This is a genomic window from Streptomyces sp. NPDC001508, from assembly GCF_040298665.1.
Lineage (GTDB): Bacteria > Actinomycetota > Actinomycetes > Streptomycetales > Streptomycetaceae > Streptomyces.
The window spans coordinates 1-48,656 of record NZ_JBEPAP010000072.1 but is presented as its reverse complement, the minus strand read 5'-3'; the positions used below and the strand labels follow the sequence as shown (position 1 = coordinate 48,656).

General features: G+C 69.4%; 42 protein-coding genes and 8 pseudogenes. 22 read left to right on the top strand and 28 right to left on the bottom strand.

The window, feature by feature from the left end; translation table 11 throughout:
• The first annotated feature begins 451 nt into the window (after window positions 1-451).
• Both ABT245_RS39245 and ABT245_RS39235 read left to right on the top strand, forming a co-directional pair.
• A complete protein-coding gene (locus ABT245_RS39245) occupies window positions 452-1,189 on the top strand; it encodes an SDR family oxidoreductase (protein WP_351743835.1) in 738 nt (245 codons plus the stop codon).
• Window positions 1,190-1,634: 445 nt separating this feature from the next.
• Window positions 1,635-4,016 carry a GDSL-type esterase/lipase family protein gene (locus ABT245_RS39235; RefSeq protein WP_351743830.1) on the top strand — a complete coding sequence of 794 codons (2,382 nt, stop codon included), beginning with the start codon at window positions 1,635-1,637 and terminating at the stop codon, window positions 4,014-4,016.
• 226 nt (window positions 4,017-4,242) lie between these two features.
• Here ABT245_RS39235 and ABT245_RS39230 read toward each other — a convergent pair whose 3' ends face one another.
• The 5 genes and pseudogenes from ABT245_RS39230 to ABT245_RS39210 all read right to left on the bottom strand — a co-directional run.
• Window positions 4,243-4,542, bottom strand: coding sequence for a hypothetical protein (locus tag ABT245_RS39230; protein ID WP_351743828.1), 300 nt, complete (start codon window positions 4,540-4,542; stop codon window positions 4,243-4,245).
• Between the two features lie 465 nt (window positions 4,543-5,007).
• A complete protein-coding gene (locus ABT245_RS39225) occupies window positions 5,008-5,334 on the bottom strand; it encodes a DUF1048 domain-containing protein (RefSeq protein WP_351743825.1) in 327 nt (108 codons plus the stop codon).
• A 1-nt stretch (window position 5,335) separates the two neighbouring features.
• On the bottom strand, window positions 5,336-5,692 hold the full coding sequence (locus ABT245_RS39220) for a DUF1048 domain-containing protein (protein WP_351743823.1): 357 nt from the start codon (window positions 5,690-5,692) through the stop codon (window positions 5,336-5,338).
• Window positions 5,689-6,015: a PadR family transcriptional regulator gene (locus ABT245_RS39215; RefSeq protein WP_351743820.1), complete on the bottom strand. Its 327-nt coding sequence runs from the start codon at window positions 6,013-6,015 to the stop codon at window positions 5,689-5,691. Before ABT245_RS39215 ends, ABT245_RS39220 begins: the two co-directional genes overlap by 4 nt.
• A gap of 341 nt (window positions 6,016-6,356) precedes the next feature.
• Window positions 6,357-6,518: pseudogene (locus ABT245_RS39210) on the bottom strand (MFS transporter); the annotation flags it as partial.
• A 142-nt stretch (window positions 6,519-6,660) separates the two neighbouring features.
• Here ABT245_RS39210 and ABT245_RS39205 point away from each other — a divergent pair.
• On the top strand, window positions 6,661-7,596 hold the full coding sequence (locus ABT245_RS39205) for a LysR family transcriptional regulator (protein ID WP_351743817.1): 936 nt from the start codon (window positions 6,661-6,663) through the stop codon (window positions 7,594-7,596).
• 43 nt (window positions 7,597-7,639) lie between these two features.
• Here ABT245_RS39205 and ABT245_RS39200 read toward each other — a convergent pair.
• Window positions 7,640-7,839: pseudogene (locus tag ABT245_RS39200) on the bottom strand (site-specific integrase); the annotation flags it as partial.
• A 573-nt stretch (window positions 7,840-8,412) separates the two neighbouring features.
• On the opposite strand from ABT245_RS39200, the gene ABT245_RS39195 reads away from it, so the two are divergent.
• From ABT245_RS39195 to ABT245_RS39185, 4 genes and pseudogenes are all read left to right on the top strand, one after another.
• Window positions 8,413-9,354 (top strand): aminoglycoside phosphotransferase family protein, encoded by a 942-nt coding sequence (locus tag ABT245_RS39195; protein ID WP_351743814.1) that lies wholly within the window; start codon window positions 8,413-8,415, stop codon window positions 9,352-9,354.
• A 51-nt stretch (window positions 9,355-9,405) separates the two neighbouring features.
• A pseudogene (locus ABT245_RS39190) lies at window positions 9,406-9,516 on the top strand (site-specific integrase); the annotation flags it as partial.
• Window positions 9,485-9,595 (top strand): hypothetical protein, encoded by a 111-nt coding sequence (locus ABT245_RS46350; RefSeq protein ID WP_502982275.1) that lies wholly within the window; start codon window positions 9,485-9,487, stop codon window positions 9,593-9,595. The pseudogene ABT245_RS39190 and the gene ABT245_RS46350, both read left to right, overlap by 32 nt.
• 4 nt (window positions 9,596-9,599) lie before the next feature.
• Window positions 9,600-9,998, top strand: coding sequence for a hypothetical protein (locus tag ABT245_RS39185; RefSeq protein WP_502982274.1), 399 nt, complete (start codon window positions 9,600-9,602; stop codon window positions 9,996-9,998).
• 106 nt (window positions 9,999-10,104) lie between these two features.
• On the opposite strand, the gene ABT245_RS39180 is transcribed toward ABT245_RS39185, so the two are convergent.
• Together ABT245_RS39180 and ABT245_RS39175 are read right to left on the bottom strand one after the other, a co-directional pair.
• Window positions 10,105-11,613 carry a glycoside hydrolase family 71/99 protein gene (locus tag ABT245_RS39180; RefSeq protein ID WP_351743809.1) on the bottom strand — a complete coding sequence of 503 codons (1,509 nt, stop codon included), beginning with the start codon at window positions 11,611-11,613 and terminating at the stop codon, window positions 10,105-10,107.
• Between the two features lie 720 nt (window positions 11,614-12,333).
• On the bottom strand, window positions 12,334-13,380 hold the full coding sequence (locus tag ABT245_RS39175) for a glycoside hydrolase family 113 protein (protein WP_351743807.1): 1,047 nt from the start codon (window positions 13,378-13,380) through the stop codon (window positions 12,334-12,336).
• A gap of 75 nt (window positions 13,381-13,455) precedes the next feature.
• Between ABT245_RS39175 and ABT245_RS39170 the strand changes: the two genes are divergently transcribed.
• Window positions 13,456-14,070, top strand: a complete 615-nt coding sequence (locus tag ABT245_RS39170) for a TetR/AcrR family transcriptional regulator (RefSeq protein WP_351743804.1) — start codon at window positions 13,456-13,458, stop codon at window positions 14,068-14,070.
• Between the two features lie 938 nt (window positions 14,071-15,008).
• Here the strand turns inward: ABT245_RS39170 and ABT245_RS39165 are convergent.
• Window positions 15,009-15,368, bottom strand: coding sequence for an excisionase (locus ABT245_RS39165; RefSeq protein WP_351743801.1), 360 nt, complete (start codon window positions 15,366-15,368; stop codon window positions 15,009-15,011).
• Window positions 15,369-15,436: 68 nt separating this feature from the next.
• On the opposite strand from ABT245_RS39165, the gene ABT245_RS39160 reads away from it, so the two are divergent.
• Together ABT245_RS39160 and ABT245_RS39155 are read left to right on the top strand one after the other, a co-directional pair.
• On the top strand, window positions 15,437-16,408 hold the full coding sequence (locus ABT245_RS39160; RefSeq protein WP_351743799.1) for a Clp protease N-terminal domain-containing protein: 972 nt from the start codon (window positions 15,437-15,439) through the stop codon (window positions 16,406-16,408).
• A 55-nt stretch (window positions 16,409-16,463) separates the two neighbouring features.
• Window positions 16,464-16,724 (top strand): annotated as a pseudogene (locus ABT245_RS39155) (FAD-dependent monooxygenase); the annotation flags it as partial.
• 246 nt (window positions 16,725-16,970) lie between these two features.
• Here the strand turns inward: ABT245_RS39155 and ABT245_RS39150 are convergent.
• Window positions 16,971-17,705 carry a dienelactone hydrolase family protein gene (locus ABT245_RS39150; protein WP_351743833.1) on the bottom strand — a complete coding sequence of 245 codons (735 nt, stop codon included), beginning with the start codon at window positions 17,703-17,705 and terminating at the stop codon, window positions 16,971-16,973.
• A gap of 292 nt (window positions 17,706-17,997) precedes the next feature.
• Window positions 17,998-18,657, bottom strand: coding sequence for a type III effector protein (locus ABT245_RS39145; protein ID WP_351743797.1), 660 nt, complete (start codon window positions 18,655-18,657; stop codon window positions 17,998-18,000).
• Between the two features lie 126 nt (window positions 18,658-18,783).
• Here ABT245_RS39145 and ABT245_RS39140 point away from each other — a divergent pair, with 126 nt between their 5' ends.
• The 3 genes from ABT245_RS39140 to ABT245_RS39130 all read left to right on the top strand — a co-directional run bounded on the left by ABT245_RS39140 (window position 18,784) and on the right by ABT245_RS39130 (window position 20,230).
• Window positions 18,784-19,215: an Hsp20/alpha crystallin family protein gene (locus ABT245_RS39140; RefSeq protein ID WP_351743794.1), complete on the top strand. Its 432-nt coding sequence runs from the start codon at window positions 18,784-18,786 to the stop codon at window positions 19,213-19,215.
• A gap of 107 nt (window positions 19,216-19,322) precedes the next feature.
• Window positions 19,323-19,718 carry a DUF2267 domain-containing protein gene (locus ABT245_RS39135; RefSeq protein WP_351743792.1) on the top strand — a complete coding sequence of 132 codons (396 nt, stop codon included), beginning with the start codon at window positions 19,323-19,325 and terminating at the stop codon, window positions 19,716-19,718.
• Window positions 19,719-19,795: 77 nt separating this feature from the next.
• A complete protein-coding gene (locus tag ABT245_RS39130) occupies window positions 19,796-20,230 on the top strand; it encodes a DUF2267 domain-containing protein (RefSeq protein WP_502982273.1) in 435 nt (144 codons plus the stop codon).
• A gap of 401 nt (window positions 20,231-20,631) precedes the next feature.
• Here ABT245_RS39130 and ABT245_RS39125 read toward each other — a convergent pair whose 3' ends face one another.
• The 3 genes and pseudogenes from ABT245_RS39125 to ABT245_RS39120 all read right to left on the bottom strand — a co-directional run bounded on the left by ABT245_RS39125 (window position 20,632) and on the right by ABT245_RS39120 (window position 22,505).
• Complete coding sequence (locus tag ABT245_RS39125; protein ID WP_351743788.1) at window positions 20,632-21,195, bottom strand: dihydrofolate reductase family protein; 564 nt, start codon at window positions 21,193-21,195, stop codon at window positions 20,632-20,634.
• Window positions 21,196-21,311: 116 nt separating this feature from the next.
• Window positions 21,312-21,410 (bottom strand): annotated as a pseudogene (locus ABT245_RS46345) (IS5 family transposase); the annotation flags it as partial.
• Between the two features lie 225 nt (window positions 21,411-21,635).
• Window positions 21,636-22,505, bottom strand: a complete 870-nt coding sequence (locus ABT245_RS39120; RefSeq protein WP_351743785.1) for a LysR family transcriptional regulator — start codon at window positions 22,503-22,505, stop codon at window positions 21,636-21,638.
• A gap of 90 nt (window positions 22,506-22,595) precedes the next feature.
• On the opposite strand from ABT245_RS39120, the gene ABT245_RS39115 reads away from it, so the two are divergent.
• Complete coding sequence (locus ABT245_RS39115; protein ID WP_351743783.1) at window positions 22,596-23,312, top strand: SDR family oxidoreductase; 717 nt, start codon at window positions 22,596-22,598, stop codon at window positions 23,310-23,312.
• Between the two features lie 273 nt (window positions 23,313-23,585).
• Here the strand turns inward: ABT245_RS39115 and ABT245_RS39110 are convergent, their stop codons facing one another.
• From ABT245_RS39110 to ABT245_RS39065, 10 genes and pseudogenes are all read right to left on the bottom strand, one after another.
• A complete protein-coding gene (locus ABT245_RS39110) occupies window positions 23,586-24,806 on the bottom strand; it encodes an FAD-dependent monooxygenase (protein ID WP_351743780.1) in 1,221 nt (406 codons plus the stop codon).
• On the bottom strand, window positions 24,803-26,200 hold the full coding sequence (locus ABT245_RS39105; protein ID WP_351743777.1) for an MFS transporter: 1,398 nt from the start codon (window positions 26,198-26,200) through the stop codon (window positions 24,803-24,805). The genes ABT245_RS39110 and ABT245_RS39105 overlap by 4 nt, the downstream gene beginning before the upstream one ends.
• Before the next feature lie 227 nt (window positions 26,201-26,427).
• Window positions 26,428-28,116 (bottom strand): annotated as a pseudogene (locus ABT245_RS39100) (FtsX-like permease family protein); the annotation flags it as partial.
• A 1-nt stretch (window position 28,117) separates the two neighbouring features.
• A pseudogene (locus ABT245_RS39095) lies at window positions 28,118-28,648 on the bottom strand (ABC transporter ATP-binding protein); the annotation flags it as partial.
• Between the two features lie 565 nt (window positions 28,649-29,213).
• Window positions 29,214-29,921 (bottom strand): response regulator, encoded by a 708-nt coding sequence (locus ABT245_RS39090; RefSeq protein WP_351743774.1) that lies wholly within the window; start codon window positions 29,919-29,921, stop codon window positions 29,214-29,216.
• A complete protein-coding gene (locus ABT245_RS39085) occupies window positions 29,918-31,147 on the bottom strand; it encodes a sensor histidine kinase (protein ID WP_351743771.1) in 1,230 nt (409 codons plus the stop codon). Before ABT245_RS39085 ends, ABT245_RS39090 begins: the two co-directional genes overlap by 4 nt.
• Before the next feature lie 196 nt (window positions 31,148-31,343).
• Entirely contained in the window at window positions 31,344-31,931 is a 588-nt protein-coding gene (locus tag ABT245_RS39080) for a DedA family protein (protein ID WP_351743768.1), read from the bottom strand.
• Between the two features lie 85 nt (window positions 31,932-32,016).
• Window positions 32,017-33,084: a fatty acid desaturase family protein gene (locus ABT245_RS39075; protein ID WP_351743765.1), complete on the bottom strand. Its 1,068-nt coding sequence runs from the start codon at window positions 33,082-33,084 to the stop codon at window positions 32,017-32,019.
• Window positions 33,085-33,280: 196 nt separating this feature from the next.
• Window positions 33,281-34,492: an acyltransferase family protein gene (locus tag ABT245_RS39070; protein WP_351743762.1), complete on the bottom strand. Its 1,212-nt coding sequence runs from the start codon at window positions 34,490-34,492 to the stop codon at window positions 33,281-33,283.
• Entirely contained in the window at window positions 34,489-35,466 is a 978-nt protein-coding gene (locus ABT245_RS39065; RefSeq protein WP_351743759.1) for an alpha/beta hydrolase, read from the bottom strand. The genes ABT245_RS39070 and ABT245_RS39065 overlap by 4 nt, the downstream gene beginning before the upstream one ends.
• 237 nt (window positions 35,467-35,703) lie before the next feature.
• Here ABT245_RS39065 and ABT245_RS39060 point away from each other — a divergent pair.
• Window positions 35,704-35,877 (top strand): annotated as a pseudogene (locus tag ABT245_RS39060) (helix-turn-helix domain-containing protein); the annotation flags it as partial.
• A 310-nt stretch (window positions 35,878-36,187) separates the two neighbouring features.
• On the opposite strand, the gene ABT245_RS39055 reads toward ABT245_RS39060, so the two are convergent.
• Window positions 36,188-36,706: a PadR family transcriptional regulator gene (locus ABT245_RS39055; RefSeq protein ID WP_351743757.1), complete on the bottom strand. Its 519-nt coding sequence runs from the start codon at window positions 36,704-36,706 to the stop codon at window positions 36,188-36,190.
• 85 nt (window positions 36,707-36,791) lie between these two features.
• Here ABT245_RS39055 and ABT245_RS39050 point away from each other — a divergent pair, with 85 nt between their 5' ends.
• The gene (locus ABT245_RS39050; RefSeq protein WP_351743754.1) at window positions 36,792-38,039 is read left to right on the top strand and encodes a carotenoid oxygenase family protein; all 1,248 of its coding nucleotides are present in this window, start codon (window positions 36,792-36,794) and stop codon (window positions 38,037-38,039) included.
• A gap of 11 nt (window positions 38,040-38,050) precedes the next feature.
• Here the strand turns inward: ABT245_RS39050 and ABT245_RS39045 are convergent, their stop codons facing one another.
• The 3 genes from ABT245_RS39045 to ABT245_RS39035 all read right to left on the bottom strand — a co-directional run bounded on the left by ABT245_RS39045 (window position 38,051) and on the right by ABT245_RS39035 (window position 42,310).
• Window positions 38,051-38,173, bottom strand: a complete 123-nt coding sequence (locus tag ABT245_RS39045) for a hypothetical protein (RefSeq protein ID WP_351743752.1) — start codon at window positions 38,171-38,173, stop codon at window positions 38,051-38,053.
• 369 nt (window positions 38,174-38,542) lie between these two features.
• On the bottom strand, window positions 38,543-40,495 hold the full coding sequence (locus ABT245_RS39040; RefSeq protein ID WP_351743750.1) for a LamG-like jellyroll fold domain-containing protein: 1,953 nt from the start codon (window positions 40,493-40,495) through the stop codon (window positions 38,543-38,545).
• A 462-nt stretch (window positions 40,496-40,957) separates the two neighbouring features.
• Window positions 40,958-42,310 (bottom strand): tetratricopeptide repeat protein, encoded by a 1,353-nt coding sequence (locus ABT245_RS39035; RefSeq protein WP_502982272.1) that lies wholly within the window; start codon window positions 42,308-42,310, stop codon window positions 40,958-40,960.
• A 553-nt stretch (window positions 42,311-42,863) separates the two neighbouring features.
• On the opposite strand from ABT245_RS39035, the gene ABT245_RS39030 reads away from it, so the two are divergent.
• From ABT245_RS39030 to ABT245_RS39005, 6 genes are all read left to right on the top strand, one after another.
• The gene (locus ABT245_RS39030; protein ID WP_351743745.1) at window positions 42,864-43,895 is read left to right on the top strand and encodes a beta-ketoacyl-ACP synthase III; all 1,032 of its coding nucleotides are present in this window, start codon (window positions 42,864-42,866) and stop codon (window positions 43,893-43,895) included.
• 23 nt (window positions 43,896-43,918) lie between these two features.
• Window positions 43,919-44,959, top strand: a complete 1,041-nt coding sequence (locus tag ABT245_RS39025; protein ID WP_351743743.1) for a 3-oxoacyl-ACP synthase III family protein — start codon at window positions 43,919-43,921, stop codon at window positions 44,957-44,959.
• A gap of 88 nt (window positions 44,960-45,047) precedes the next feature.
• Window positions 45,048-45,308 carry a phosphopantetheine-binding protein gene (locus tag ABT245_RS39020; protein ID WP_351743741.1) on the top strand — a complete coding sequence of 87 codons (261 nt, stop codon included), beginning with the start codon at window positions 45,048-45,050 and terminating at the stop codon, window positions 45,306-45,308.
• Entirely contained in the window at window positions 45,305-46,252 is a 948-nt protein-coding gene (locus ABT245_RS39015; RefSeq protein WP_351743738.1) for an ACP S-malonyltransferase, read from the top strand. Before ABT245_RS39020 ends, ABT245_RS39015 begins: the two co-directional genes overlap by 4 nt.
• Before the next feature lie 123 nt (window positions 46,253-46,375).
• On the top strand, window positions 46,376-47,446 hold the full coding sequence (locus tag ABT245_RS39010; protein ID WP_351743735.1) for a zinc-binding dehydrogenase: 1,071 nt from the start codon (window positions 46,376-46,378) through the stop codon (window positions 47,444-47,446).
• Window positions 47,443-48,450 carry a 3-oxoacyl-ACP synthase III family protein gene (locus ABT245_RS39005; RefSeq protein WP_351743732.1) on the top strand — a complete coding sequence of 336 codons (1,008 nt, stop codon included), beginning with the start codon at window positions 47,443-47,445 and terminating at the stop codon, window positions 48,448-48,450. Before ABT245_RS39010 ends, ABT245_RS39005 begins: the two co-directional genes overlap by 4 nt.
• The last annotated feature ends 206 nt before the right edge of the window (window positions 48,451-48,656 follow it).

The window sequence follows — 48,656 nt, the reverse complement described above, 5'->3', positions numbered from 1 at the left end:
ACCCGCGCAGGTAGCAGTCACCCTTCGCCCGCTGATCCCGCCGCGGCACCGAAGCGAACACATCCGCCACGAACCCGGCTAACTCCGACCGGAGACCCTCCACTTGCCGCATGTCCATCCACCCACCGTGCCTCCGGACGAACACAACCGGCAAATGACACCTAACGGAGCCCTACTAGTGCTGCGACCGGAAAGGTTCACCGGCTCGCGACGCCCGGCACGGCACTCCCCCAGCCTTCGGCCGGGAGGCGCCCCCACGCCGCGTTGTCGCATCACCCGAGTACATCCAGTACGCGGGCGATGCTCCGCCTTGCGATGCACCGCACCGGACGCCGCGAGCTTTCCGGCAAACCTTTCCGGCCACAGCACTAGCGGCGGCGGACGACGATCGATACCGCTCGGGTATCGCTGCATGACCGAGACGGTGTTGGTGCCCGGCCGCGGCACCGGCATGCTCGCTGTCATGAGCGAGAAGACGATCGCGCTGGTCACCGGCGCGAACAAGGGAATCGGTTACGAGATCGCGGCCGGACTGGGCGCGCGGGGCTGGAGTGTCGGTGTCGGCGCCCGGGATGAACAGCGCCGGGAAGACGCCGTGGCGAAGCTGCGCGCGACTGGTGCCGACGCCTTCGGTGTCCCCCTGGATGTGACCGACGACGAGAGTGTGACCGCCGCGGTCCGACTGATCGAGGAAAAAGCCGGACGGCTCGACGTACTGGTCAACAACGCCGGCGTGGCCGGCGGCTGGCCGGAAGAGCCCACGTCCATCGACCTCGAGACCGTGCGGCGGCTGGTGGAGACCAACGTCATCGGCGTCATCCGGATCACCAACGCGATGCTGCCGCTGCTGCGTCGTTCGGCCCATCCGCGGATCGTCAACCAGTCCAGCCACGTCGGCTCCCTGACCCTGCAGACCACGCCCGGCGTCGACCTCGGAGGAATCAGCGGGGCCTACGCGCCGACGAAGACCTACCTCAACGCCGTCACCATCCAGTACGCCAAGGAACTGAGCGGCACCAACATCCTGATCAACAACGCCTGCCCCGGTTACGTGGCCACCGACCTCAACGGATTCAACGGAACCCGGACCCCCGAGCAGGGCGCGGCGGTCGCCATCCGGCTGGCGACCCTGCCGGACGACGGCCCGACCGGCCAGCTGTTCGACGACAACGGCGTCGTGCCCTGGTGACCTGACCTTGGATGCGCTCCTCGTCGGCCACACCGCGACCACCCGTCGGCCCCCGCGCACCCTGTGAGTCCACCGCTTCGAGTTCCAGGCAGACGAGTCCGTAGGCGGTGGCGCGAATGCCGGGGCGGCCGTAGCCGTCCAGGTGCATGCCGAGGAGCCCCTGAGCACCCGGTTTCCGGGCGAGTCCGCGGATGTCCGGTACCGCGTCGTGGAGGACTCAGCCCCCTTACGAACGCGATCCCCGCAAGCTGCCTGGGCTTCCTCGTACTCGCCGCCGCCCTGTCCTGGTGCAGGCGCCTTGTCCCTCTCACCGGGGACACGGTCGAAAGAACCCAAGCCGCCCAGGTGGGTTCGCCTTCACTCCGTGGTGGCCGAGTGTTGGCAGGGGATACACGCCGATCTTGACTGGGGTGGGGATCTTCAACTCCCGGACACGGAGGTAGGCGTGAACAAGCGAAGAACGACCGGCTGGGTGGCCATGGCCATATCGATCGTGGTGGCCCTGTTGCTGGGTCTGGCATCCCCGGTGACAGCGGCCGACGGAGACATCACCCTCACCCTCAACGCCTCGGACCTCGGCGCGGATCCCGCCCTCTTGCGGGACATGGTGCCGGAGATGCAGGCGGACATCAGGGAGCACGGCGGACTCGGCAACGCGGTCAAACACGCGCTCGCGGACAGCGAGGTGAACACCACCGTCGACACCTCGGAGTGGCCGAATTTCCAGGGCACGGTGGACGTGACCTCCGACGGCGGCGGCCTGGCCATCACCGTCCCGAAGGGGGAGGTCACCACCGCCGGCTTCTGGACGGGCATCGCCGCCTCACTGATCGGCTACGCCGCAGGGTACGGCCTCAGGGTGGTGTGCATCTCGGGTCTGACCGCCACCGGGGTGGGCGCAGCGACTATTCCGCTGATCTGCACCCCCCTCCAAGGCGCTGTCACCGGCATGGTGACGGCGATCGTGGCGCACGGGTTCGCCAAAGACCTGGGCTCCCCCGAGTCGATCAGGGACATCATCATCGGTGGGCTGATCGGACTCTCCATCGGCGTCCTGTGGGAGAAGTATTTCGCCCCCTGGGCGAAGACCCATATCGCCGAGGCCTTCAAGAAGATCGGTACCTGGATCAGGTCCAAGGTGCCGTGGGTCGAATCCTGGCTCGGAAGTGGGGCCGCAGAAGAGGCAGACCGTGTCGGCCACGAGCTCCAGGAACTGGAAGAACTCCTCAACGAAGCGATGAGGGACTGGGGCGGGCTGCGTACCCAGGTGCGGCTGATGCCCCTGGGAGACTCGATCACCTACGGCGTGGAGAGTTCGGATGGGAACGGCTACCGCGACGAGTTGTACGCCTACCTCAAGGCCGGCGCGCCCAGTGTTGACTTCGTCGGGTCGGTGACGGCCGGCTCGATGAGTGACCGCGACAACGAGGGTCACCCGGGCAAGCGGATCGACGAGATCACGGCCTTCGCCTCTTGCAGCGTGCCGCGGTATCAGCCGAATGTGGTCACGCTGCACGCCGGCACCAATGACATGAACCAGGACTACGACCTGCCGACCGCGCCGACCCGGCTCAAGAAGCTGATCAACCAGGTGCTGACGGACTCACCACGTGCCACGGTACTGGTCGCCAAGCTCATCCCGACCGGCAAAGCCGGGCTACAGCCGCGCATCGACGCATTCAACGCGGCGCTGCCCGACGTGGTGAGGGACCTGCAGAGCGAGGGCAAGCATGTCCTTCTGGTGGACATGAGCCGGGTGCTGGTCAGCGATGGGCTGGAGACCGACGCACACCCCACGGACGCGGGGTACGCCAAGATGGCCGACGCCTGGTACGGCGCTGTACGGCAGGCGGACTCCAAGGGCTGGATCCAGGCCCCGCTGCCCGAGCAGCCGGCCACCGGCTGTGACCCGGCGGACTCTCCGGTCGGCGGCACCGACCCGGGGGACTCCCCCATCGGCTCCGGCGAAACGGCTCTCGGTGCGGGATGGCGCGCGCTGGGTGTGATTGCGCCCGGATACGGCACCAGGGTGGGCCGCACGGTCATCGCCGAGCTCAATGGCGACAAGCGGGCCGACTACGTCCAGATCGCCGCGGACGGCGGCTTCCGCGCATCGGTGAACACCGTCGGCACCCCGGGGCAACCCCACTGGGTGGACGTGGGCAGCTACACGCCGGCAAACGACTCGACCCCGAAGACCGATGTCAATGGGGATGAGGTGCGGTTCGCCGACCTCAACGGGGACGGACGCGACGACTATCTTCTGGTCAGTTCCAGCAGCAAGGTGTCGGCCTACCTCAACTTCCCGGGGCCGGACAACAAGCCTGAATTCCGGTACTGGGGGACCGTGTTCAGCGAGGAGTCGTTCAGCCGGGACAACCTCCGATTCGCGGACGTCACCGGAGACGGGCGCGCCGACGTCCTGCGGGTCGGCGCGGAAGGCGCGGTCCATGTGTACGTAAACATGTGGGACCCCAACGGCACACAACTGGGTGACAGGCCACAGCCTCCGGACTGGCGACTGTGGCTCAACTGGGCCGGCGGCACCCGGGGTTCGTCTCTGGAAGCCGTCCGCTTCGCCGACGGCGATGGTGATGGCCGTGCCGACTACCTCCAGGTCGGTGGAGACGGCTCGGTGCACGCCTTCCTCAACCGAGGTGGCGGCGGCAACGGCAGCTTCGAGGCCCGCTACAACTGGGCTTACGCGTCCAACTACCCCCGTCAGTATGTTCAGTTCGCCGACATCAGCGGTGACGGCAGAGCCGACTATCTGGTCGTCTACGACGGCGGCGCAGTCCGCGCCTGGCTGAACCGCGGCGGCAACTAGAAACTGTCCACGGACCACGGTCACGGTCCGGACAGTCGCTGCAAGAGCGAGTGCGGCCTGGCAGACGCCGGCAGTTTCGTCGGCGTCTGCCAGGCCGCAACGCTGCCGAGCCGATCGATCAGGTAGTTGGGGATCTGTCCGGACGACCAGCGTCGTGAACAGTCGCTGGGTCTCGTTCAGCCCGCGCCGGCAAGCGAACCCGAGGGTGCCCTTTGTCAGCAGAAGGTCAAGGACCAAGCGATTCGATCCAGGACGTGAAGTCCGCGGACACGACGTCGAAGTGCGCAGGCCGCAGATCGCCCAGACCGGAGGAGAACACGGCGGAGTCCGGGTCATCGGCACGCAGGAGGAATCCGCGGCCACCGCTGTCATCGCCGACGAGGAGGAAACCCGGTGCATACTGCGCGACTTCGTAAGTCGCGTTGCGTTCACCGATGTGCGCTGCCGAGTACACCGCGACACCGGACTCGGTGAGAAGGCCGTCCCGCACGCTCCACAGTGCCACCAGCGGAGCTGGAAGGCTCATCGCCGTCTCGGCCCGCGCCCGCATCACATCGGCCGGCGTTGCCGCCGCCCGCCTCGGAACCGACCCTGCCACCCTGCACCCCTCCGAACAGACTCCGGCCACCCTGAAAAGCAGCGGCACAGCCACCCCCGCCAGGACCGCTCCCAAGCAAACCACTACAACCGGCCGACGGCGGCCCAGACGACGGTGTCCGAGCGGGGCCAGGTGCTGATCGTGTCCGAGCGGGGCCAGGTGGTGATTCGTGCCGTCGGCGAGATCACGGGCCACGTCGGTGGCGTCGCCGCACCGCGAACAATCATGCAGCACATCAACTTCCTGAGCCAGGTCTCGCCGGCCTGCTCGACCACCTCGGTGGTCAGGATCTGCGGCAGCCTCTGGTGGCCGGTCGGCCGGCGCCTGTTCGCACTGCGCCGACGCGAACGAAGCGCACGGGCGGGCTGCGCCGCCGGCATGGTGCGGCGGGTGTTACTTCTCGGCCGTGCCGGGTTCCCCTTTAAGGGATTCCTGATAGACGTCCGCATAGGTGGGAGAGTCCTTCACCAAGTCGTCGCAGAACGCGGCGACATCGTTGCCGATGAGTTCCAAGACTCCCTTGCCCGCGGCGACGCCCTCCTCGAAGAAGTCGACGATCCCGGGAAGCAGGGGCCCATCAGGCAGGTCGACCGGTCCGACCTTGAACAGATACCTCTGCATCTCCTTGTAGACGATCTGGTAGTCCGGCGGGAGCGCCTTGACCCGAGCCACGTGCGCCCGCCACTGCTTCTTGCCCTCGATGATGTCTTGGATGCTCATGTCAGCCTCCCAGCCGGCTCAGTTTCCTTGCGACGTTCCTGTTCAACTGCTCGCGCCACCGGTCGCGATAAGTCCGGGCCCCTGCTCCGCCGGCCAGCGCCGTGCAAAAGCCTCGGACGTCGTCGCCGAGCACCTCATGGACGCCCTGCCCGTCCGCCGCTGATTCTTCGAGCAGCCCCAGGGCGGCGTCGAGGATCGGCATCAGGTTGCGGCCGGTGAAGCCCGCATAGGGGAAGAGATGGCCCTTGATCTGTTCCCACGCCGCCCGGTAGTCGTCCGGCAGGGCCTCGGCCCTGGCTTCGAACGCCTTCCATTCCCTGGTGAGATCGCTGCCCGTGATGGTCTCCCAGAAGTTCATCTCCCGCCCTCCTTGAGCTTGTCGATGCGTGATGAGACGTACTGCCATTTCGCCCAGAACTTCGCCAGTTCCTCGCGTCCGGCGTCGTTGAGCGCGTAGAACTTGCGCGGTGGGCCGACCCCGGATGGTCGTTTCGTCACCTGGACGAGTCCGTTTCTCTCCAGTCGCAGCAAGATGGTGTACACCGTCCCCTCGACGACGTCGGCGAAGCCGAGTTCGTTCAGCTGACGGGTGATGGCGTACCCGTAGGTTTCCTCGCTGGCGATGATTTCGAGCACGCACCCTTCGAGCGTGCCCTTCAGCATCTCCGTCAGGTCGTCCATCGCGGGTCCTCCCCAGCCCTGCCGGTACTGCGTACTACCGAGTACCACTATACGGTATCACCGAGTAGTGGAGGGCGACAGCATCTCCGGCGGAACGCCCGCGTCGGCAGCCTCGTCCGCGGACGCGGCGCGGTGACGATCCCGGCCTCGGTCGCGCGCGATCTCACGGGAGATGCGGATCCGCCCAGTCGCCTGACCAGTTGCCCGGCAGACTCGCCCACCGCGATACCGCGGGACGTCTCCTCGCGCACGCCGCTGGTCAGACGCCGCTCTGATCGCTGTTGCGGGGAGGGGCGCACGCAGCCGCTCCGACAGAGAAACCGGCGGACAAGGACCGCCTCCGGAGCCGGCGTCCAGGCCGCGGACACTTCGGCGGGTCCGGCACGCGGCACCAGTACGGCGATCAGCGGCAATGCCCCGAACCCCAGCCCTGACCCGTACGCGCGCACCGCATACGCCGCCCACAGCCAGCCGAACTGCCGGCCCAACGGTCTTCTGCCCATCGTGCTCAGCGCGCTCCCTTTGAAGTCCCACCCGAACAAACAGCTGTTGATCATCAGGAGCTAAGTGAGTAGGACAACAGCAGGTCAAACAACTGACCTGCCAGGCAGCCACAACTATTGGTTGTTCACTAAGGTGGTCGGCGTGGATCTCGAAGCAGTACGTACCTTCGTCGCCGTCGCGGAATCGGGCCAGTTCCAGAGGGCCGCCGTCGACCTGTCGATCACCCAGCAGGCCGTCTCCAAGCGCATCGCCGCGCTGGAGCGCAGTCTCGGCGTGCGGTTGTTCACCCGTGCCCCACGCGGCGCTGAACTCACCATCGACGGGCAGGCGTTCCTGCCCCACGCGCGCGAACTGCTGCGTGTCGCCGAGCGCACGGTCGCGTCCGTGCGCACCGACCGCCGTCCCCTGCGCGTCGACATGATCTCTTCACGCGGCGCGGCGTCGGGCCTGATGCGCGGCTTCCATCACGCGCACCCCGAGATCGACCTCGACGTGCTGATGCTGCTCGACATCGAGACGGCCGTCGCCGCCATTCGCTCCGGTGCGATCGACGCGTCCTTCCGTGCCGTCGCTGCGCCCGGCCGGCCCCTTCCCGAGGACATCGAGTCCGTCCGGGTGCTCGACGAGCCGCTCCAGCTCATGACCGGCCCCGCCCACGCGCTGGCGGGCGCCCGCTCGGTGACCCTCGCCCAGCTCGCCGGACACCGCATCTGGATGCCTGGCATCCACCCCGGCAGCGAATGGGCCGCCTACTACGACGACCTCGTCGCCGAGTTCGGCCTCACCATCGAGGCGACCGGCCCCAACTTCGGCTCCGACGCGCTCCTCGACACCATCGCCGACACCCCGGCCCTGGCCACCTTCATGAGCGAGCAGACCCGCCTCGTCTGGCCCGCCGACCACGGGCTGCGCCGCATCCCGGTGACCGACCCGACACCCGTCTACCCGCACTCACTCCTCTGGCACCGCGACAACCCCCACCCGGCACTGACCACGCTGCGGGCCCACCTCGCCGCCACAGCGGCCGCTCACGACGCGGCCGGGACCTGGACGCCGGACTGGGTGATTCCACGCTGAACGGCCGGCCGCCCGCGCGGCCTTCCCTTGCTGGCGCAGGCGGTCAACGGCGGGCGTCGCCGGGAGCGAGCAGGCTGGTCAGCTCGGAGATCGCCTCGGGGACGGCTTGAAGCAGCGGCGGACGTTCTCCGGCTCCTTGAGCCGGGACTTCGCCATCGGCATCAACAGCAAGGCCCCCTGTTCGCCGAGATGGGTCAGGGCGGAGTCACGGTACTCGTGCAGGTCCCAGCCCGTACCCGGCCCACTCAGGAGGATTGCGAGCAAGTCCAGCCGGTTTCTGTGGAGTTGGGACGCGCAGAAGTACGGCAGGACATGTGGCGTCAGCTTCTCGCCCACCCCGGAAGATGTGTCTTGGCCGCGTCCTTGAGCCCGCCGCGCAGGGCGCCGTCGCCCACCCGGCGCGAGGAGCCGTCGGCGTTCTTCCGCTCGGAGGGAGACAGCGGGGGCGCCTGGGCGGCTGTGGTCGTCGTCGAACTGGCCCCACACGTCCTCGACGAACCACCACAACGTTGCGGTCGGCGCCGTTGATCAATGGAACCTTCCGCGCCCGCGGGCCCGAGCCGCCGGCGCAGCCCCCTTGTCCATGGCCGGCTTGATCCGTCACCTGCGGTGACGTTCTCCGGCCGCTACGTGAAGCGGCCCCGTTGTCTATGGCAAGGGAGAAATGGTGTTTACCGTCGTGCAGCTTCCTGTCAGCCTCTGAAGTCGGCTGCACGGATGACTGGAGTCGGCGGCACCACTGACGGTGGATCCTCCGGTGTCCCGACAGCTCGATAATCCGTTGCCCCGGAAGATCGCCTGGGCGATCATCGCTGGATGGTTACGACTCCGCCCGACGGCCGCGCCGGAATCGACGCCGCTCTGGTGAAACGTCTGATCGCTGCGCAGTTCCCTCAGTGGAGCGGCATGCCTGTCACTCCGGTGGAGGTTGACGGCTGGGACAACCGCACCTTTCGCCTCGGCGACGACATGACAGCGCGCCTGCCCACCGCCCCCGGCTATGCCCCCGCAGTCGCCAAAGAGAACCATTGGCTGCCCCGGCTGGCGCCGTCGTTGCCCGTCGCGGTCCCACCGATCCTGGCGATGGGCACTCCGGGCGAGGGATACCCCTTCCCCTGGTCCGTTCGCGGCTGGCTGTCTGGTGAGAGGGCCGACCGAGGGCACATCGACGACGTATCGCAGTTCGCCGTCTCGGTAGCCGAGTTCATCCTCGCCCTCCAGCGCTGCGCCATCACTGGCGGCCCGCTCGCCGGAGAGCACAGCGGGTTCCGCGGGGTGTCGCCGGCTCACTATGACGATGATACCCGCCGCTGCCTGGTCACCCTCAAGGACCGTATCGACACCGGTCGGGCCGCCGCCGTTTGGGAAGCTGCCCTTGCCGCCCAGTGGCGTGGGGCACCGGTGTGGTTCCACGGCGACATCGCCGCCGGCAACTTGCTGGTGGCGAACGGGAGACTGACAGCTGTCATCGACTTCGGCACCTCGGGCATCGGCGACCCGGCCTGCGATCTGGCGATCGCGTGGGGGATGTTCTCCGGCGAGAGCAGGGAGGCGTTCCGACGCGCGGTCGGGCAGGACGACGACACCTGGGCCCGGGCCCGGGGCTGGGCACTGTGGAAATCCTTGCTGACCCTGACCGAGTGCATCGACACCGATCAGGAACAGGCCGCGGCCAGCCAGCGCGTGATCGGTGAAGTCCTGGCCGACCACGACCGCTTCGGCCGGACAAGGCCACTCGGTGGACAGGGCAGCCCATAGATCCCCCAGTCAGCCGACCAGTGATCATCCGGGTCGCCCTCGGCAACCCGAAACACGGCCCGCAACCACGGGATCGGGGTGGGCAAGACCGCTGAACGGCTTGGCGAGATACGGCCGCTGGTGTCGGTCGCTGACGACGAGATCGGCGAGGCCCAAGAAGTCCGCGAACGGGGGCGATGTCGGTGGTTGGGCAGGTGACCTGATGACGTTCTGGGCCGACTGGCGCAACTCCGAGGGCTGACCCTCTGCAGTTCGCCCACGCCAAGCTCGCCGTACCCGGGGTCAACTCGTCGTTCGGGTTCAACGACCTCATCGAGGATGCCGACGGGTGCCTCCTGGCCCGAGCCGTGAGTGGCGGCAAGACCATCGTCGATGCCGTGAAGGACCACTACAACGGTGGCGGCGGCCTCAAGCGTTTCAACGACTACTTCACCAACCGGTGGGGCAACGCCACCGACTGCAAGGCCTCCGCGCACAACGCCCTGACTGCGGCGGCCCTGGCGGCGATCGCAAAGGTGCGGGCGCGGGTGCGCCGGCACGTGTGGAGTCTGCTGCATCCGCGGCCGGGCGGCTTCCCGTGGCTGACGGTGGCGGGCGGATTGAAGGCGCGTTCTTCGTTGAAGAGAGTCCGCTTCTGTGGCTGAAACGCATGCGGTACCGACCCCGCCTCGTCGAGGGTCTCATCGCCAAGACCGGACTCGACCTCCAACCCGCCATGCCCTCAGCCGTCAAAGATCTCCAGAAGGCCGCTCACTTCGGTGTTCCGACACAGGTTCGAGGTACCTTCGCGATGGCGTCGAGACGTAGTGGCCTGCCCGCCTTCTTGATTTCGAACAGCGTCGGGCATATCCAGCCGCCTTCATCGAATTCATTCCAGGCGTAGATGAGGACCGTGTTGGCCGGCGCACTGTCTGGATGAGCGTTGTTCCAACTCACGGCCCGTCGTAGGTGTGTTGCGATTTCCTTGGGCGTCGCCTGCTGTGTCCACTCGTCCTTGAACCCCGTGTAATTGGGTTCCCAGGAAAGCGGGTAGTCATACCGTGGACGCTTGTCCCAACCTGTCGAAACGGTCGGGATGACATCTCCTGCCGCAGTGGCGTACTGATCCCACAGGCTGCTTTCCGCGTCGGCGAGGTTAGAATACGGCTGGCCATTTTGCTCTCCAGTCGCATAGCGGCTCACCGCATCGGCGCCCGAGGCGGTCTTGACACTGGCTGCGCTCTGCGCGGTCCACGCCATGGCCACGATGTACGGATCAGGCAGCCCGGCCTGTGAACAAGCGGCCCTCATCTTTGTGACCCAGTCCGCCGTGGCAGTGGTGAAGAAGTACACGAGTGGCCGGCCGCCGAGCACTCGCTGGTAGTTCGGTTCACTGAACTGCGCCACGAGGCGTGGAAGATTCGTGGCATAGCTGCCGGTGAAGTTGCCATCCAATATGGCGCACCAGTTGACATCGTTCCTGTGTTCACTGGAAAGGTACAGATCTCTGGCTCGCGCCAGCGGTTGCTGCGGATAATAAACGAAAGCCCAGTAGTCGATTCCGGCCTTCTTGGCGTATCGGATCTCCTGATCCATGACGCCCTGGAGCGTCGCATCGCTGTTGACCGACTCGGTCACCCGTACGCTGACGTCGTCGATGTAGAGGTCGCAAGGCGATCCCTCACTGGTGCCGAAGACGAGAGTGTCGAGCACTGTCGTGGAACTGCGGAACGCCGCATTGCGCACCTTCCGTATTCCGTCCACGAAGATATCGACAAATGGTGCGGCACCTTCGGGCGGCGCGGGATCGATGATGATCTTGATCGAATACCACTTGTCGTCCTCGATGGCTTGGACAACCTTCCAAGTGCCGTCAGACGCGCGATAGACAAGTTCCTTGGTGCCGGTGTCGCCTCGGGTCGCCAGGTCGACGGCGACAGACGAACCGCCGCTCAGGCTGGCGAGGGCCCCCTTGCCGGCGTTTGTCTCCTTCCACTGCCACTGCACGGTGACGGCACGTTTCTGCGCGGAGAACGCGTGGGCCATCGTCGCCGTTGACTCGGCGGAGCTTCGCAGACGCGCGGACTTGCCCGTTCTGCCGGACACCTCAACGACCGACGCTTCGCTACCCGGAGGGGCCGATACGTCCCAACCGGCAGGAGCCGCACCGGTCGTTCCCCTGTCAAAGCTCTGGTCGATCAGCACCGGCCGCGGAACCGTGATGTCGGCATAGAACGGCAGCCGGAAGTGGTACTTGTCCGGGGACAGCGTGCGGTTCACGCCGCTCCCGTAGTGAGAATCTCGGCCCACCCAGGCGTCCCAGCGAATCGCCCCGACCAGGGTCCTGGTGGCATTCGGCCCTCGCCCGGCAGCCATGGCTCTGGCCGGCACGGAGAGGCCGAGGGCGGCTCCACCCGACACCGCGGTCGCCACCCTGAGGATGTCCCGACGACTTGGCTTACCAGCAGGAGTGGAATGTGAAGTACTTTCTGTCATCGTGGATCCTCCTGGGATCTGAGATGTGCCCTACGCTCTCTTCCGCCGAGCCTGGAAGTCGGCAAATTCATGTCCGTGCCCATCGCCGGCGGCCTGTCCGCAAACCCGCGGCAGGACCATATCCCTCGCTGGAAAGATTGCTTCCAGCATCATGTTGGGTAGTTTCTGGACAATCTTGCCGACCGTCGATCATGGCGGTGGCTCAGCGGGCGTTGCCACCGGGCGTCAGCGGGGCGTCGCGGAAGGCACAGTCGTTGGCCCGGAGGCAGAGCGGCGGCGTGCGGCCGGTGGACGCCAACTCCGAGGCAGGTCACGGCAGTCGTTGTGGTCGGCGAAGCTCTGTGCGCGCAGCCCGGCAGCGCTGGTTGAACGGCACCGAAGCGGGCCGGCACTGCTCCCGTGTGCGGCCCCGTCGATCGATGTGGCCGACCGGCGGAGGCTGCTCGTCGCCGACCGGCGGAGGCTGCTCCGTGGGCTGTGCGGTACAGGGCCGGCACCTGAGGTTCAGGCTCGGGCAGCCTGCTTGCGGGCCTGGCCGAACGCGGCCATGACGTGAAAGGCGGCCTTGGGCTCCCACCCCAGCTCCGCATACGTTCCTTCCGCCGCGCCGGGCGGCAGGACCCTGACCACGCCGAAGCTGGCCGCGTCGAAGTCACGCTCAGGGTCATGGAGGTCTGTGGTCGCCAGGTCCCAGCGGGCGAAGGTGTAGACGAACGCGGCGTCCACGTCGGCCGCGTCATAGAGGTCGAGCATCTCCCGGAGGTAGGAGGCCTGCTCCTGCTCGTCGCGTACCGTCCCGGCGGCCATCTTCACCGGCCGTGCGTTCTGGCCCCACTCGATGACGGAGTCCCCCCGTCCGCCGAGTTCGAAGGCGCCACGGAAGGTCCCACAGCCGAATTCGGTGACGCCGAGCGGCTTGCCCTGCGCCACCTGCGCGCGCAGCGCGTCAGGAAAGGTGTCGGCGTTGGTCGCGTCGCGGTAGCCGGCATCGGTCGCCGCGATGTCGAACGGCGTCCAGTCGACGCCTTCGAAGGCGAGGGACGCGTAGCCGACCGGACCGCCGAACCGAGCGCGGACCTCGGTGACGACTCGGGCGAGGAACGCATTGAGTGCGGTGTGCATCTGTGGGAGCAGGGCGCGGAACGCGGGTGGGTCGGCGAGGTGTGCCGACCGTTCCTGCAATGTGTCGCCGGGCAGGAAGCCGTCGGTGAACAAGGTGATCTCGGAGCCCGTGAGGAAGACCACGCGCGCGCCGCTCAACCGCAGGCACTCGGCGCGTTCGGCGGCGTCGAGCAGGCACGCCAGGAGCTGGTCCTGCGTCAGGCCGTTTGTGAAGGGCGAATACCAGACCTCCAGTCCGGCGTCGGCGGCGGCGCGCGCGGCGGACTCCAGGCGGTCGGCGTGGCCTCCTGTGATGCGGACCGCGTCGCAGTGCAAGTCCTCGCGGATCACCCTCATCTCACGCCGGACAATGTCCGCAAGGAACGGTTCGTGGGTCGTGGTCCCGCCGGAGGTGAAACCGGTGTCGTAGTTGATGCCGAAGGCGCGCATCGCTGCTCCCATCCGTCCGACCCGTGCCCCGCTTTAGGGTACGGAGAGTACCCTATTGGGGGAGAGAGGTCCACGATGGTGTCTGACCAGCAGCGGGGCACCGCGACCCGGCGTCGGGGTGCGGCGCTGGAGGACGCGATCCTCAAGGCGGCGGCCGAAGAACTGCGCACCGTCGGCTACACGGGCATGACGATGGACCGTGTCGCGCAGCGCGCGGCCACCAACAAGAACGCGATCTACCGGCGCTGGCCGTCCCGCCCGGCGCTGGGCATCGCGGCCTACCGCCACCTGGCCGACGCGCAGTTGCACATCCCGGACACCGGCACGCTGCGCGGCGACGCGCTGGCGCTCCTGCGTGCGGCGAACACGACCTGGTCGTCACCGCAGGGTGCCGTGTTGCGCGATCTGCTCGCGGCAGCCGCCGACGAGCCGGACCTGCTCACGCTGCTACGGGAACAGGCCGGGGGAAGCAGCACGGACGCCGCGTGGCTGACCCTGCTGGAGCGCGCCGCGGCCCGCGGCGAGGCGGCGTCCTCCGCGGTGCACCCGCGCGTCGCATCGGTCCCGATGATGCTGCTGCGCGGCGAATACGCCGTACGCGGTCTGCCCGAGGTCCCCGACGAGGTACTGACGGAGATCGTGGAAGAGATCCTCCTGCCCCTCGTACGCGGACGCGCAATCAAACCGTGAGACGACGCTCCCCCAGCCTCCGGCCAAAGCCCGGGCTGCTACGCCAACGGCCCGACGCCCACACCCCACTCGCCACCGGACACAGCGCCCAGCGGGCAGTCGCACCGCCGGCCCACTCCCCGATCACCACCGGGCCACCGGAACCGAACGGGAGCCGTACCCGATGCGCCGGCCCGGCGGCCGGGTCATAGCGACTCCCCCAGAGCGCGGGCCCGACGACGCGGCTCTACCCGAGCCACCGGCACCCCGGGGCCAGTCCACCTGGAGCTCGACCTGCGGGCGCAACCACGGCCTGCGGCATCTCCGGAACCTGACGTACGAAGCTCAATGCTCGCAGCGGGGACATGAAGTATCGGGACGCGCTGCCCCGGAACAAGAGCAGCCCCCCGCGAACGGCCCGCGCGCGGGTGGGTGAGTCCAGAGAGGCGCGGCCAGCCGAGACGAAACGACAACGGCCCCACGGTCAGTGTCAGTTGCGTGGCATTGCTTCAACGGAAGGTGTGCGGCAGCGGCGACGAGTGGTGAGGCGCCATGTCAGGCCCGCGCTGCCGGCGCCGGCCGATTCCCCGAGGGACGAGGTGATCGAACTCGACGGGCGGCCGCGGTACCCGAAGGAGGCGGTCGCGGGCAGCCCCACCGGGCAGCAGTTGCGGTCGCTCACGCCGGACGGGTTTTCCTCGGCGCGGACGGGCTGGGCGCCGGGCGTGGCCTTGTACGCCGACGCCGACACCGACGCCGGAGCAGGCGCAGCTGAAACACATGTTGCTTTGGGCGGCACGGGCCTCGGCTGTGCCCCGCTCACCACTCCCGGCTCGGTGCCGCCCCGCTCCCCCACCGGGTGCCGCCGGACCGGCCATACGCCCTGGTCGTGGACGAGCGGGCGGATCCGGCGACGATGGCACCGGCCCGGGCCAAGGGCACGGTGCTGCTCGTGCCGGTCACTTCCGTTCCAGCGCGGCCAGCCGCAGCTCAAGCTGGTCCACCCGGTGCCGTAGCAGGGTGACTTGGGCTTCCAGGCTGATTTCTCGCTCCGCTCTGCGCTGAATGCGCGGTGACGCGGCGGCGCGCTCGACCACCGCGTCCAGCCGGACCAGGCGCTGTGGCCCGTTCGGGCCGTCCACCAGCCGGGACTGGATCTCGCCGTTGCGGTACCAGGACCGTAGGGCCGAGCGGGAAACGCCGGTCTCGGCTTCCGCCTTGGCCAGCGTGACCCAGGGTGTCTCCTCCAGTTGCTCGAACAGCTCCAGCTCATTCCGCCAGCGCGCGAGCCGGTCCTCCCAGTCCGACGGTGTCTCCATCACACCCTCCCTTCAGCATGGTGACCCTATCAATAACAGTGTATTGACACGGTTGAGACCATGGAACCATGACTTTTGAAAGGTTCACGGTGAAGGCCCGGCAGGCGGTCGTCGCAGCCCAGGAGCAGGCGAGGCTGCTCAAGCACGACCACATCGGCACGGAGCACATCTTGTTGGGGCTACTGGATGTGCCGGACAGCAGGGCGGCGAACGTTCTGCACCAGCTCGGGTACGACAAGGAGACGGCACAGGTCGATATCGCCGCCGTGGTCAAGCCCGGCACGGAGGAGCTGACCGGCCATATCCCGTTCGCGCCGCGCGCGAAGAAGACACTGGAGCTCGCCCTGCGCGAGGCGCAGCAGCTGCACCACCACGACATCGGAACGGAACACATCCTGCTCGCCCTGGTCAGGGAAGGTGAGGGCGTCGGTGCGAAGGTGCTTGCCGAGCGGATCCGTCCGATCGGCAAGATCCGCGCCGCGGTGCTGGCATCGGTGGAGGGATCGCAGGATGTGACGGCCGGTCCGTGGCCGGCCGGCACAGCCGCCACCGAGGACACCATGTCCACCGCCGGCGCGCTGGCCGGTGGCGCACCGGTCGGCAGCCATCACCTGCTTGAGGCGATGCTGCGGGCGGAGAACAGCATGGCGGCCAGGGTGCTGCGCGACCTCGGGGTCGACCCGGACGCGGTCGCCGCCAAGATCGACGAACTGGATCCGGAGACGACCACGGACGCGAACCCGGAGGAAGTCGCCGCGCGCAGGATGGAGATCCGGCTGGTCGACGATGAGGTGCACCTGATCCTGCGGGACCCGACAACGGTCACGATCGCCAAGAAGGTCACCGAGCTGTCCGGCGGCCCGATCCAGGGCGTCGGGCCGGTGGCCGGCATGTTCGTCCCGCTCTGGCGGTCGACCAACCAGCTGCTGGGGCAGATCCAGCGCATGCTGGAACCGGAACCCGGCGAAGAGGACGGGTCCCCCGCGAGCAAGGTGGCCAAGGCCGTACGCACGGTCCTCGCACCCCGGCTGCGCCGGTGAACCGGCTAGTCAGCGGGCCGGAACCGGTCGGTAGGACGGGCGAGGAGGGGGCCTGGTGAGCGCGACCGTCACCATCGTGGGAGCCGGCTTGGGCGGCCTGGCCCTTGCCCGTGTGCTGCACGTGAACGGCATCGACGCCGTCGTGTACGAACGTGAGCCGTCGCGCGACGCGCGCGGTCAGGGCGGCATGCTTGATCTGGACTCCAGGACCGGGCAGCGGGCGATGCGGGAAGCCGGCCTGATCGATCAGTTCCACGCGATTGCCCGTCGTGAAGGCCAGGACCTACGTCTTCTCCAGCCGGACGGCACCCTGCTCAACGGCGACGGCCTCGCGTTCTTCCGACCTGGCTGAATGCAACCGAATACGACCGGACAACCGGCCGCCCGGCCACCGCGGTCACCCACGGTTCAGCAGTTCATGGCTTCGGGCGGCACGGGCCCCTGCCGAGAGGCTGGCAGGGGCCCGTGGTGGAAGGAGCCGAGGAGGGCCGGGAGCTGTCCCTGGATGGGCAGCATCCTGGCCGACACGGCTACCGTCCGCTGGTGGCCCGACGGCCCGGCGTCACTTCAGGTGTCGGGTGAAGAACTGGGCCGCGGCGTCCCCCGCGAACTGCGGGACGCCGGTGTGCCCGCCCATGTTGGCGTGCAGTGTCTTCTCCTTGGAGCCGAAGGCGTCGAACAGGTCCAGGGCCGCCTGCCGGTCGTTCCCTTCGTCGTCCCACTGCAGCAGGACGTGCAGAGGAATGGTGACCTGGCGGGCCTCCTCGAACATGGCGCGAGGGACGAAGCTCCCGGCGAACAGAACAGCGGCCGAGATGCGCGGCTCGACCACCGCCAGCCGGGTCCCGATGGAGATCACTCCCCCCGAGAACCCGACCGGGCCGCCGATCTCGGGCAGCGAAAGGAGGGCGTCCAGGGCGGCCTGCCATTCCGGGACCGCCTTGTCGACCAGGGGAAGAATAAGGGCGTCGATGATCTCGTCGGTGACCGGCTCGCCGGCCTCCATGGCCCGGCGCAGGTCGGCGCGGGCCTGCTCGGCGGCGGGCCAACGGGGCCGGTCGCCGCTTCCGGGCAGCTCGATGGTGGCGGTGGCGAAGCCGTCCGCCGCAGCGTGCCGGGCCCGGGCCACCAGCCGGAGGTACGCCTTGCGCAGCCCGAGAGGAGGGGGGCTGAGCAGGATCAGCGGCGCCGGTGCGGACGCGGATCTGGGCGTCCAGAGGATGCCGGGGATCTCGCCGAGGGTGAATTCGCGCTCCAGGACAGCGTCGTCGAGACGCTGTTCGGAAGTGAAGTGCATGGTCGTGCCTTTCGGGAGTGCCATGGAACGGCGCTCCCGGACGACCTATCGCCCGACCGTGACCCCGGAGGGGAGCACCCATGTCGATACGTTCACGGGTACCACCTCCTCGCTCTCTTGCACGGCCTCCGGAAACGTAGCAGTGGCTGCCGTGGTTTTGCCAACGGGTTTTGCGGACAGCCGCCCATGACCAGCGTGAGCGCCCTGAGCACCGGTCGCACCAGCCCTGTGACCGGCGACGTCATGTTGGCGGAGGCCCGTGGCTCCGATGCCGCCAGAGTGTGCGCATCGGTCAGTCCAAGGCGGCTATTGCGGTTTCGGCGGAGTTCGTGAGGGTGTCGAGTCGGGCGGCGAGGTCGGGGTGGACGGTCGCCAGATGGGGCCGGGTCGCGTTCAGGGGGCGGACGAGGGCGGTGGGATCGTCCTGGGCGAGTGCCTGATCGAGTTGGCTGACGGGGAGGCGGGCAGCGCCGGGCAGGTCGGTGAGGGCGGTGATCTGGCCGGCGATACGGCGCAGGTCGGCGGCGTTGCGGCGGGCCCAGCTGGACAGGGTGCGGTCGGCGGCGCGGCGTTCGCGGGTGGCCTGGACACGCTGTTCGCCGGTGCTTCCGGCGGGGCCGGGCCGGTTGCGCAGATAGCGGCGTTCGGCGGCCTGGCGGCTGGCGACGCCGAGCGGGTGGGCGAGGTCGGCCCAGCTGGCGCCGGCGCGGCGGGCCGTTTCGATCAGGCCGGTTTCCCAGCCGGCGAGCTGCTCACGCACCTGCCGCAGCAACAACAGGGAGGCGAGGGCCTGCTCCGGGCCCGGACCCGCTCTGCCGGGGGCACCGCCTGTCTCGTCCTGGGCGGCGCGCAAGGCGTGGTCGATGGCCTCCAGTGCCGCCGCGGCGGCGAGGAAGGAAACCGGGCTCTGAGCGTCGTCGCTGGAAGAGGCCGGGGGGCCGGCTGCCGTCATGGACACCTCCTCGGCATGTCGTCGATTCGATGACAGCAAGGGTTTGTCATCGACTGGATGACATGTTACAACGGTTCCGTGAGGCGCATTGGCACACACTGCCCGACCCTCTGGAGGTGTTTTCCAATGTTGATGCGCACCGATCCCTTCCGCGAACTCGACCGTCTGGCTCAGCAGTTGATGGGCCCGGGCACCTGGTCCCGGCCGTCCGCGATGGCCATGGACGCCTATCGCGAGGGTGACGAGTACGTGGTGGCCTTCGACCTGCCGGGGGTGAGCCCGGAGGCGATCGACATCGACGTCGAGCGGAACATGCTGACCGTCAAGGCCGAGCGCCGGCCCACGGCCAAATCCGACAACGTACAGATGGAGCTGTCGGAACGGCCGCTGGGCGTCTTCTCCCGGCAGCTCGTGCTGGCCGACACGCTGGACACCGAGAACATCAAGGCCGACTACGACGCCGGGGTGCTCACCCTGCGCATCCCGATCGCCGAGCGCGCCAAGCCCCGCAAGATCGCCATCGGCGGGGGATCCTCCCGCAAGGAGATCTCCGGCTGACCCGGGCGACAGCGGCCGGCCGACGGCGGAGGACGGGTACCTGATCTCCCCCTCACCCGTCCTCCGCCCCACCGGAGCAGAGAAACCGAAGAAGGGTGGCGGCCGACGTGACCCTGCGACGGGAAGCATTCCTCGGCCATGTGAAGGAACGCGGCGAGTACCCGAGTGAGCAGGAGGCAGAACGCGCAGCCCGCGTGGTTCTCGCCCTGCTGGGCGCACACCTGGTCGGCGAGGTACGCGCCCAGCTGGCGGCGCGCCTGCCGGAAGACTTCGCCCTGATCCTGCTCAACCCGCTGCAGGCCACCGAACCGCTGCCACCAGAGCGGTTCCTACGGGCGACCGCGGCCTGGATCGACGGGGCCACCGAGCAGACCGCGGCCTGGGACGTCAGCGCCGTCCTCAGCACGGTCGCCGACGCCGCCGGTGACGACCTCCTCAACCAGATCCTGCTCCAGCTCCCCGCGGGCTATGACCTGCTCTTCGGCCACCCCCGGCCCATCTGACCACTCCCCCACCCGGTGCCCTCGCCCCCGCCCCGCGGGGCGTCGGCACCAGCGACAGAAAGGCAAGCACCGCAGTGATGTCCGACCAGCGTGCACCGCTTGAGCACCTGCCCGCGATGACGTACGAGCAGATGCTGGAGAAGGTCCGCTACGAAGGCGCCTACCCCACCCGGGAACGCGCCGAGGAAGCCGTCCGCCTGGTCGTCGCGGGACTCGGACGCCAGCTGACCGGCGACGAACGCGTCGAACTGGCCGCCCGCCTGCCCCGTCAAGCCGCACGCATCCTCACCGAGCAGATCCCCGACACCCAGCCCCTGACCGGCTGGGCCTTCGTCAAGGACCTCGCCGCCCGCAGCGGCGCCACCCCGGCCACCACCCGCTGGGACACCGGTTCCGTTCTCGTCGCCGTCGCCGCGTCGGCCGGCCCCGAGCTGCTCACCCGTATCCTGCGCCGGCTCCCCTACGGCTACGCGCTTCTCTTCGGCCGCGCCGAACTCACCCCAGCCGCCTGAAGACGCCGAGGACGAAGAGGATCGGCAGCGCAGAGGGCCCGGCCGGCTTCGGGCCCGGACGCCTGCAACGCCGCAGACAAGCAGCAACGTGTCGTACTCGACGCCGCCGAGTCCACCGGGACGGACACGTGTGACAGGCAAAGCGTAGGGGGTTGTCCGCACTGCGCGGACAACCCCCCTACGATCGAGCGCCGGGCAGGCCTTGCACCTGCATCTCCCCGCAGGAAGCGGGACGTCTTTCCTTGGACCACCAACGCACCAGCGGCCGACCGGAGTTGAAGCGGCCTGACCAAGGTCGACTATACCCGACCGGACACACCGCTCATCACACTCACCGTCCGCTCCGGCGTTCCATGGTCAGCACAGGCTCGGACCATCGAGCGCACCGGATGAGACGAGGCTCAGCGTGCCACGCGGTAGCGGAGGTAGACGACTCGCGAGCTGAAGGTGCGGGTCTCGACGAGTTCGAGATCCGCCCGGCGCTCGTGCTGGGGAAAGAACGGAATGCCACCGCCGACCAGCACCGGGTAGACCCTGACCCGGTACTCGTCGATCAGACCCAGCGCGGCCGCCTCGGCGGCGAGAGTCGCCCCGCCGATCGCGATGCCGCCCTCTTCCGGCTCGGCTCGCAACCGCTCGATCTCCTCCGCCAGGCCGCCGGAAGCCAGGCGGGCATGGCCCTGCACCGCCGACAGCGTGGTGGAGAACACCACCTTGGGGAGCGGCTTCCAGAGCGCGGTCCACTCAAGCCTTGAGTCGTCGAGCGAGGGGTCCTGGTCGGCGGTCTCCCAGTACAGCATCGTCTCGTACAGCCGTCGTCCCAACAGGTGGGCGCCGACCGCTCGGATCTCGTCGATCCAGGAGCGAAAGATCTCCTCGTCGGGCCCCGTCCAGTCGAAGCCGCCGTCCGGCCCGACGATATAGCCGTCCAGTGAGACGTTCATCGAATAGGTCACGCTGCGCATCAGAGGTCCTCCTCGGTGACGGGTTCGACACTACGACCGCCGGACGCCGCAGGACTCATCGCGGCTCACGGGATCTGCTGGGCTGATCAAGGTGGTTCCTTCTGGGCCTGGCCGTCCCGGTGTGCCCCGGCGGCGTGCCGGTGGGCCCGGCAGCTCGTGGAGCCGGCGTTTACCGTGCGCCCGATGCGACCGCGCGCGTCGGCTCGCGCCTGGAGCGGTCCGCACTCGCCGCCGGATTCAGTCGATCAGCATCCGCTTCGACCTGGACGGGCATACGGGTCACCCGCCGTCGTCCGGGTCCTTCCCGTCACGGGAGCCGGCACCAGGCGCGGGGCCAGCTGGGCGGCGAGCGGCGCACCGAGCCGGTGTGGCAGTGCTGTCCCGGCATGCGGCAGCCGGACCGCCGGCGCACGCGGGCGCTACGACCGCGGTGTCTCGCGTCAGGAACGCAGCGCGGTGCCGTCGAGCCCGGCCGCTGAGCGGACAAGGGCGGCGACCGCCAGGGAGCGACTGGCCGGCGGCCATGCGATCACCGTGGTGACGTTCGGCGCGTCGACGACGGGTACCGCGATGTGTTCGGGCCACTGCCAGGCTCGGCTGGAGGCTGGGATGACGAGCAATGTCTTGCCGAGCGCCACGAGTTGGGCGAGCTTCGACTGGGTGCGCACCTCCGGTCCGGGCCCGTCCGGGTAGGACCCGTCGAGCCGGGGCCACCGGGCGATCGGCAGGTCCGGTACGTCGCGGACGTCCGCGAGCGTGAGCTGGTCGCGTGAGGCGAGCGGATGTCCCGCGGGAAGGATCGCGACCTGGCCCTCGACGCAGAGGTCTTCGGTGTCGAACCCGGCGAGATCGTCGAACGGGCGGTGCATGAGCGCCACATCGGCGTGCCCGTCGCGGAGCAGCCCGGCCTGCTCGCCCACCTCGCACAGGAGGACCTCGACCGGTGCCGCACCGGGCTCGCTCGCATGCGTGCCGAGGAGCCGTCGCAGCAGTTCGTGGGACGCCCCGGCCTTCGTCGCCAGCACCAGCGGCCGCTTCGGATCCCCGGCACGCCGTGTCCGGCGCGCGGCGGCCGCGACCGCGTCGAGGGCCGCTCCGGCCTCCCGAAGCAGCACCCGGCCGGCATCGGTGAGCGCCACACCACGACGGTCCCGGTCAAGGAGCGGGACACCGAGCCGCTGCTCCAGCCGGCTGATCGCACGCGACAGCGGCGGCTGTGCGATCCCGAGCCGATCGGCGGCGCGTCCGAAGTGCAGTTCCTCGGCGACGGCGACGAAGTACCGAAGCTCGCGGGTTTCGAGGTCGTCCACGCAAGCAGCTTACGGCTGATACCCGGCGAGTATCACAGCGGGCTGATCGGGTATTGGACGCCACATGCGCGGCTCGCCGAGCATGACCGAGTGAACGACACGAAGACCGCGCTGGTCACCGGCGCGAACAAGGGAATCGGTTTCGCCATCGCACAGGGTCTCGGGGCGATCGGCTTCACGGTCGCGGTGGGGGCTCGCGACGACGCCAGGCGTGAGGAGGCCGTCGAGCGCCTGCGTGGTACAGGCGTCGACGCGTTCGGGGTCGCCCTCGATGTCACCTCGGACGACAGCGTCGCCGCCGCGGCGGCGACGATCGAGCAGACGGCAGGACGGCTCGACGTGCTCGTCAACAACGCGGGCATCTCCGGCCGGTTCGACGGCGGCGCGCAGGATCCGACGACGCTCGACCTGGACGTCGTCCGCACCGTCCTCGACACCAATGTGTTCGGGGTCGTCCGGGTGACGAACGCGATGCTCCCGCTGCTCAGCCGCGCCGCCTCGCCGCGCATCGTCAACATGTCGACCAACATGGGCTCACTGACGCTGCAGACCGGCCCGATCATGGGCGCGTACGCACCGTCGAAGTCCATGCTCAACAGCATCACGGCACAGTACGCCCGTCGATTCGCCGATACGGACATCATCGTGAACGCCGCCTGCCCCGGCTATGTGGCGACCGACTTCACGGGCTTCAACGCGCCACGCACACCCGAGCAGGGCGCCGCCATCGCCATCCGGCTGGCCACCCTGCCGGACGACGGACCGCGCGGCGGTTTCTTCGACGACGAGGGCGTCGTCCCCTGGTGACCCCGGACGGGCGGGAGCGTTTTGCGGCTCGGTCGACGGCGGCGGCAACGGCCCGGTGCCGCGCGCTCTGCGAGGTCACTGGGCCGTTGTGAACCCGGGGTGTCCGTCCGGGCGTTGATGGCCGTTGAGCACGTGGAGCCGGGCCGGCGGGAGCGGCGGTTCCGGGGGCGGCCGCGGCCCGCTCTCCAGCCGGGAGAGCGGGCCGCGGAAGGCTGGTCCGGGCCGCCGGTCCCGGCCGCCGGTGACGCCCGTCGTCGGTGTGTGTGCCCGGGCTCACGTCATGGGCTTGAACTCGGGCAGGGTGAGGGCCGAATGGGCCGGTCGTCCCTCCGCTGAGGGCATCGCGCTGAGCTTGCGCAGCCTGTCGTTGCGCTGCTCCAGGGCCCGGGCGGTGGTCGGGAAGAGTGTGGTGCCGCCCTCGCCGACCAGCCCCTGGTTCACGGTCACAAACTCACGGGTGTCGTGTTCGTACGCGGCGAAGCCCGCGGTGTGGTCCCGGTCGGCCAGGGAACCGGCGAGCATGTAAGCGCCGACGAGGGCGAGGCTGGTGCCCTGTCCGGTGAGGAACGAGGGCGCGTACGCGGCGTCGCCCACCAGCGCGACCCTGCCGCTGGACCAGCGGGGCATACGGATCTGGCTGACCCCGTCGAAGAACACGTCGTCGGCGTCGCGCAGGGCGGCCAGCATGCCCGGGACCTCCCATTGCGCGTTGGCGAACACCCCGGCGAACAGGGCCCGTTGGGCTTCGGGGTCGCGGAGTGTGTCGAACGGCGGTTCCGGCTGGGCGAAGTTGAGGAAGGCGTGCACTTCGTCGTCGTCCCCCACGGCGTAGAGGGCCGCGGCCCGGCCCGGGGTGTTCCACATCACGGTCTCGTGGGAGAGCCCGAAGGTGTTGCGCAGGGTGAACACGGCGAAGCAGTAGCCGAGATACCGGTGGAACTGCTCTTCGGGGCCGAACAGCATCTCCCGGGTGTGTGAGTGCAGTCCGTCCGCGCCGAAGACCATGTCGAACGTACGCCTGCCGCCCCCGCGGAAGGTGACATCGACCCCGTGGGCGGACTGGTCGAGGGTGTCGATGGAGTCGTTGAACAAGAACTCCACATCGTCACGGACCACCGTGTAGAGGGCGTCGGTCAGATCACCGCGCCGCACCTCCAGGTCCCGTCCCGCGACACCGCCGGTGACGGCGTGCGGGCTGACCGAGACCACCTCGCTGCCGTCCCCGTCGAGGAAGGTCAGCCGGCGCAAGTCGATGTGGGCTTCCCGCAGTCGCGGCAGGATTCCCATCCTCCGGACGACCTCGAGTGCGGTGCCGCGTACGTCGATGGGGTAGCCGCCGCTGCGAAGTGTGGCCGCCTTCTCCACCACCGTGACCGCGTATCCGTAGCGGTTCAGCCAGAACGCGAGGGCGGGCCCCGCCATGCCGGCCCCGGAGATCAGGACCTTGCGCCTCGGCCTGGTACGGCTCTTGCTCGACAGATCGGTGCGGGTCATTCCTCGACTCCTTTGTTCATGGTCCGGACGACAAGCAGGGACAGGGCCGTGACGGCGCCGGCTATGACGAAGCCGGCGACGAAGGCCGATTCGGCCGGGACATCCGATCCGGAAGGGGTCCCGGCGGTGAGGATCGCGCCACTGACCTGTGACCCCACGGCGAAGCCGATCACGCGCGTCACCAGGACCAGGCCGGTGGCGATGCCGGTGTCATGTGGATCGACGGATGTGGCGGTGCTGGTCACCATCGCCGTGACGCACAGGCCGTTGGCAAGCGCGATCATCGCCTTGCCGATGACGAGGTGCCACACCTCGGTGTGTGCGGCCGCCAGGGCGGTCAGGGCGGCGGCCATGATGACGATCCCGGTGGTGACCACGGCACGCGAGCCGAAACGCCGCGCCCCGATCCCGCTGATCGGCCCGGCCAGCGACGCGGCCACGGCGCCGGGCAGCAAAAAGAAGCCGATCTCGGTGGCGCCGGCCCCGAAACCGTAGTCGTCGGCGGGCACCGCGAACAGCTGCGGGACGAGATAGACCGCCACCGACGTACCGACGCAGATCACGAACGTCAGCACACATGACGTCCATATCGCGGGCCGTGCCAGCATGCGCGGATCGACCATCGGCGAGGTCGCACGACGCTCAACGGCCACCCAGCCGGTCACGAAGGCGGCCAGCACCACGATGAGGGCGCCGAACACGAGTGGCTGCGAGCCGATGTCGGGCGCCAGCGCGAGCGTGAACATGAGCGTGACCAGCGTCCCGCTCAACAGGACCAGGCCGGGCCAGTCGACCCCGGTGTCGTCCGACCGGCCCGGCGGGTCTTGCGGCATCAGCCTGTTCACCAGCGTGGTGGCACCGATGACCGCGATCGTCGGCAGCGCGAACATCCAGTGCCGGGACAGCCCTTCGGCCACGGGCCCGGCCGACAGCGTCCCCGCCATCCCGCCGCCCACGAACAGCCCGCTGACCACCCCGATGGCCACCTTCGACTCTCCCGCGGGAAGGTGTTTGCGCACCAGGATGAACGACAGGGGCAGCGCGCCCACCATCGCTCCCTGCAGTACCTGGCCGAGCAGCAGCACGGGCAGATTCGGCGCCAGGGCGGACACCAGGCCACCGGCACAGACCACCACCATCAGCCGGATCAGGACACGTTTTCCGCCGTAGCGGTCGCCGAACTTGCCTGCGACGGGTGTGACGAGCGCGCCGGTGATGAGGAGCATGACGCTGAGCAGGGCCCCTTCGGCCGGACTCATGTCCAGCTCGCGCTGCAGGAGCGGGAGCGTCGGCGTCACCACCGACTCCAGGGCACCGGTGGCGACTGCCAGCATGCCGAGGGCCCCGACGGCGGCCTTCCCGATGCGGATCGGGGGAGCCAGAGTCATGGTCATGGACGTCCTTTCCGTCGTTGCCGGGCGTGTAAGGGCTGGGCCGTACGCGGAGCGCTGCCGCCTCGCAGCCCGCGCCGGACGCCGGCAAGGGCCACCGCGGCACCAGGCGCTCGCGCCGTGCGGGAGCGAAGGCGCGTTCCGCGTCGCGCTGTTCTGGGGCCCCGCGGGCCGAGAGGTCGTACGGGTGGGAGCCGACGTGATACCGGCTCCTGCCCCGTATGCATGCGCTAAGACCATCGGCGCAGCGCCGCTCGGGCCGGCAGCGTGACCGCGAGCAGTGCCAGGCCGCCGGCGGCGGCCGCGAAGGATCCGTACACCAGCGGGGGCACATACGGCCCCTCGCCGGTCGTGCCGCGCATCATCGGGATCAGCGTGGCCGCGGCGATCGCGGAGCCGAGGACCACGCCCACCGCGGAGACCAGCAGGCCCTCCCAGCGGAGCATCGCCAGCACCTGGCGCCGGGTGGAGCCGACGAGGCGCAGCGTGCCCAGCTCGCGGCGGCGGTCGAGGACCGTCATCACCAGGGTGTTGACGGCGGCGATGGCGGCGAAGCCGCCGAGGACCGCGGCCATGGTGTTGTTGCTCCAGGCGCCCAGCCTCGCATCGAGGTTCTGCTCGGTGGCGTAGCCGGAGGCGTCGGTGACCTTGCCCAGGGCGGTGAGCGACTTCTGCGAGCCGCCCCGTACCAGCAGCGTGCTGTCGAAGCCCGAGGTGACATGCCCGGCCAGGGACGCCCGGTCCATGGTCACCGTGGCCAGGCCGAGGCCGCGGCCGTAGACCGCGACGATCTCGGGGCTGGTCCTGGTGCCGTCGGGGAGGTAGAGCGGGAGCCGGTCGCCGACGCCGGCGTCGGCCGAGTTCGCGAGGGTCTTGTCGATGGCGATACGGCCCTTGCCGAGCCGGTCGAGGCTGCCTTCGCGTACGTCCAGGTCCTGCACCTCGGCGAGTTCGGCGCCGGAGCCGGTGACGCCCTGAGTCGCCGAGCCCTGCAGCGACTTGAACTCGCCGGAGCCGACCGGCACCAGTACCTGTGTGTTCAGCAGGCCGACGGCGGCTTCCACACCCGGCGCGCGAGCGGCCTGTGCGGCCGCGTCCACCGGGAGCCCGGCCGGGTCCGTGACCACGTGGTCGGCGGTGATGCCCGCACGCAGCTGCTTGTCGGCGGCGTGGTTCTCGCTGGTGTGCATGAAGACGAGGGTCGAGGCGAAGGCCATGGCGAGCACGATCGGGGTGATCGCGGAGGCGAGACGGCGTGCGTTGGTACGGGAGTTGGCGGCCGCGAGCTGGGCGGCCGGGCCCGCACCGCGCAGTGGGAGGCCGAACAGGGCCGCGCACAGCCGCGCCACCAGCGGGCCGAGCAGTGCGACGGCGAACATGAAGAGCATGACGACGCCGAGGGCGGCGCCGGCCGCGTCATCTCCCGTGGAGCCGGCGGAGAGACCGGTGAGGAACCCACCGCCGACGAGGGCGCCGATGCCCAGCACGGTACGGATCACACCTGGCCGCAGCCGCTCCACCGACGCCTCGGTGAGCGCCTGTCCCGGCTTGATCCTGGCAGGCCGGCGCCCGGCCACCCAGCCGGCGGCGAGCGCGGTGAGCAGTCCTATGCCGACGGCGGCGAGCAGGGGGAGCCCGGAGACGTGCAGGTCCACGGCTTGCGGGATGGCGCCGCGGTCCTGCAGCTGTCCGAACCACCAGCGCGCGAGGCCGATGCCGGGCAGACAGCCGATGATCCCGGCGAGCGGCGCGATGAGCAGTGCTTCGGACGCGACCGCGCGGCGGATCTGCCGCGGGGTGGCGCCGATGGCGCGCAGCAGCGCGAATTCGCGGGAGCGCTGGGACACGGACAGGGTCACGGTCCCGGCCGCGGTGAGGATCGCGACGATGGCGGCGATGCCGCCGAAGGAGCCGCCGACGGGCGCGGGCGACGGCCACGCGCTGCTGCTGGCCGCCGGACAGCTCGCCCGGCCGGCGCCGTGCCTTGTCGGCGAGCCCGACCTGGGCGAGCACCGTGCCCGCCCGGCCGCGGTCCTGGCGCTGCCCGGCCAGGCGCATGGGCAGCAGTACGTTCTGCTCGACGGTCAGCGACGGCAGCAGGTTGAACGCCTGGAAGACGAAGCCGAGGCGGCTGCGGCGCAGCTCGGTGAGTTCGTTCTCGCTCATGCCGGTGATCTCCGTACCGCCGAGGCGCACGGAGCCCGCCGACGGCCGGTCGAGGCCGGCGGCGCACTGCAGGAAGGTGGACTTGCCGGACCCGGACGGGCCCATGACGGCGGTGAATGTGCCGCTCGGGAGGGCGAGGTCGACGCCCGCGAGCGCGTGCACGGTCCCCGCGCCGCGGCCGTACTGCCGTCGGACACCGCGCAGTTCGACGGCGAGACCGGGTGTGGCGGCCGGGGCCTGCGTCCGGTCGTCCGCCTTCTGCCGCTTGCGGCTGCGTAGCCTCATGTTCCGCCCTTTCGCGATCTTCTCGTGCCGACGAAGTGGAGTGTGCGGGGGCGGCTGCGCGCCGGGCGTCATACCCGGGAGCCAAGGTGGGGGTGCTACCGCGGTAGGGGGTGCGGAAAAGTACGGCCCTACCCTCCGCCGGGGACTGCCGTCCGGGGCCCGGGTGCGAAGCCCCGGCCTTGCGCCGGAACGGGGCATCCCTGACCGGGACTTGGCGGAGAGCGTGGAGAACGGGGCGGCGCAGGCTGCCGGCGGCGCGGCGTGGGTGGGGCTTCGGCTTGTTGCCGCCCTGCGCCAGGGGCCGGGGCACAGCTCCGGCGAGGGAGCCGCCTTGCCGGGCGGGGGCGACTGCGCCGTCGGCGGGGCGTGGCGCAAACCCGCCCCCGCGCGAGCCCGCCCCCGAAGAGACCGCGACCCGCCCGCGAAGCGGCTCGGGGACGTCGACACCGGCACCGTGCACGCGCCAAAGGCGCAGGCCCCTCCGCCTGCGGTGGCGGCGTGCTCGGGGGCGCGGGGTGGGGCTTCGGGGTGGGGCTTCGGGGTGGGGCTTCGGGGTGGGGGCGTCCTACTCGCCCGGGACCACCAGTCCCGATTCGTACGCGAAGACCACCGCCTGGGCGCGGTCGCGCAGGTCGAGCTTGGTGAAGACGCGGCTCACGTGCGTCTTCACCGTCTGCTCGGCCAGCACCAGCGTCTCGGCGATCTCCGCGTTGGACCGGCCGCGGGCCACCAGGGTGAGGACTTCGGTTTCGCGTTCCGTCAGGGCGTTGAGCCGCAGCGCGGGCTTGCCTCGGGCGGCGGGACGCTGCCGGGCGAAGTCCGCGATGAGGCGGCGCGTCACGGAGGGGGCGAGCAGCGCGTCGCCCGAGGCCACGACGCGTACCGCCGCGATGAGGTCGGCCGGCGGCGCGTCCTTCAGCAGAAAGCCGCTCGCGCCCGCCCGCAGCGCCTCGTACACATAGTCGTCGACGTCGAACGTGGTGAGCATCAGGACGCGCGGCCGGTGCTCCCCCACTGCCTGAGGGGCGTGGGCGGTGCCCCCACCGCCCGACGGGGGCGTGAGGATGTGGCGTGCGGCCGTGAGGCCGTCCATCTCGGGCATACGGACGTCCATCAGTACGACGTCGGGATGGGTGCGCCGGCTCAGCTCGACACCCTGCGCACCGTCAGGGGCCTCGCCCACCACGTCGATGTCGCTCTGGGCGGCCAGCAGCGCGGCGAAGCCGGCCCGCACCATGGCCTGGTCGTCGACGATGATGACGCGCGTCGTCATGTGAAGTCCTTTTCAGTCAGGGGAAGTCGGGCGGCGACCCGGAAGCCGCCGTCCGGCAGCGGCCCCACATCGAGGGTGCCGCCGGCGAGCCGCACCCGCTCGCGCATGCCGACGAGGCCGTGCCCGGTGCCGCCCACCTCAAGCGGCGCGGCGGGCAGCTCGGGCGGCGGCCCGTTGACGACGAGGACGGTGAGCCGCGCGCCGCCCTCCGAGACGGACTCCGCCACCGACACCCGCGTCGGAGCACCCGGCGCGTGCCGCACGACGTTCGCCAGGGCCTCCTGGACGATCCGGTATGCCGAGAGACCCACCGCCTCGGGCACATCGGCGTCGCAGGGGCTGAACTCCACCGGCACGCCCGCCCGCACCGTCGCCTCCACCAGCTGCCCGATCCGCGTCAGGCCCGGCTGGGGCGCCAGTTCGCCGTGCGCCTCCTCGTTCCGCAGCACGCCGAGGAGCCGCCGCATCTCGCCCAGCGACTCGCGCGCGGTCGCCGCGATGGACGTGAACTCTCCCTGCACGTCGGGCGGCAGCCCGTGGATGCGGTACGCCGCGGTGTCCGCCTGCACCGTGATGACGGACATGTGGTGTGCCACCACGTCGTGCAACTCGCGCGCGATGCGGGCGCGTTCCTCCAGCAGCGTCCGCCGGCCGCGCTCGGCCTCGCTGATCGTCTCCTGCTCGGCCAGCCTGCGTTGCGCCTCGTACCGCTCACGGAGCGCACCACTGAGCAGGAGTGCGACGCCGCTGAGTATGGTGAGCAGCGCGCTCTGAGCGCTTGTGCCATTGGGCGCGACAAACCCCAGACCGACGTTCGCGCCCGCCGTCGCCAGCCACACCAGCAGCAGCGTCCGGCGCCGCTCGCGCAGACCGAGGGCCAGGCAGAGGCCGATGTACCCGACGATCACCATCGGCGGGAACGGCCACACATGCCGCCCGACGTCGACGGTGAGCAGGGCGAGCGCCCCGGCCACATCAGCGGCGAAGATCACGTACCAGGCCTGCATCGGCCGGATGACGGCGAGCAGCAGCGGTGCCGTCTGCGCGACGGCCAGCGCGCTCGCGATGCCGCCGTTCAGGCCGTAGTCGACGCTGAGCACATGAATGGTGGTGGGCAGCAGGGCGACGCACAGCACGAACGCCACGGCCCACGGCAGCAGCCGTACCCACCGGCGCGACGCCCCCGCGAGCAGGGCGCGCGGGGGTTCCTCCTCCACTGCTGTCATGGGCCCCAGCTTATGTGCGGCGGGACGGCGTCAGGAGACGCGCGGTTGTCGGTCGGACTCTCTCGCCCGCACGCGCGCCCCGGTGTGCGGCCAGGCGGCGCCGTCCGCGCGCGGCGCAGGAGGTGCTCGTGGACCACAGGTGGCAGAAGTGGGCTGAGTTCCGGGATGGCGGACGGCGACGGAACGCGGCTGTGTGTCATGCCGGCCGCCGGAGCAGGAGCCCTGCGATTCCGACGGCGCATCCGATGGACAGCCCCAGACACACCGCGACCAACGGATGCGGAGCCGCGCTGCCCCCGCCGTAGCCGATCGACACGTACAGTCCCGTCCAGGCGGCCTCGGCGAGGACCGCGGCCGCCGCGTACCGGGCGGCGGGGATTTCGCCGAGGCCGGCCGCTACGGCACCGGTGGCCCGGCCCCCGGGAAGGAAGCGCAGGAGGATCAGTGCTGCGAGGCCGTGCCGGTGTGTCCGTGCGGCGGCCTCGCGCAGCAGCCGCAGGAAACGTCTGCGGATGCGTCTTGCGGCGGGGATGCGGCGCGCCCTCAGGGGGCAACGCCGCAGCCGACGTGCGACGCCGTACAGCGCGAGGTCGCCGCAGACCGTTCCCGCCACAACCACGAGGACGATCAGCGGCGCCGACGCATACCCTTGTCCGGCGAGCGCGGCGCACGCGATGACCAGGGAACCGTTCGGCAGCAGAGGAGCCGCCGTGGCGAGGAACAGGAGCAGGTAGCCCCAACTGGGCACCTGCTCGGCCGCGGCCAGCCATTCGGGTGTCTCCATCGCCGTTGTCCCCCTGTGTCCTTGAGGTGCGGTCATGATCGGCCTCTGTGCGTCTGCCGGCCCGATCCGGAGCAGCGCCGACTCGTCAGATGTCGGCGCGCAGTGGTTCTCCGACTTCGTGCATGTGCCGCAGTACCTGACGGTAGGAGTCGATGAGGCCGCTCTCCGTGTAGGGGATGCCGAGGTCGCGGCAGTGGGCCTTCACCATGGGCTGGGCGAGCCTCAGGTGGGGGCGGGGCATGCTGGGGAACAGGTGGTGCTCGATCTGGTAGTTGAGGCCGCCGAGGAACCAGTCGGTGAGGAAGCTGCCTCTGATGTTGCGGGATGTGAGGACCTGGCGTCGCAGGTGGCCCCACTTGTCGCCGTCGGGGTCGGGCATGTCCATCCCCTTGTGGTTGGGCGCGAAGGCCATGCCCAAGTGCAGCCCGAACAGGGCTTGATGGATCGCGGCGAAGACGAGTGCGTGCGTGAGCGGCATGGTCGTCAGGAGCAGGGTGACGTACCCGGCGAGGTGGGCGAACAGGAGCGTGCCCTCCACCAGGCGCTGACGGCCGGTCTGACGGCGCAGGTTCTGGAAGCCGTACAGCTTCAGGGCGAGGCCTTCGAGGAGGGTGAGGGGGAAGAAGAGCCATGCCTGGTGGCGGGTGAGCCAGCCGCGGAAGCCCGTACGGGTGGCGGCCTGCTTGCTGGTGAAGACGAGGACGTCGGCGGCGACGTCAGGGTCCTTGTCGATGTGATTGGGGTTGGCGTGGTGGCGGTTGTGCTTGTCGTTCCACCACGCGAAGCTCATGCCGAGCAGCAGGTTGCCGTGGATGAGCCCGATGCGGCGGTTCGTGGCCCGGTTGCCGCTGATCTGGGCGTGGCCCGCGTCGTGGCCGATGAACGCGGTGCGGGCGCACAGGACGGCGAGGACGGGGGCGAGGGCGAGCACCCACCACGAATCGCCGATGAGTGCCATGCCGGTGACGACGGCGGCCAGGCTGAGCGTGTTGGTCACTATGGTGCGTGCGTACCAGCCGGTGCGCCGATCGAGCAGTTCCTGTCCCTTGACGTCGCGCAGCAGGGGCGTGAACTCGCTGCCCGTGTCCGGTGGGTATTGCCTCGCCGTGGCCTTCTCGGGGTGCGGCAGAGCGGTTTCGCCGGCCAAGGACATGGTGGTTCTCCAGTGTTCGGTGGATGGGGGTGGTGCGGCGCGTGGCTGGTCGGCCCGGCCTGAAAGAACGGACGGTCCGGGGGGGACGGGTCGTCGTGCGGCGGCGAACGCCCATGCGGAGACACGTGTCCGTGCGGAGACGGGTGTCCGTGCGGCGGCTCCGGGCCGCGCTGATACGGCGGTGCTTCTACGTCGCTCACACCGCCAGCGCGAAGTAGGCGAAGCCCGCCGCCAGCACACCCGCCGCCGCGCGACGGGTCGTGCCGGTGCGGTCCCACGGGGTCTCCAGGGGCTGGGCGAACCTGGCGATCGCCACGAGCAGCCCCGCGAAGAGCGGCATCCAGGCCAGCCGCGCCAGGACCCAGCCGGCCGTGTCCGGCGCGCTGGTCAGGCCGGGGATCTCACCGAAGTACGAGCCGGGGACCGCGGCGGCGAGCAGCGCGGTCTGGTGCCAGCACAGGATCGTCATCGCCGACAGGTTGATGATCACCACCGGGGCCCACAGGGCGGGGCGCCGGAGCAGCCGGGCCAGCCGGTCGCGCAGCAGGATCGCCGCACCGGACTGGGCGGCCGCGAGCGCAAGGACCAGCAGGGACGGCGGGTGGGAGTTGGTACGGGACGCGCCGGGCACGCCCACCATCGACGCCGGGTAGTGGAAGGCGAGCAGCAGCGTGGCGAACAGGGCGGCGCCGCCCGCCAGCAGCAGCCACGCCTCGCGGCGGCCCAGCCGCTTGTCCGCCCAGGACACACCCAGCTGGTAGGCGAACATCCAGCCCGGAAGGAGATTGAGCAGACTCGCCCAGGACGGCATCGCGTCCGCGTACGGCCCGTAACGCAGGAAGTCGACCACCGCGACCGAGCCGAGCAGCGGGGCCGCGGCCCGGAAACCGAGGCGCCGCGAGGCGCGGACGCAGTACGGCGTGAGGGCCGTGATCACGGCGTAGACGCCGACGAACCACAGGGGCTGGACGACCAGGGTCGACGCGGTGTGCAGGGTGGCGGTCGGGACGCCGAGGCCGTAGTGCAGGGTGGGGAGCAGCAGCGCCCAGACAGCGGTGACGCCGAGGACCGGGCGGCCCAGGCGGGTGAGCCGGCCGCTGATCCACTGGCGGGTCGAGCCCTTGCGACGCTGGTAGGAGAGGTACGAGGAGTAGCCGCCGACCAGGAAGAAGATGCCCAGCATCTGCAGGATCCAGCTCGCCGGGGCCAACGCGCCGAACGTGACCAGCGGGCTGGCGTTGTGCAGGCCGCCGCCGGTATCGACGGTGAAGCCGCCGAGCAGCCAGTGGCCGGTCGGAACGGCCAGGAGCGCCAGCGCGCGCAGGCCGTCGATGGCGCGGTCGCGGTGGGCGGGCGTCCGGTCGTCGATCTTCGCGGTGAGCTTCGCGAGCTTCGTGGGGGCGTTCATCCCAGGTCTCCGTCGGCGATCGCCGCGAACGCGGTCAGGGTGGAGGTGCCGGGGGCGAAGTACGCGTCGTGCGCGGGGACGTCGTCGGCGGGCAGGACGGTCGCGCCGAAGCCGGGCGAGGTGGGGTCCGCGCCGTGGCCCAGGCCCAGGACCTCGACATGGGGGACGCGGTCGATCCAGTCGTCCGGGGACTTCGCCGCCCAGATGTGGGCCTCGGTGCCGAGTGCGGTGACATCGTCGGCGCGCATACCGGGCGAGCCCATGACGACGATGTCGCTCGCGTCGGTGTCGGCGGCGGCGAGGCCGCAGACCACCGAGCCGTAGCTGTGGCAGAACAGGGCGGGGTCGGGAAGGCCGACCGCGTCCAGGCCGTCGGTGAAACGGGTGAGGCGGTCGGCGCCGGCCTCGGCGAGCCGGCCCGTCGCCAGGTCGAGGCCGATGCCGGAGGGAGTGGTGTAGCCGGCCCAGGCGATGACGGCCGTGTCGTCGCCCGCCTCCGCCTGGAGATCGGCGGCCCGCTGGGCCGTACCGTCGAACGTCGCGATGTCGACGTCCGAACCGGGGACGATCACCGAGACATGGGTGGCGTTCTCCAGGTCGCCCACGACCTTGGCGATCAGACCGCGGCCGCGCGGGTCGTACGCCAGGACCCGGTCGCCCGCGGGGGCGTTGGCCGCGTAACGGAGGTGTACGGGGGCGCCGTCCAGGTTGCCCACCACGGTGGGGTGATCCTCGACGAGACGTCGCTGCTGAGTGCCGGTCAGGTCGGCGAAGAAGGCCGCCACTTCGGACGGGGTGGCCGTGGCGGGGTCCGGTAGCTCCTTGCCCAGGGAGTCGTCCGCGAGCCAGGCGGCGGTGCCGGGGAGCGGACCGCTCGGCGCGCTCTGGCTGCTCGCCGAGGCCATGCCTGCCGTGCTGCCGACCAGCAGTGCGGTCAGTACGGCGGTGGCCAGGGTCTTCCTGAAGCGGCGCATCCGTCCGTCTCCCTCTGTCTCGTTCGTGGTGACGGGAGGAAGGTAGGAAGACGGTGAGCGGCGGGGCGTCACGCTGGGGAGCCAAGTCGGCAGTGATACCCCGGTAGGGGGTGGGCTAGGTGTTCTGTCCACGGAGGTTGGTGACGCAGGTCTCGGCTGAGAGATCTTGAAATGGGTGAGGGCCTTCTGGCCTGGTGTGGATTGCGACATCTGCACCGGCGACCAGAGAGGGCCCTCGTGCCACACCGTAATGCACCTCTGAGCGAGACCGGACGTCTGCGGCCGGCCCGCTGCGTGGTCGAGGACGGGTGGCCCCTGCGCCGGGCCGCCGAACGTTTCCAGGTCTCGCCGACCACGGCCCAGCGGTGGGCCGACCACTACCGGCTGTTCGGCGAGGCCGGGATGGACGACCTTTTACGGTTTCTCGTGCCTTCCGCACCGGGCCAGCAACTGGTGGTCTGTTCCGCAGAATCGGACGGCCCGTCACATGAGGCGTTGCATCTGCTCGCGACACTGGCTTCCCCATGACGTTGCCAAGCCGCGCCGACGACAGACGACGTCGACGCATCGGCGGACGCGGCGTACGCGACCGACTGAGACACCTTGCTCCGGACCCGGAGCTGACCGAGCCGGAGCCGGACCCCGGTCCCGGGCCGCCGGTCAGGGCTTGGCGAGCAGTCGCTTGGAGCTGTGCCGGAAGGCCCGGATGAGCTGGGAGCGGCTACGTCTGATCATGCAGCTTCGTCCGCGCCCAGTCGGCCCACTCCCGTTGCATTGCCTCCAAGCGCAGGCCCCAGTCCAGTGCCAACGCGCCGTAGACCGACAGCGCGTCGTCGCTCCAGTCGATCCGGTCGTGCAACTCGCGTAGTTCCTCGTGCCGTTCGGAGGCTGCCTCCGCGATGCGGCTCAGAAACGCGCGGGCTTCCTTTGGGCTTACGGCGTTGAGGAAGAACACGCGCAGGATCAGGTCGTCGCGTCGGGGGCGCGGCGCCACGTCGATCATCCAGTGCCGCAGCTCGACGCGGCCCTCCTCGGTGATCTCGTAAACTTTCCGGCCTCGTGGACCCTCCTCGGCCACGGTGATCAGTCCCGTGTCGGCGAGCTTGGCCAGCTCGCCGTAGACCTGGCTCTGGGTCGCCGTCCACGCATGGCGAAGCGAGATGTCGAACTTCTGCATCAGGTCCCAGCCGCTGCCGGGCTCCTCGGACAGCAGGCCGAGCACGGCATGTCGAAGGCTCATGCATGAAGCCTACCTTCCATGATTGACAGGTCAATTCGCGACCTTCTAGTTTTGACATGTCAGCATTGGCATGTCTGGAGGCCTCATGGCTACGACCACCTTCCATCTCAAGGGGAACTACGCTCCCGTTCACGACGAGTTGACCGCGTACGACCTGCCCGTCACCGGTGCGATACCGCCCGAGCTGAACGGCTGGTACCTGCGCAACGGGCCGAACCCGCGCGGGGAGTCCGCGCACTGGTTCATCGGGGACGGGATGATCCACGGGGTCCGGCTGGAGAACGGGCGAGCCGCCTGGTACCGCAACCGCTGGGTCCGCACCCGCAGTTTCGAGGACCCGGCGGTCCAGGAGTACCGGGAGGACGGCACGGCGGACCGTACAGCGTCGCTGGCCAACACGCATGTCGTGAACCACGCGGGGAAGACGCTCGCGCTCGTCGAGAACGCGCTGCCGTACGAGGTGACGCACGAGCTGGAGACCGTCGGGCCGTACGACTTCAACGGCAAGCTGACCACAGCGATGACCGCGCACCCGAAGATCTGCCCGGAAACCGGCGAGCTGCACTTCTTCGGCTACGACTGGCAGGAGCCGTATCTGACCTACCACCGTACGGACGCGCGCGGAGAGTTGGAGCTGTCGCAGACGATCGACGTACAAGGCCCCACGATGATGCATGACTTCGCGGTCACCAGCCGGCATGTGGTGTTTCTGGAGCTGCCGATGGTGTTCACTCCCGGTCCCGGCATGCCCTACGACTGGGACGAACGTTTCGAGGCGCGGATCGGTGTGCTGCCACGGCACGACCCGCGCGCCCGGGTGCGCTGGTTCTCGATCGATCCGTGCGCCGTGTTCCACACGCTCAACGCGCACGAGGCGGGGGACTCGATCGTGCTGCACGCGGTGCGGCATCCCCGGCTGTCGTGGAACGAGGTCGTGGAGTCACCCTCGGTCCTGTGGCGGTGGACGATCGATCTGCGCACCGGAAGCGTTCGCGAGGAGCAGATTGACGACCGCCCGTGTGAATTCCCGCGTATCGACGACCGGTTCGCGGGCCTCGACGTCCGGTACGGCCACGTCACCGGGCGTGACGCCATCGTGCGGTACGACCTCCACTCGGGCGGTTCGACCGCGTTCGAGTTCGGCGCGGGACACACGCCTTCCGAAGCCGTGTTCGCGCCCCCGAACTGGCTCATCGCCTACGTCTACGACCGCGCGCGTGACGGAAGCGATCTGATGATCTGGGACGCCACCGATCTACGGGAACCGGTGGCGACGGTGCGCCTCCCCGCCCGCGTGCCGCAGGGGTTCCACGGCAACTGGATCGCGGACTGAGGCCCCGGCGATCACCGCGTCGCAGCCTCCCGGGTGAGGGTCGCGCGCGCCCTGTCGATGTCCTCCGGCGTGGTCAAGTGCTCCAGGGACAGCCGCAGTGCTCCGAGCGCGGGGGCCGGATCGAGGCCCATCATGGTCAGTACGGGGAGGGGGTGGGGGTGCCACTGCGGCAGACCGAACCGGTGGGGGCCGCGATCTGACCGGCTGCGGCAAGGAGTTCGTGTCCCGGGGCTTCAGCGCCTGGCCACCACCCGGCACCGGGCCACGGCGTATCGCATGTGCGCGTATGCCCTGCTGCTCGCGGCTGGTGCCGCCCTGGTCGCCAGGGTGTGAATCGCGGCATGTGACCTGCCCGAACCGAGGCTGAGAAGGGATCACCGGAGCGGACAGCCGTGGCATGGCGGAACGCGCTCGCCGGCGGCCCCTCCCGTCTTCGGTCGGTGGACGCCCGGAGACGGGAGGGGCAGGAGGAACAGCAGAGGGCAGGGCCGGGGGAATCCGCCTTATTCGGCGGTCAGGAACTCGTGGAGGCGCAGGGGACGGTTCACGATGCGGGTGTCGCCGACGTTGCCGTGGAAGACGATGTCGACGGCGCCCGCGTTCTCGTGGCCGCCCAGCAGCCAGGGCAGTCCGAGCGAGGTGAGGCCGATCGACACCCGCTTCGGGTTGTCGACAACGGGAGCGCCCTCGACGTACAGCCGGGTGTGACGGCCGTCGTTGACCACCGCGAGGTGCCACCACCTGAGCTCCACCAAGCCGTGACCCCAGTTGGTCGTCGGGTAGGTGGTGTTCAGCGGGTAGTGGTTGAACTGCGGCTCGCGGCCGTTGTTCGTGATGGCGAGCTGGACCAAGGGCTCGTTCGGGTCGGTGTTCTCGCCGTGCTTGCCGGCGGCCCCGGCGGAACCCCGACGGCTGAGTATCGCCGCCCAGCCGTTGTTGCCGGCGTCCCAGTCCAGCGGCATCATCACAAATGTCTCGATGGTGTACCCGGACCTGAACGTCTCGGTGTTCAGCGGGGCCTTCGGCCCCGTGGTCAGGTACGTGCCGTGCAGCGGGTTCCTGCCACCGGCGAACTTCAGGCTGGCGTGCCCGGGCTGGTCGGGGTGGTGGTCGGCGGACCAGGTCAGCGCGTCGGCGGCCGTGCCGGGCACGGTCACCGCCGTCAGATCGTTGCCCTTGCCGGACAGGTCGCGGATGGTGTGGCCCGCGCCGAGCGGCGTGCCGGGCGCGCCCTGCCCGTCGAAGCGCCAGTACGCCAGTGTGCCCTTCACCAGTTCCTTGCCGGCCGGCCGGGCGGGCCGGACCGGAACCGGGATGAAGCCGGAGAACCGCTTCTCGAAGTCGATCGCGATCGAGAAGTCGTCGACCGGGCCGGTGATCCGGGCGTGCTCGGCGGCCAGCGCGTTGCGGGACTCCGGGTCCTGGGCCAGGATCCACGGGTTGATCGTCTCGACGTCGATCGTGTTGCGGGCCAGGTCGAAGTGGTACAGCCGGATCATGCCGCCACCGCCGAAGTAGCGGTTCTGGTAGTTCGTGATGTGCATGTGCACGTCGTTGCCGGCGGCGTTCTTCTTGGTAGTGCGTCCGGACGGCCAGTAGTGGCCGTTGATGGTCAGGAAGACCTGGTCGTTGTCCTTGATCAATTTGTCCCAGACCGTCTCGCCGTATCCGGAGAGGGCGGCATTGTTCTCCGGGTCGCCGGACTCGTACGGGAAAACGTTGTCATCGTAGTCCGAGTAGACGATGTCGTGCGCCGTGAGGATCACCGGCATCTTGGGGTGGGCCTTGATGACGTCGTCGGCCCACGCGAAGCCCTGCTCGGTGGTCCGCCAGTCCAGGGCCAGCACCAGCCACGAGCGGCCGGCGGCCTGGAAGATGTGCGCGGTGTTGTAGCCCGTGGCGTCCGACCCGGCGAACGTCTTCGAGCGCTTGAACCGCTTCGGGCCCAGGGTGCGCAGGTACGACGTGTCGCCACGGCTGTCGTCGCCGGACACGTCGTGATTGCCGGCCACCACGCTGTATGCGGCGCCGTGCGCGTCCAGCAGCGCGAACGCCTTGTCGACCTGCTGGAACGACGACGGGTCGGCGTCCTGCGTCAGGTCACCGAGGTGCGCCATGAACACGATGTTGTTCGCGTCGTTCCCGCTGTTGTCGATGATGTAGCGGAACGATTCCTCCTGCGGCGTCCGGTTGACGCTGTCCTGGCTGCCCCAGTAGAGGAACTGGGTGTCCGGCATGACAGCGAGGGTGAACTGGAGGGAGGTCGCGTCCGGTCTCCATGTGCCGGTCCTGGCGGACCTCGCGGTGTCCGCGGCGAATGCGGGCGTAGCGCCGAGGGGGGACACGGCGGCTCCTGCGACTGCCGCTCCCGCGCCGGCCAGCGCCGCGTTGCGCAGAAAACCACGACGATCCTGTCCGGCCGTGTCGGATGACGGCAGGTCACTATGGGTGCACATAGGGGTCCTTCCGGGGTGGCTGATCCAAGCGAAATGAGGCTAATCCGAAGCGGCCGAAGCCGGGCAGACGCGAGATGACCAGCGGTGATTAAGTGTCTGACCAGGGTTGAAGCACGAGTCGAACTGTGACCGGGAGTTCATCTCCCGTGTGCGGACAGCGACTTGAGGCGCCGGGGGTCTGCCTGGGGCGCGGGCCCGGGACACCGGCCGCGGAGGCGGGGGCGTCATCGGCGGGGACAGCCACATCTGCCGGTTCACTCGCCTCCAGGCGACGCCACAAACCGGGGCGTGGCGGACACACCGCCATATATCGTTCAGGCCATGACCGTCGTCAAAGGTCGCGTCGCTGTGACGACCTGGTGCCCTGCCCGGGTCCTCGCGGGACGCGGGCGATCAGGGCAGTGGCTGCCGTTCGGCGGGCAGCCGACGTCATCGGGTTCCGCGTTGCCGGTCCGCTCGTGGTCAAGAGGAGAGGGGGCCGCGTAGCTCCTCCGCGCGTTCCCACAGGCCGGCGACCCGACGCTGCCGCTTGTGCGGACGAAGAGCGCTCCGCAGTCCGGCAAGGGCATGGTCCACGTGGGTCGATCTGACGTGCGGATAGTCGTCCAGGAAGAGGTTCCAGTGCACACACGCCTGTTCCACATGGCCGTTTCCCAGGAGCAGTTCGGCCAGCCGCGCCTGGGTCAGGGCCTGGCTTCTGCGGTGTGCCGGCGGCCGGTGCCGAAGACAGTCCTGCAAAGCCACGACAGCGTCGGCGCGCCGTCCAAGGTGCAGCAACGCCTGGGCTCGCTGGTAGTCGAGACCTGCCCGGGGATAGGCCGTGAAGGGCCCCGACGCGCTTGTGGCCTGCCCGTGGCGGGTCTCGGCGTCCGTCAGGTCCTTGAAGGCAAGACGCTGATCGCCCCCGAGCGAGTGAGCCACCGCACGCTGGCTCAGCAGGAACGCCATGACGGCATGGCCGGCATCCGTGCCCACGGTCTTCAGCGCGCCCTCGGCCAGCTCGGCCGCGTACGTGTAGTGATGCATCCGCAGGGCCTGTGCGCTCATGGCGCGCAGGGTGATCGCGTACAGGGTGCGATGGCCCGCCTCCCCGGCCAGTCCGAGTGCGGTGTGGAAGTAGCGCTGGGCCAGACCGGGGTGGCCCGCGTCATCGGTCATCTGGGCCAGCAGGTAAGCCAGTTCGGCGCTGGCGGCGAGCAGGTCGCGGCGCAGCTGTGCACTGGCGCTGGAGGCCAGGACGCGGCTCACGTCATCCGCGAGATAGGCGGCCAGGGCCGATCGGCCGTGTGCGCCACCGCGGCGCTCGGCGCGATCGGCGACGAGGTGCACCACCTCCTGAAGGATCTCCACATCGGCAGCCGTCGCACGCCGCCCTCGGACGGGCGGAGCAGTCTGCGGGCGGGACCAGTCGTGAAGGACGACGGCGGTCAAGGTGTAGGCAGACCTAGTGACGAAGGCACGCCGCAACGGGTCGGTGTCTGCATGAACCATGTCGACGAGATATCGCACCGGTGAACTCTGCGCAAGGTGTGGGGGCATACCCTCGTCGGCGTCCTGTGAGTCTGCCGCCAGACCCGTGGCCTCCGCGGTGATCAGACGGCCGGTACGGCGGCTCAGCGCCGCGGCGGCCAACTCCGGTACCGGAGAACGAGGTTGGGAGCCCGTGATCCAGTGCGCCACCGAAGTACGGTCGTACCGGAGAGTCAACGAGTGCGCCTTGCCTAGGAAGTTGACCGCACGGGCCAGATCGCCAGCGGTCCAGTCCGCCTCTGTGAGCAAGGCGGCGAGTCGGGAATTCCGCGCACGTCGAGTCACACGGTGATCTCTTCCCGGCGCACGACACGCGGAATCGCGGCACTCCGCCCGGCCCGTGAGGCAGGCGGACGCCTTCTGCGTGATCAAGGAGTCAGCGGGGGCCAGAACGTCTTGCGGGCAACTCCCCTGCGGTGCAGGGGCGTCGGGGGGGGCTCAGCCCGCGCAGGGATAGCTCCCCCCATCGGCCATGCCCGCACCGCCGCCCCACCGCGGCGCGCGGGTCGCCGGCCCGGAGGCGTCGCGTCCACCGCCATGGAGGGGCCGGGTACTGCCGTCGGCGGCGGGCCCGGTCCAGGAGCGGAGCAAGGGCGGGTCGGGGCTGCTGACGAAGCTCCGTTCAACGCGTTCACGCAGTCGGATCGGAATGGTGTTCCCCTGCGATTCGGGTGCACGGTTTGCTGGTGGCGCACGAGATGCAGGTGGTGCCGACGAGTGCGTGCCCTGATTGCCGGCATGGCAATGCGCCTTGGCGTGCGGACGCGCTTGTTTGTGCCGTTCGGCTGCCCAGGTTGTACCGGCGAAGCACGCGATGAGTGAGGGGGATGGCATAGCTATGTCTGCCAGTGTGATTCGCGGGATGGGTGTGTGCCTGCCGCAAGGTGTCGTCGCCAATGACGACCTTGTGGACCGGTTCCAGACGTCGGACACATGGATCCGTACCCGCACGGGCATCCACCGACGCCGCTGGGCGGAACCGGGAACGAGCACCGGGGACCTCGCGACCCTCGCCGGGGCAGGCGCCCTGACCTCAGCGGGGATGGACGCTGATTTCGTACTGCTGGCCACGACCACCCCTGACCGTCCCTGTCCCGCGACCGCGCCCGAGGTGGCCGGCCGGATCGGTCTGATCGACGTACCGGCTGTGGATGTCTCGGCGGTGTGCTCCGGGTTCGTCTACGGGCTCGCACTGGCCTCGTCGCTGATTTCCTCCGGTGTGTGTGCCCGTCCTCTGCTGATCGGAGCAGAGGTCTACACATCGATCATCGACCCCCAGGATCGAGGGACCGCGGTCATCTTCGGCGACGGAGCGGGAGCCGTTCTGCTGGAACAGGGCGACGAGGAGGAGCCCGGAGCGATCCGCGCCTTCGACCTGGGAAGTGACGGGAGCAACAGCGATCTCATCGCGATCGCCGCGGGAGGATCGCGTGCCCCGCATCGTGACGTGCCTGCGCCGAGGGAGGACAGATACTTCCGCATGCAGGGGCGTAGCGTCTTCGCGCAGGCGATTCAGCGGATGACCTCTTCCTGCCGGTCCGTACTGTCCCGCACGGGGTGGTCGTCTCGTTCGGTCGAGGTCTTCATCAGTCATCAGGCCAACCAGCGCATCGTCGACGCCGTCGGTGACCGTCTGGACATCGATCCGAGTCATCGGTTCGGGAACATCGCCGAGGTGGGCAACACCGCGGCGGCGTCCTTGCCCCTGGCCATGGCGGACGCGGCGGGCCGCGAGGGGGTCGAACCGGGGGCCCGGACCCTGCTCACGGCCTTCGGAGGCGGACTGACCTGGGGTTCGGTCGCGCTGAACTGGCCCGATGTCAAACCGATTCATCATGCGCACGCGCAGCAGACAGCAGTTGTCGAATAACGAACAGAGGGGGAGAAAACCCGATGTCGTCCGCTCTTGCAGGTCACGAACAGCACACCTCTATCGGTATTACCGGAATCGGGACATACGTGCCGCGCCGCGTCCGCACCTTCGCGGAGACAGCCGAGATGGTGGGGATGCCCGAGCAGTGGGTCCTGGAGCGAACAGGCATCCACAGCAGGCACGTCGCCGACGACGGCCAGGCCACCTCGGACATGGCTGCGCAGGCGGTCAACAGTGCCCTGGCCTCAGCCGGTCTCACGGCCGAGCAGGTGGGGCTGCTCCTGGTGGCCACCACCACCCCGGACGAGCCCTGCCCCTCGACGGCCTGCCGGGTCCAGGGCCTGATCGGCGCGACTCAGGCGGTGGCCATGGATGTGTCGGCGGCGTGCTCGGGATGGCTGTTCGCCGCCAAAGTGGCACACGCGTGGCTCACGTCCAACCCGGAGGTGGAGCATGCCGTGGTGGTGGGAAGCGAGACGTATTCCCGCTTCCTGAACCCCGACGACCGTGCCACCGCTTCCCTGTTCGGTGACGGAGCCGCAGCCACCGTGGTGAGCCGGGTCGCCGGGGGCGAGGGCTTCGGGCCCATCGTCCTGGGGTCGGACGGCAGTCGTGCCGACTTCGCCTGGATCCCCGGCGGCGGCAGCCGCATCCCCGCTTCCGAGACGACCGTGCGCGAGCGTTCGCACACGGTGCATATGGACGGCCGCGCCGCACGGGTGTTCGTGTACGAGGTCTTTCCCAAGCTCGTCACGGAGGCCCTGGCCCGCACCGGTACCCATCCCGAGGAGATCGCCGCGGTCGTGGCGCACCAGCCCAACCCGGTTCTCCTGCGCCGGGCCTACGCCAACACCGCTTTGGCAGCTGACAAGTTGGTCGTCACCGGTGACCGGGTGGGGAATCTCGGCGCCGGCGCGCTGCCCCACGCGCTGCACGAGGCCGCCGTGAGCAACAAGCTCGTGCCCGGCGACAAAGTCCTCATGGTGGCCTTCGGCGCCGGCCTCACCTGGGGCAGCACCGTCCTTACCTGGAGCGGAGCCACCGCCCAGGCCCTGGTCTGACGTCCTGTCCCGGCGTCGCGGCAACGCCACCGACACAGCACCACCCTCGCCCTGCACCGCCCACCTCACACGCCCCCAGGAGCCTTACGTGATCAGCACTGACGAGATATACACCAGCGCGACCGACTTCCTGACCGGGCACCTTCAGGTGTCGCACGACCTCATCACACCCGACGCCACGTTGGACAGCCTCGGCTGCGACTCGCTCGCCGCAGTGGAACTCTTCCTCCATCTGAAGGGTGAGTTCACCGTTGACGTGGACGAAGGCAAGGCCGATCCTTCCCTCACCCTCGCGCAGACCGTCGCCCTGTTCACCCAGGCAACGAACGACACGACCGCGACGCCGTGACCGAGCCGTCCGCCGTGGGCAGGGTGTTCCTCTTCCCCGGCCAGGGCCGCCTCTACGGCGCCCATCTGAAAGAGGCGATCCAGCGCCCCGACGACCGAGCCGCGGCACGTGAGGTGTTCGAGGCCGTCGACCGCTGTGCTCGGCCCTTCGGAATGTCCACCAACGACTGGTGGGACCGTAGCGGCGGCGCCGACCCGGAAGACACACAGCCCCTCGGCACGCCCCAACTCGTCATGCTCGCCGCGGCCGTTGCGCTGTCCCGGGCCCTCATGTCCCAGCAGGCACCACCGGATGCGTTGATGGGCTGCAGCTTCGGCGAGATCGCGGCCTTCGTCGTCGCCGGAGCATGGACTCTCGCCGATGGGGTCCAAGCGGTGTGTGAACTGGAGTCGGTCCTGGAGAAGGTCCGTGGCAGCGGCGGCATGCTGCTGCTCCATGACAACCCGGACACCGTCCACGGCATCATCGAGGCTCTGGGCCTGCCCCGCGTCGTGATCTCTTGCCGAACCGGCCCGTACCAGACGGTGATCAGCGGGCCTTTCGAAGAACTCGACATGACCGCTTCGGCCGCCCGCGAACTCGGCGTCCCCACGACCCCGCTGCCCATGGTGCGCTGTCTGTCCCACCACCCGGAGGCCGCCGAATCCGCCGACCGCTACCACGCGCGCCTGGCCGGCATCGCCCAAGCACCCTTCCGTATCCCGGTGTACAGCCCGTGCGCCGGACGCTGGTACACCGCGGGCGACGACCTGCGTCGGCGCCTGGCCGACAACCTCCGCCTCCCGCTCGACATCACCGGTGCTCTTCACACCCTGGCCCGGCAAGGCGCCAGTTGCTTCGTGGAATGCGGCTACGGTGGCGGCCTGGCCCAGGCCGCCACCGACACCTTGCAGACCACCTGTGTCCACAGCCCGCTCCGTCTCACACGCCACAACAGGAAGTGAGTCGCACATGCCTGCCGAACCGACGCCTGCCGACCTGCTGCACGGGGGCATCGACGACACGACCCGCGCCCCGAACAACCGCCGGAACCGCTCCGCGGGCGCCGGCGGAAGGGGCGATTGCCGATGAAAGCGCTGGTATTCCTCGGCACCGACAAGGTCGGGCTGGTCGACAAGCCGATTCCGCGGCCCGGGCCGTGGGACGTGGTGGTGCGGACGACGGCGTCGAGCATCTGCACCAGCGACATCCACACCATCGCCGGCGGCATCGCCATCCCCCAGGGCCGGACGCTGGGGCATGAGAGCGTCGGCCTGGTACACCGGGTGGGTGAAAGGGTCACCGGGTTCAACGAGGGGGACCGGGTCGTCGTCGGCGCCCTCACACCCTGCGGACACTGCGACTACTGCCAGCGTGGCCACAGCACCCAGTGCGGTGGGGCGTTGGGTGGTTTCAAGTGGACCACGCAACGCGAGGGCAATCTGTCGGAGTACTTCGTCGTCGACGACGCCGCCTACAACCTCGCCCATATCCCTGACGATGTGACCGACGAGCAGGCCCTCTACGCGACGGACGTGTTGGCCACGGGGATAGCCGCGGCGCAGGTCGCCCAGATCCCGGTGGGCGGAACGGTCGCGATCATCGCACAGGGGCCGGTGGGTCTGTGCGCCACGATGGGCGCACGCCTGCTCGGAGCGGGCCTGGTCATCACCACCGCGACGCGGCCCGAGCGGGCCCGGCTCTCCGAACGCTTCGGCGCCGATGTGGTGCTCGACCCGCGCCGGTGTGATGTGGTGGAGGAGGTCCGGGCGCTGGTCGGAACGGAAGGGGTGGACTGCGCGATCGAGGCCCTGGGCACCCATGAGACGTTCGAGCAATGTGTGCGGCTCATCAAGCCCGGCGGCACCGTGGCCAACGCCGGCTATCACGGAGGGGAATCCCAGGCGCCACTGCCGATTCCCCTCGTCTCGTTCGGTATGGGGATGAACGCCAAGACGATCCGTGGGCTGTTGGCGCCCGGAGGCCGGGAACACCTGACCCGGATGCTGCGGCTGCTGCAGACCGGCAGGGTCGACCCCACGCCGCTGACGACCCACCGGTTCCCCTTCGCACAGGCCGAGCGTGCGTTCCAGCTGATGTGCGACAAGGGCGACAAGATCATCAAGCCGGTCATCACCTACGAGGAAGGCGACCTGTGAGCGAGCGACGCGGGGCGGGCCTGCTCGGCTGCGGCTACCGACTGCCCAGGCATGTACGACGCAACGACGACCCCGTCTTCGGGTGTCTGGACACCTCGCGCAACGCGCAGGGGATCTATGAGTCCGTGCTGTTTCGCGACCTGGACCGCCGCCACTGCCTCGGCCCGGACGAGTCCATCACGGACCTGGTCACCGAATCCTGCCGGCGCACCCTCGACTCGGCCGGCATCGCGGCGGACGACGTGGACCGGCTCTACGGTTATGTGAGCGTCCCCGAATACCACGCGCCCAACGCGCTGTACCAAGTCCATCACGACCTGGGCCTCGGCGGAAAAGCGATGGTCGTGCCGATCAATGGCGAACAGGCCAATTTCCTGTCCGGGATGGTGCATGCCGCCGAGGCCGTTCGATCGGGAAGCGCCAGATACTGCCTTGTCGCGTGCGGAAGCAATTGGAGCCGGCACGTCGACTACAGCCAGGGCCATTCCACCTGCATCGGCGATGGGGCGGGGGCGACGCTCATCGGCCCTTCAGATCGGTTCGTGGTGATCGATCACGCGACGACGACGAATACGTCGTACTACCGTGCCGCCAATATGGCCGTACGGCCCCTGACCGTCCACTCCCGCCGGCAGGTGCCGGTCGACGGGGCCGGGATGCCCATCGCGACGCTCGACTTCACCCAGTCCGGTGTCGAGGTGGTGTCCTCCTGGATCAAGAACGGCATCCCCGAACTCGTCAACGAACTGCTCGCTCGGCATGGGATCAACGGCTCGCAGATCACTTTGATCACATATCAGAGCGTGCGGATCCTGCTCGATCACTGGGCCGAGCGCATCGGCCCGAAGGAATATGTGGACACGCTCGCCGATTTCGGCCACATGATCTCCGCGACCTATCCCGTGAACCTCGCCTACGCATTCGACCGCATATCCACCGAGTACGTCGTGCTCGCCGGCGTCAGCCTGGGCATGCAGTTGGAAGCCGTGCTCGTCCGGGTGTGAACGAAGGCGAGCCCGGCTGCGACAGACGGCTCCCACGGCAGCAATCCTGTGACAGCGGCTTGGAGGCCCGAGTGAAAAACATCATCGATGCGGTACTCGCGTTGGACACAGCGGACGCCACGTCCGCCGACTTCGCCGCCCTGCCGCTGCCCGAGTCGTACCGCGCGATCACCGTGCACAAGGACGAGACGGACATGTTCGACGGG

What these genes read in the sequence shown, in the direction of transcription:
- ABT245_RS39245 (WP_351743835.1), top strand. Translation starts at nt 452, where the DNA reads ATGCTCGCTGTCATGAGCGAGAAGACGATCGCGCTGGTCACCGGCGCG.
- ABT245_RS39230 (WP_351743828.1), bottom strand. Translation starts at nt 4,542, where the DNA reads ATGAGCCTTCCAGCTCCGCTGGTGGCACTGTGGAGCGTGCGGGACGGC.
- ABT245_RS39225 (WP_351743825.1), bottom strand. Translation starts at nt 5,334, where the DNA reads ATGAGCATCCAAGACATCATCGAGGGCAAGAAGCAGTGGCGGGCGCAC.
- ABT245_RS39220 (WP_351743823.1), bottom strand. Translation starts at nt 5,692, where the DNA reads ATGAACTTCTGGGAGACCATCACGGGCAGCGATCTCACCAGGGAATGG.
- ABT245_RS39215 (WP_351743820.1), bottom strand. Translation starts at nt 6,015, where the DNA reads ATGGACGACCTGACGGAGATGCTGAAGGGCACGCTCGAAGGGTGCGTG.
- ABT245_RS39195 (WP_351743814.1), top strand. Translation starts at nt 8,413, where the DNA reads ATGGTTACGACTCCGCCCGACGGCCGCGCCGGAATCGACGCCGCTCTG.
- ABT245_RS39175 (WP_351743807.1), bottom strand. Translation starts at nt 13,380, where the DNA reads ATGCGCGCCTTCGGCATCAACTACGACACCGGTTTCACCTCCGGCGGG.
- ABT245_RS39170 (WP_351743804.1), top strand. Translation starts at nt 13,456, where the DNA reads ATGGTGTCTGACCAGCAGCGGGGCACCGCGACCCGGCGTCGGGGTGCG.
- ABT245_RS39165 (WP_351743801.1), bottom strand. Translation starts at nt 15,368, where the DNA reads ATGGAGACACCGTCGGACTGGGAGGACCGGCTCGCGCGCTGGCGGAAT.
- ABT245_RS39160 (WP_351743799.1), top strand. Translation starts at nt 15,437, where the DNA reads ATGACTTTTGAAAGGTTCACGGTGAAGGCCCGGCAGGCGGTCGTCGCA.
- ABT245_RS39150 (WP_351743833.1), bottom strand. Translation starts at nt 17,705, where the DNA reads ATGCACTTCACTTCCGAACAGCGTCTCGACGACGCTGTCCTGGAGCGC.
- ABT245_RS39145 (WP_351743797.1), bottom strand. Translation starts at nt 18,657, where the DNA reads ATGACGGCAGCCGGCCCCCCGGCCTCTTCCAGCGACGACGCTCAGAGC.
- ABT245_RS39140 (WP_351743794.1), top strand. Translation starts at nt 18,784, where the DNA reads ATGTTGATGCGCACCGATCCCTTCCGCGAACTCGACCGTCTGGCTCAG.
- ABT245_RS39130 (WP_502982273.1), top strand. Translation starts at nt 19,796, where the DNA reads ATGTCCGACCAGCGTGCACCGCTTGAGCACCTGCCCGCGATGACGTAC.
- ABT245_RS39125 (WP_351743788.1), bottom strand. Translation starts at nt 21,195, where the DNA reads ATGCGCAGCGTGACCTATTCGATGAACGTCTCACTGGACGGCTATATC.
- ABT245_RS39110 (WP_351743780.1), bottom strand. Translation starts at nt 24,806, where the DNA reads ATGACCCGCACCGATCTGTCGAGCAAGAGCCGTACCAGGCCGAGGCGC.
- ABT245_RS39105 (WP_351743777.1), bottom strand. Translation starts at nt 26,200, where the DNA reads ATGACCATGACTCTGGCTCCCCCGATCCGCATCGGGAAGGCCGCCGTC.
- ABT245_RS39090 (WP_351743774.1), bottom strand. Translation starts at nt 29,921, where the DNA reads ATGACGACGCGCGTCATCATCGTCGACGACCAGGCCATGGTGCGGGCC.
- ABT245_RS39085 (WP_351743771.1), bottom strand. Translation starts at nt 31,147, where the DNA reads ATGACAGCAGTGGAGGAGGAACCCCCGCGCGCCCTGCTCGCGGGGGCG.
- ABT245_RS39080 (WP_351743768.1), bottom strand. Translation starts at nt 31,931, where the DNA reads ATGGAGACACCCGAATGGCTGGCCGCGGCCGAGCAGGTGCCCAGTTGG.
- ABT245_RS39075 (WP_351743765.1), bottom strand. Translation starts at nt 33,084, where the DNA reads ATGTCCTTGGCCGGCGAAACCGCTCTGCCGCACCCCGAGAAGGCCACG.
- ABT245_RS39070 (WP_351743762.1), bottom strand. Translation starts at nt 34,492, where the DNA reads ATGAACGCCCCCACGAAGCTCGCGAAGCTCACCGCGAAGATCGACGAC.
- ABT245_RS39065 (WP_351743759.1), bottom strand. Translation starts at nt 35,466, where the DNA reads ATGCGCCGCTTCAGGAAGACCCTGGCCACCGCCGTACTGACCGCACTG.
- ABT245_RS39055 (WP_351743757.1), bottom strand. Translation starts at nt 36,706, where the DNA reads ATGAGCCTTCGACATGCCGTGCTCGGCCTGCTGTCCGAGGAGCCCGGC.
- ABT245_RS39050 (WP_351743754.1), top strand. Translation starts at nt 36,792, where the DNA reads ATGGCTACGACCACCTTCCATCTCAAGGGGAACTACGCTCCCGTTCAC.
- ABT245_RS39045 (WP_351743752.1), bottom strand. Translation starts at nt 38,173, where the DNA reads ATGATGGGCCTCGATCCGGCCCCCGCGCTCGGAGCACTGCGGCTGTCC.
- ABT245_RS39040 (WP_351743750.1), bottom strand. Translation starts at nt 40,495, where the DNA reads ATGTGCACCCATAGTGACCTGCCGTCATCCGACACGGCCGGACAGGAT.
- ABT245_RS39030 (WP_351743745.1), top strand. Translation starts at nt 42,864, where the DNA reads ATGTCTGCCAGTGTGATTCGCGGGATGGGTGTGTGCCTGCCGCAAGGT.
- ABT245_RS39025 (WP_351743743.1), top strand. Translation starts at nt 43,919, where the DNA reads ATGTCGTCCGCTCTTGCAGGTCACGAACAGCACACCTCTATCGGTATT.
- ABT245_RS39010 (WP_351743735.1), top strand. Translation starts at nt 46,376, where the DNA reads ATGAAAGCGCTGGTATTCCTCGGCACCGACAAGGTCGGGCTGGTCGAC.